Here is a 57,438-nt window from a genome sequence, read left to right as displayed (position 1 = left end):
AAAAAGACTTGCATTTTAATTCAGAAGTGATTATAATAAGTCTTGTCCTTAAATTTAATAAATGTCTGGTAGCGATAGCGAGAAGGTCACACCTGTTCCCATGCCGAACACAGAAGTTAAGCTTCTCAGCGCCGATGGTAGTTGGGGCTTTGCCCCTGCAAGAGTAGGACGTCGCCAGGCTTTATAATATCGCGGGGTGGAGCAAGCCGTTACAGCTTGAATTACTACTATGTGCAGGCTTGTGAGGAGTTACCTCAATGGTTATTCTCCTTAGCAAACGACAAACAGTCTTTTTGAGCAATGCTCCTACCGATTTAACTGCGAGTAACCCCGATGGATATACTTCATTGAATATGCTTGTAGAAGCAGGGGTCACTATTTAGTTATTGCTCATTAATAATTTTTTTAGGATTAATATCATTTTCCTTATATCGCGGGGTGGAGCAGTCTGGTAGCTCGTCGGGCTCATAACCCGAAGGTCGTAGGTTCAAATCCTGCCCCCGCAACCAAATTAATTCAACTAACCACGTAGAATATACTTCTTAGCTAGTTGAATATCAGTAGTACTGTAAAGTGCAACCAAAATATTCCAACTAACTACATTGATTATACATTTTTGCTAGTTGGAAATCAGTAGTACTGTAAATTTCAACCAATTAAATTGGTCCGGTAGTTCAGTTGGTTAGAATGCCTGCCTGTCACGCAGGAGGTCGCGGGTTCGAGTCCCGTCCGGACCGCCATATAAATAATAATACATATACACACATGATTTCTTCTTTGAAGTCATGTGTTTTTTATTGTATATAAACATATTCTATCGGTAAAATCTTTAAGTGAAAGTAAATCGTATAATTTGCTACTTGTACTATATTCAATCTTGTAATCTTCATTGATGGAGTTTTACAAATCTTACTGGCTGGTACCTATTACTTAGATTTTTTCTTTTCTATACTTTTTGCTATGATGAGTATAGAAGAAATATAGGAGTTCGTGATAACATGGATGAGTTTCAATTTATTAAACATATTGAACAAAATTTCTATAGACAATCAACTATAAGAAAAGGTACTGGTGATGATGCTGCTGTATTTACTCAAAACTATCAGGAGACAGTAGTAGCTAAAGATATGCTAGTTGAAAATGTCCACTTTTCTCGCAAAACGATGGAACCTTTTCACATAGGTTATAAGGGATTAGCAGCCAATATTAGTGATTTAGCTGCTATGGGCGCCTCTCCTGCATTTTATTTAGTAGGGATATCCATACCACCTAATTGGTCTATTAAGGAAATAGAGGATATCTATAATGGATTCAAGGCTATCTCGAATCATTACGGTATGGATTTAATCGGCGGAGATACCGTATCAGGAAATGAACTAGTTTTGTCGGTTACTGTCATTGGCTTTGTCAATAAGAATAGAATACGATATCGTCATTTAGCTAAAGATGGTGATGTTGTGTTTGTTACAGGTCACTTAGGGGACTCTCAAGCAGGTCTCCATCTATTAACTAGTGCGACTAGTATGGAACGGTTTAATGACGTAGATTACTTTATTCACAGGCATCGTATGCCAACTCCAAGAGTAAAATTTTCAAAAGCTATTGAAACTATACCTAGAGTAAGTCTAAATGATATTAGTGATGGCTTGGCAAGTGAAGCAAATGAGATTGCAGAAGCATCACAAGTGGATATAATTATATTTGATAAAAAAATACCGTCTCATCCATCCTATAATCAGTTTCCATTGAACGATCAGAAAAAATGGAAGTATTTTGGTGGAGAAGATTTTGAGTTATTAGGAACTGTTTCCCCATCTGATTGGTCTAAACTTGAAGAAGCAGCAAGGATAAGTGATACGCGACTTTCAAAAATTGGATATGTGTCTGATAAAAAGGACAGAAGTGGACGTGTTTATCTGGAACGAACCGGCCAATCAAGGATACAGTTAAAAAAAGAAGGATATAACCATTTAAGTAGGTGATATAATGGAGAAACATCAAATAATAACGGAAACAGAGATAGAGACAAAACGATTAGCTGAAAACCTTGCTCAATTATTAAAACCTGGTGATGTTATAACTTTGGAAGGTGATTTAGGAGCAGGTAAAACAACATTTACTAAAGGACTAGCTAATGGGCTAGGAATTAAACGGACAGTCAGTAGTCCTACCTTTACTATTGTTAAGGAATATGAAGGGGAATTACCTCTATACCATATGGATGTTTATCGACTAGAAGGTTCTGAAGAAGATATTGGTTTTGATGAATATTTTAATGGTAGTGGAATTACCGTTGTTGAGTGGGCTCATTTTATTGAGGATTACTTACCTGAAGAAAGATTGAATGTAAATATTGAATATAAGGACGAGCATAGTAGAGTATTGACTTTTGAACCAATAGGTCGACATTTTAATTCGATCGTTCGGGAGTTAATCGGCTGATTTAAAATAAAGGAGTTACAAGTATGTATATATTGGCAATGGATACATCTAACCAGTCTTTAGGTGTGGCAATTATGAAAGGCAGTGAGGTTTTAGGAGAATTAATTACCAATATACCTAAAAATCACTCAGTTCGTCTCATGCCGGCTGTAGACAAGTTGATGAGAGAAGTTAATATAACCCCTGACCAACTAGAAAAAATAGTGGTAGCTAAAGGACCTGGATCTTATACTGGAGTTAGAATAGGGCTAACAACAGCAAAAACGCTTGCATGGTCTCTAAATATTCCTATTGTAGGTGTATCCAGTTTAGAGGTTTTAGCATACCAAGGGAGGCTGACTGCTTCAGCATTATGTCCATTTTTTGATGCAAGAAGAGGCTTAGTTTATACAGGTCTGTATGAATGGAATCATAGCAACAGCCAGATGGAACAGCTTAAGAAAGAGACAAATATGTTAATGGAAGATTGGTTAGGAATTCTTAAAGACACTGGAAGAGAGATATTATTTTTAAGCCCTGATATGGATAAACATCGAGAAGTTATTCTTGATATATTAGGCGAACAAGTAATTTTCCCTAGTGAAAGTATTCAAATTGCAAGGCCATCTGACTTGGCACTTGCAAGTATGAAAAAGGAAAGTGATTCTACACATGGTTTAACTCCAAACTACTTGAGATTAGCTGAGGCAGAATCCAAGTGGTTACAATCACAAAAGGAACAAAAAAATAATGGCTAATTTAAAAATTAGAAAAATGAAGTTAAGGGATATTGAAGGGGTGTTGAAAGTAGAAAGAATGTCATTTTCAACACCCTGGACTAAGGATATATTTATACAAGAAGTGGAAAGGAACCAACATGCCCATTACTATGTGATGGAAATTAACGACTCAATAGTAGGTTATGTTGGATCCTGGGTTGTAATGGATGATGCACAAATAACGAATATAGCCATCATGCCTGACCTTCGAGGAAATAAGTTGGGTGAGAAGTTATTTCGATTTACAATGCAACAATTAGTTACACTAGGGGTTAAACGACTTTCTTTAGAAGTAAGAGCATCGAATCTTCCAGCACAAAAGTTATATAAAAAGTTTGGAATGGTCCCTGGTGGTATACGAAAAAATTACTATCAAGATGATAATGAGGATGCGATTGTAATGTGGGTGAATTTAGTATGACGAAAGAAACATATATATTAGGTATTGAAACTAGTTGTGATGAAACAGCAGTTGCGATTGTGAAAAATGGATCCGAGATTGTAACGAATGTGGTTGCCTCTCAAATCGAAAGCCATAAGCGTTTTGGAGGAGTAGTTCCAGAGATTGCTTCCAGACATCACGTTGAACAAATAACCATGGTTCTAGAAGAAGCATTTGAACTGTCAAAATTATCATGGGATGATATTGATGCAATTGCCGTTACTGAAGGACCTGGATTGGTTGGCGCACTTCTAATAGGAGTGAATGCTGCGAAGGCGTTAGCATTTGCAAAACAAAAGCCATTAATTGGTGTACACCATATTGCTGGACATATTTATGCCAATCGACTGGAACAAGAATTTCAATTTCCTTTATTAGCATTAATCGTTTCAGGTGGTCATACAGAATTGGTATTGATGAAAGAACATGGTCATTATGAGGTGATTGGTGAAACACGGGATGATGCTGCTGGAGAGGCTTACGACAAGGTTGCTAGAATGTTACATTTACCATATCCAGGTGGCCCACATATCGACCGTTTAGCTGCTGAAGGAAATGTGACAATTGATTTTCCTCGTGCATGGTTAGAAGAGGGAAGTTTTGACTTTAGTTTTAGTGGCTTAAAATCTTCTGTTATCAACACAATACACAATGCCAAGCAACGAGGAGAAGTACTTGAGGACAAAGATATTGCTGCAAGCTTTCAATCAAGCGTTGTAGATGTGTTAACAACTAAGACGGTAAAGGCGGCATTGAATCATAACGTTAAGCAGGTAATTGTTGCTGGTGGTGTAGCTGCTAATAAAGGACTTCGGAATGAACTTGTGAATAAGTTTGCTGATTTAGATATTCCTTTAGTAATACCTCCATTAAAGCTATGCACTGATAATGCTGCTATGATAGCTGCTGCAGGAACAATCAGCTATCATCAAGGTAAAAGGTCAGGGCTAGATCTAAATGCTAATCCTTCCTTGATATTAAAATAACATTATCCACAGAGGTGTGAATAACGTTACTAAATAGCTGCTATAACTACAACAGTGATTTGGGATAAAAATGTGGACAGTTTCATATGAGTTTGTGGATAATGTGTATAACTTTGTTGATATCCCATTATTATGCGTGTTTTCATGTGAATATCTCTGTGGATTATGTGCATAGGTAAAATATCTATATATAGAAGTGTGGTGTTACTAATTTGACGAATAATAAATCCCATTACATACAATCTGATTTTATCTTATTATTGTTATTATTTATTGGAGTAAGCTTACTTGCGATTTATAATGCTGAACAACTCCCTCAAAATGTAGGGCAAAACTATGTAATAAAACAAATTGTTTGGTTTAGTGCTGGGATATTTCTTGTTTCTATCATTCAATTTTTTGATTTAGAGCAGCTATATAAAGCAAGTATTTATATTTATGGATTTGGTGTCCTTGTATTAATTGTGTTGCTTATTAGTCCGGAATCAATAGCTGCTGAAATCCGTGGAACAAAAAGTTGGTTTACACTCCCAGGACTGTCTATTCAACCTGCAGAATTTACCAAAATCACCACAATTTTATTTTTGGCTGCAGCAATTAGTCAGCATAAAGGGAAGTATGAAGTACCAACAATCCCAAGTGATATCTTTTTACTACTTAAGATTGGTGTTATCACGGCTATTCCCATTGTTTTTATTTTAATGCAGCCCGATTTTGGAACATCTATGGTGTATGTCTTCATAGCAGGAATGATGGTCCTATTATCTGGGATTGATTGGAAGATTATCGGTGGTTTAGTTTTAACAGTTGCTGCATTAGCTGTTTCTACCTTATTGTTTATTGTGAACTTTCCAGAGTTAGCAGAGGATACTATTGGGATTGCACCATATCAAATTAATCGTTTAATGACATGGTTTGATCCATCGCAAAATGCTAGTGGGGATACGTACCAATTTGATTTATCAATGTTAGCATTAGGTTCAGGTCAATTGACTGGAAAAGGCTTGAATAACTTGCAAGTTGTACAGCTACCTGATGCACATACAGACTTTATTTTCTCTATTATTGGGGAAAGCTTTGGTTTTATAGGTAGTGCATTGGTGATCTTGCTTTACTTTATTATGCTTTACCGTCTGGTGACACTTGGCTTAAAAAGTTTTGAGAATAGCCAGTTTGGATCTTATATTAGTTTTGGTTTCCTAAGTCTGTTACTCATTCATGCATTCCAAAATATTGGTATGACAATCGGAATCATGCCTATTACAGGTATTCCATTATTGTTAATAAGTTATGGAGGAAGTTCCGTTTTATCCACAATGATAGGATTTGGCCTGGTTTATCGAGTTGCAGTTGAAATAGATATTCAGAACGATTATTTATTTAAGTAGATGGAACTTGTGTATAACTCATTAACAAAAGCACGCTTGAAATCTTTCTTTCAAGCGTGCTTTAACTATTCCTGCACTTCTTCTTCCTGTAACTCGGTCCATTCGGTCATTAATTGATCAATTTCTTGTTTGACTTCATTTACTTTATTCGTATATTCTAACGCTTTTTCATGGTCTTCGTATACTTCTGGGGCCGTCATTTTTTCTTCCAGCTCTGCTAATATTTCTTCTTGTTCTTCAATTAATTCTTCAAGTTTTGTGATTCTACGTTCTTTCTTTCGCTTTTCACTTTGAATCCGTTTTTCTTCTTTGAAACTTAGTTTTTTATCTTCTTTTTTATCTTTTTCGCTTTCTGTTTTCTCTAGCTGTTGTAATTCGTATTCTTCTTGTTTTTTCTCCATGTAGTAATCATAGTCACCTAAATAGACAGTAACTCCATCTTGCTGCATCTCAACGACTTGATCAGCTATTTTATTAATGAAGTACCGGTCGTGAGATACAAACACAATTGTTCCAGGAAAATCCATGAGTGCTGCTTCTAAGACTTCTTTACTATCAATATCTAAATGGTTGGTAGGCTCGTCTAGAATTAATAAATTAGCCTTTTGCATTCGTAGCTTTGCTAGAGCTAAACGAGCTTTTTCCCCACCACTGAGCGAATGAACCGGCTTTAACACATCATCCCCAGAAAATAAAAAATTACCTAGTATAGTACGAATGTCTTTTTCATTGATCGTGGGGTATTCATCCCATAATTCATTTAAGACGGTTTTATGCGAATTAAGATTTGCTTGTTCTTGGTCATAATATCCAATTTGAACATTGGTGCCTAGTTGAACGGTACCATTTGTAGGTTGAAGCTTTCCTAAAATTGTTTTTAATAGGGTTGTTTTACCAACTCCATTCGGTCCAACTAGCGCAATACTTTCACCACGATTAATGTGTAGATTAATATTTTTAAATAATGGCTGGTCATCATAACCAAATGAGAGTTCATTTAGTTTTAATACATCATTTCCACTACGTTTTTGAACTTGAAAAGTGATCGAAGCAGAAGACTCTTCACCTAAAGGCTTATCTATCTTGTCCATTTTCTCAAGTTGTTTTCTACGGCTCTGGGCACGTTTAGTAGTGGACGCTCGTACTAAATTTTTCTGTATAAACTCTTCCATTTTTTTAATTTCTGTTTGTTGTTTTTCGTATTCCTTTAATTCCTGTTCATAGTTCATTGCTTTCTGATTTAAAAAGTCACTGTAAGTACCATGGTATTTTTTTGTTTTATGTCTAGAAATCTCATAGACAATGGAAACAGTTTTATCCAGGAAATAACGGTCATGGGAAACAATCGTTACGGCGCCAGGATAACTAACGAGGTAATTCTCAAGCCAGCCTAATGTTTCGATATCCAGATGGTTGGTAGGCTCATCTAAGATCAATAAATCTGGTTTAAGAAGTAACAACTTACCTAAAGCTAATCGTGTTTTTTGACCACCACTTAATTCGTTGATAGGGGTTTGATCATCATAATCTAGGAAGTTAAGACCTGATAGAACTGCCTTAATGTCTGCTTCATAGCGATAACCACCGTTTTTCTCAAACATTTGCTGTTTTAAATCGTAGTCCTTTAATAGCTTTTCATAATCTTTTTCAGATAAATGAGCAGCTTGCTCCATTTTCTTCTCAAGTTTTCGTAATTCTTCTTCTTGTGTAATGAGTGATTCAAATACTTCTAGCATTTCATTCCAAATGGTGTTATTGGATTCTAGACCAGTGTGCTGGGACAAATACCCAATTGAAAGGTCTTTCGGTTTAAATAATTCCCCTTCATCATGGGAAAGCTCTCCAGCCATGACTTTTAACAAGGTAGATTTACCAGCACCATTTCGCCCTACAATAGCGATTCTGTCTTTGTCTTTTATTTCCAGTTTTATATTTGATAGAATCTCTTCAGCACCAAAGGATTTGGAGATTCCATTTAATTGCATAATAATCATAACTTTCACCTCAAATAATATACGTTTATTCTATCATGAAAGTAGCTAGTAATACTACTTGTGAAATTTGTCACGACTTATTCCGGATTTTTTGGTAAAATAGTGGTGTATACTAAATTGGAGATGAGTGTATGTCGGATTTTACCCATTTTAATGCTCAAGGACGAGCACATATGGTAGATATAAGTGATAAGACAGAAACTGAACGAACGGCAATTGCTAGGTCTAGTGTTTTTGTTACAAAAGAAATATATAATAAGATTACAGGAAATGAAATTAAAAAGGGGGATGTTTTGGCCGTTTCACAAGTTGCTGGGATAATGGCAGCGAAAAAAACGTCAGAATGGATTCCGATGTGTCATCCATTATCACTAAAAGGTGTTGATATATCATTTGATTGGAAGATTACTGAAGACACTTATGAATTAGTGATTAACGTATTAGTTAAAACAAAGGGTAGTACTGGTGTAGAAATGGAAGCGCTGACGGCAGCATCAGCAACTGCCTTAACAGTTTATGATATGTGTAAAGCTATAGATAAAGGAATGGTTATTGGAAAAACATACCTGGTTCAGAAGACAGGTGGAAAGTCAGGAGATTTCCATCGTTCACTTGAGGAGGATAAATAATGGCACAAAATAAAATACCACAAGCAACTGCAAAACGTTTACCTTTGTATTATCGTTTCTTAAATAATTTACAACATCAAGGAAAAACAAGAGTATCATCAAAAGAGCTTAGTGAGGCGGTAAAAGTCGATTCGGCTACTATACGTCGGGATTTTTCTTATTTTGGGGCATTAGGTAAAAAAGGATATGGCTACAATGTCGAATATCTACTTGGATTCTTCCGAAAAACACTAGATCAAGATGAATTAACGGAAGTAGCACTAATCGGTGTGGGAAACTTGGGAACGGCATTTTTACATTATAATTTTATGAAAAACAATAACACCAAAATACAGATGGCCTTTGATACGAGTCCTGATAAAATTGGAACGGAAATTGGTGGCGTTCCTATCTATCATATTGATGAGTTGGAAGAACGAATCAATGGCGTTAAAGTGGCAATCTTAACTATACCAGCATCAGAAGCGGATAAAATCACAGAAAGATTAGTTGATAAAGGTATCACTGGGATCCTTAACTTCACACCTGCACGAATTACGGTACCAAGCCATATTCGCGTTCATCACATCGATTTAGCTGTGGAGTTACAGTCATTAGTATATTTCTTAAAACACTATCCATTAGACAAAGAAAACGATTAATATGGAAAAAAGAGGCACAGTTGTTGCCTCTTTTGTTTTGGAATAATATAGGAACTAATACCTAATCTTTTAGGTATCTTTATTAAGCAAAAGGTACTATAATGTAACTATTATTAATATTATCACCATACAAATATAACTTAGAAGGTTAATAGCTTAATCAACTTAGAATGGAGTGACAAAAATGAAGTCCAAGTTTAGAATACGGCTATTTTTGATCATGATCACATTTGCAGTTGTTATTTCTTTTACGATTGCAACTGTTAATTATATTCGTGAAAGAGGACAAGCTATTGAAAGTAATAAAATCCAAGTAGATGAGATTGAAACAAGTGTTTCTGATTCTATTGCTATGATTGATAAGGCTTACAATTACTTTGATGAAGATACTAGAGTTCAAATGTATGAGAATACAGAATATCTAATGGATTTATACCATAAAAATCCAAATGTGGAGAACTGGGATTACGAGGATCTAAAACAAGCATTAGGAATGGATATATACATAATAGATAATGAGAATACGATTATTCAAAGTAGTTTTATAGATGATATTGGGTTAAATTTTTCCGAGTGTTGTAGTGAATTTGCATCTCTATTAGATGAACGACGGGAATCAGGCGAGTTTCATGCAGATGGGATGGATTTACAACAAAAGACAGGTGAGATAAAAAAGTTTAGTTACATGGCAACACCTGATAAACAGTACATAATTGAATTGGGTTTCTCACTAGAAGAAGGAACAATTTTTAAAGAGTTTAACTTTTTTAATGTGATTGATGACTTAGTGCAGAGATATCCATCATTGGATGCAGTTAATCTATTAAATACAGATGGTTTCCTCTATGGAGAAGTTACAGAAGAAACCCATTTGCCTAGTGATCGTTATGATGCATTTGAAGAGGCCGTTCGTACCCAGGATGTTGCAGAGTTAAAAAGTGACTGGAATGGAAAATCAGCACAATACCGTTATGTATATTATAACTCTGATTTAACACAAGGTATATCAACTAATCGAGTGTTAGAACTTGTATATAATGATTACGAACTTCAATCAGTCTTAATGGATAATACAAAAGCCTTTATTTTACAATTAATCATAATTTTGATTGTGTCTGTTATTGTTGCATTGATTATATCTAAATGGTTAGCCTGGCCAATGTACTTAGCCTTTCATGATAGTTTAACAGAATTAAAGAATCGCGCATCCTTCGATGATGATATACAACTGGCAATTGCAGATAATCGAAAGCCTTTTGCATTATTCATGATTGATTTGGATAACTTTAAATTGGTTAATGATTATTTGGGACATGATCGTGGTGACTATGTATTAAAACAAGTAGGTAAAACGATCAAAAAAGCGATACCTGAAAAGGGTTCCACGTATCGCTTAGGTGGTGATGAGTTTGCTGTCATTGTTCCTATTAAGGATGAAGTGGAAGCAGAAAAGATTGCGCAAAACATTATTAAAGAATTTAAAAAACAAATCTATAAGCATAATGAAATAGGAAACTTAAATGTAACAGCAAGTGTAGGTATTTCCATAGGGCCACGCCATGGATTAGATGCAGAAACCTTATCGAAAAAAGCAGATATTGCCTTGTATCATTCCAAGGAAAAAGGGAAAAATTGCTATGCTGTATTTGGAGAGTTTTGTGTTGATGCGAGTAATAAATGAATTAGAAAATAGTGTTGAGCAATGAAAAATCCGAACTTGTGAATCAATCAATAGATTAGATTCGCTAGTCCGGATTTTTTATTAATATTAGCCAAACAGAATTGTTTGCAATTCTTTTAATTGATCCTGCATGCGCTCTAAATCCTCAGGTGACAATCCATATTGGATAAGGACAGCAAATGAATTTAAAGCCATATGAACAATAATTGGAACGAGTATTCGTTTTGTTTTTACATATAAAAAGGCAAAGACAAATCCTGTTGCAGCATAACGTAGAATGTGCTCCATTTCTCCATGTATGATGCCGAAGATAAAGGCAGATAATAAAGCCGCAAAGAAGAAGTTCATATGTTTGTGTAAGGAACCAAAAATAATTTTTCGGAAGATGATTTCTTCTAAAATTGGTGCAATAAACATTGGTATAATCATAAATAGTGGTACTGACCTGGTAATATCCATAATCATTTGTGTGTTTTCTGATTTTGGTTCGATTCCAAGTACATACAATTCGAATAAACCAGTAAATACTTGCGTGAAATATGCTAAGACAAATCCGAGAATGGACCATAGAACAACTTGTCCACTATCTGTTGATGCACGAAAATCATCATGTGCCATGTCCTTTCTTAGTAGTAATAACACGACAACTAGTCCAGTAGTAAAACTAAAAATAGACCAATATGTAGAATAAATGGCTAAATCCTCTATGCTTAATGAGGTGAGTGCTTTTAATAGGGTTACAAAAACAACGCCTGAAAATTGCATGATGATGTAGGTAATAATGACCCACCAATACTTATTAGACAAACGTGACAACTCCTTTGATTGCATCTAACTATTAAAGTTTATGATAGCCATAGCTTAATTATTAGTTGATGTCTAAAGTATTTTATCATATCTCGTTGATACATAATAATTGGAATGTCGTTCTTATCAAAAATGTTAAAAAAAATATAATACATTACTTGCATTTTTTAAAAAGATTATTTATTATATTAATTGGTATTAGCACTCACTGATGTCGAGTGCTAACAGATAAAATAAAAATATGAAAAAGGAATTAAGGAGGTTGTCTACATGATTAAACCACTAGGAGATCGAGTTGTTATTGAGCTTGTAGAACAAGAGGAAACAACTGCAAGCGGTATCGTACTTCCAGACTCTGCAAAGGAAAAGCCACAAGAAGGTAAAGTAGTTGCAGTAGGTACTGGTCGTGTGACAGAAAATGGAGAGAGAGTGGCACTTGAAGTAGCAGAAGGAGATCGCATCATTTTCTCAAAATTTGCTGGAACAGAAGTGAAATATGATGGCACTGAATACTTAATTCTTCGTGAAAATGACATTTTAGCAGTAGTAAACTAAACATTAAACTTAGAATTTCAACCATAAATACCATATGAATTATTTGAGGAGGGCTTTTTAATGGCTAAAGATATTAAATTTAGTGAAGATGCACGTCGCGCAATGTTACGCGGTGTAGATACATTAGCTGATGCAGTAAAAGTAACTTTAGGGCCAAAAGGTCGTAACGTTGTTTTAGATAAAAAATTCGGTTCCCCATTGATCACAAATGATGGTGTAACAATTGCAAAAGAAATCGAACTAGAAGATGCTTTTGAAAATATGGGTGCACAATTAGTATCAGAAGTAGCATCAAAAACAAATGATGTTGCTGGTGACGGTACTACAACTGCAACTGTTTTAGCACAAGCGATGATTCGTGAAGGATTGAAAAATGTAACTTCTGGTGCAAACCCAGTTGGCGTACGTCGTGGAATTGAAAAAGCAGTAGAAACGGCTGTATCAGAATTAAAATCTATTTCTCAACAAGTTGAGAGTAAAGAAGCGATTGCACAGGTTGCTGCTATCTCTTCTGGTGATGAAGAAGTAGGTAACTTAATTGCTGAAGCGATGGAACGTGTTGGTAACGACGGTGTAATCACAATTGAAGAATCAAAAGGATTCTCAACAGAGCTAGAAGTAGTAGAAGGTATGCAATTCGATCGTGGATATGCATCTCCTTATATGGTTACTGACCAAGATAAAATGGAAGCTGTTTTAGAAGATCCATATATCTTAATCACTGATAAGAAAATCGGTAACATCCAAGAAGTATTACCAGTACTAGAACAAGTGGTACAACAAGGTAAACCAATCTTAATCATTGCAGAAGATGTGGAAGGTGAAGCACTTGCTACATTAGTGGTGAACAAGCTTCGTGGAACATTCAATGCTGTAGCTGTAAAAGCCCCAGGATTCGGTGATCGTCGTAAAGCAATGCTAGAAGATATCGGTATCCTAACTGGTGGAGAAGTAATCACAGAAGACCTAGGACTAGACCTTAAATCAGCAACAATTGATCAATTAGGTCGTGCTTCAAAAGTTGTGGTAACTAAAGAAAATACAACAATTGTTGAAGGTGCTGGAAACCCTGAAGCAATTTCTTCACGTGTTGCTCAAATCCGTGCACAATCAGAAGAAACTACTTCTGAATTCGATAAAGAAAAATTACAAGAACGTCTAGCTAAATTAGCTGGTGGTGTAGCAGTAATCAAAGTTGGTGCTGCAACAGAAACGGAACTTAAAGAGCGTAAACTTCGCATTGAAGATGCATTGAACTCAACTCGTGCTGCTGTTCAAGAAGGTATTGTTTCTGGTGGTGGTACGGCTCTAATTAATGTTCACAGTAAAGTAGCTGGATTAGAATTAGCAGGTGACGAAGCAACTGGTGCAAGCATCGTACTTCGCGCACTAGAAGAGCCAGTTCGTCAAATCGCTCACAATGCTGGATTAGAAGGTTCTATTATTGTAGAACGTCTAAAAGGCGAAGAAGTGGGCGTTGGATTCAACGCTGCTACTGGTGATTGGGTAAACATGGTTGACGCTGGTATCGTTGACCCAACTAAAGTTACTCGTTCTGCATTACAAAACGCTGCATCTGTAGCAGCAATGTTCCTAACTACAGAAGCTGTTGTCGCTGACAAGCCTGAAGAAGAAGGCGCTGGAGGCGGAATGCCAGACATGGGTGGCATGGGCGGAATGGGCGGCATGATGTAATAAATGTTTAAAACATTGTTATATCAACGTTTTAAGATGAAAAATTAAATAATGCTCATGTTTTTGCTCATGTTTTTTAGAGTTTGATTAAGAAGTTTTCTATTAGTGTACAAATCCCTGATAGAAAACTTCTTTTTTATATATGTTAAATATAGTATTTCCAAATGTTATAATTAGCCTATAATAAAACAACAGTAATTTCGATTAATAAATAGTTAGAAATCACTTCTAAAATCAACCAAAATTATAAATATTTCTTTATAGGTGTTGTATACTGTTGCCTCGAAAATATTATGTATATTATGAATGATTTGATAATTTACTACGTTAACTTGTTTGTTATAATATAAGTAGAAAATTTAAACTCAAAATAGGAATATAAAGAGTGTAAAGAAAAACATGGGGTTTCTCTACACTCTAAATACATAATATATATTTATAAAATTATATTCTTCATGAGACTCTTCATTCTAATATATATAATAAGCATAAACAGTACTTATTCAATAAATATAAAATTTATTTAATTCTGACTTATATTCCTCCAAATATAGATATAGGAAACAGAATGAAATCTATTTCTACTTCATTCAGCTATTTTTTTGATGTATTCTTCGTTATTAAAGTTTTCCAAATAGTACTCTGTTTCCGTTGCTTTACTCACTTTACCATCATCATAATAACTAACGATATATCTTCTTTGACCTGTCATATTATAGTCAATTGTTATAACTTTCCTTTTATTAGCTTTATAAATCGAAACCTCAGATATAATACTATTTTGAGGTACAAACTCTTCAAATGGTTTTGGATTAAATAACTTTACCTCTTGCTTTATTTCTATAGGCTCTAATTTTTCTGCTAAATCAAATACTTTTTTATTTGCAATTTTTTCAAGACTAATATTCACGAGCTCTTTCTCTTCCTCAGTAAGTTCTAACTCTTTTTTATCATTATTATTCGAGCAGCTGAATAATAATGATATAAGAGAAAATATAAAAATACTAATTATGAATTTTTTTATCATAATGAGATTCCTTTCTTAGCTAAAATTTCTTATGATTGGTTTGAAACATTGATATTTCAAAAAATACAGTAAATATGTGAATGGTGTACATTGTGCCTAGCCTTTGTAGGACAAGAGTTTAAAAAAGTAAAAGGAAGTACCTCCCTAAATATTATATAATGGTAGTTAACTAAAACTTCAAAAGGCTGGTGGAGAGTATTCCTTTCCTTATGACCATGATACAAGTTAGCGAAATATTGTCCTTTAAGCAATCACGCTAGGCTTTATTATAGATATATAGCCACTATTGATACAACCTATTTTAAAATCACCAACAAGCTAAATAATTATTTTTTATATAATTTGGAAATTTTGTGAGTCCTTGTATTCTTAAAAGAGGAATTATAAAATTGGCTTAAGTTTATTAAAATAGAAGACTAATAAATATGAATATTATGTTATATTTTATAATGGAAATTTAAAGGTATGAGTTCGAATGATATCGAACCATACCCTTTATGCTACTGAACTAAGACTATCTAACATGAGGCTAATACTTAGGGAAAATTATTAATATCCTAATCTTCCTTCCCCCCATTTCCACACTCCATACATATTAATATTATTGTTGTAAGTTTCGAAAGCGTTATTGAAAACTGTATAATCAGACATTTGGAGTGCTGTGGATCTTTTAGAATGATACCAATTTGGGTTATTATATCCAGTTGATGAATTATAATTCCATCCCAAAACTACCCTTCCAGTTCCCCAAGTTTCCCATGTTTGTACATTAGTTTTTGATCGAGTCGGATCGTATACAGTTCCTTCTTTGCCACCTTCAAAATTCCAAGCTGCTTCATCTACTGCACTAATTGAACTTTTAATCCTTTCGTAGGTATCAACGAATACAGCAGCATAAGAAAGCCATGAAAATGTGCCAGATTTTGCTACATCCCAAAATAAAGAAATAGCTGTCACAGTCCTTCCAGCTGAAAAATTCTTGTACGATTCATCTACATAGTTGAAGTAGTCCATTGTTTCATAAACTTTTACCGCGACGTGTGGATCATAACCTCTATCATCAAGTGCTTTTGAATATTCGTGATACATACCGTATTTGAATTTCGCTTTATACTTTTTCCATTCGGGATCATATGGTACTGGATAAACTTTTTTATTAGCCAGAATACCTGCATTACTATCATCAAAGCTTATAATAGTCTTACCGCCAACTTTATTTACAGTAGTATCCTTTATTTTCTCGATTTCTTCAAAGTTTCTCTCTTTTATAAGAGTATTAATCGTGTCTAATTGCTCTTTTGAACGGGAAATTGTTATAACGTCATTTCTATTAAATGTATTTTTTTTTTCATTGTTAAAATTTTCAGTTATATACCCGGATGTTCTATTTAGAATTGACTTTTCTACCTTTCCATCTTCAAAATAGGTAACTATTACTCTACTATCGCCTAAAGTATAATCTATACTTATAGAAGGAATTCCAAAGTCTGTATATAACACTTCAGTAACAGTACTATTCTTTGGTGCAAATTCTGAAGCAACATTGTTGTCAAAAATCTTTATATCCTTACTTAGTAATTGATTCGGATTGCTACTTTTAATTTTTTTAAATACATTATTTACCTCTTTTTTCTCTTGAGTAATATCTACAGAAACATTCATACTGTCAACAGACTTTTCCGCTAAAGTAATCTGTGGAAGTAAAAGGATTGTAACTAAAACATTAACCATCACCAATAAAACTCATACTCTTTTTAAACAATTTCATCATCCTTTTCATTAGATTTTGGTTCAATTATCTACATAAAATTGTCTCTATCATTTATCACCCCTCAAAAAACTAAAATATAATGTACAATACAGGTTTATAGAATATATCATCTATTGCAAATTTTATGTTAACACACAAATATAAACTTTTGTATTGGGAAAGTTATATATTATTCGATTCGATAAAATAATCAAAATTTCTACCTAATATTTGACTGCATCTTTTGTATTATTTCCTTAATTGGGATAGTTTAAGGGTATTTGTATTTCAATGGATATGTGGTTACAACGGGATTCCAGTTGTAATACTATTTGGGTGCTGGGCTCACGCTCGTCGATAATTTACAGCAGTTCTAACGTCACTGCCTAAATCGGCTTCTCTGTAAAAGTGAAGTAAGGCCTATCATTTGGTAACAAAATTTTTGTGATTGAACGCAAATTAAAGGATTCCTGTTTGCAAGAACTATGGAATAGATTAGATCTCAACTCAGCCAGTTCAAGAGGTTTTTCAGCATGGCATTGCGAAAAAGATTACACGTGTGCTAAGTAATTTGCCTGTGACCCCTACTTCAATATCACTTTAGCGTAGTGTAGGAACAGTGATATCTCCACTTATAGTAGACAGTAGATCAACGGATGTATATCTACACCAAGTTTGAAGGTGATTAACTTGGTTTATCCTATCCTAACTGTAGTCTAGTAAGTCTTCACTTTTATAAAGTGTTTTTTTAGTATTCTTGAAGAGCTATCAGTGTTTTTTGACTTGTGATAGTAGCTCAGTTTTTCAATTATAATTTTCATTCTAATATCTATTGTCAAAGTAGATGAACAAGCTAAAATGAACATGTTTATGTATTGATATAATTATATTCTCTAGTGTTTAGAAAGAGTGTACTTAAAGTATACAACAAAATAGATAATTATTTTAAATAGTGCAAAAACAATTGAGGTATGATAATGTGTCTTTAGAATGTATTAATAAGGATAAGATTAGCCACGTTAGAGTACTAGTATGAAGAACCACTAATGACAAAATAAAATAAAAAATAACCTGGGTTTACAAGAATGTGATATGAATATGCCAATGCTCTAAAATACTTTGTGAAAGGTGGGAGAAAGATGGAGATTGCTACGTTGATTATTTCGGGGATATCAATTGGTATAAGTATATCTACTTTGGCAATAGTTTTTTTTGATAAGAAAAGTACAGAATCAAGATTAATTTTGATATCTTTTAAATTCAATATATTAAAACATCAAAAAAGTCATAGATCATTACATTCTATGACTTTTTTGTTTACATAGTTTATGTTCCTTAGGGGTGATTTCAATTGAAAACAAAATATATCTGCAAGACTTGTAATAAACCATTTATGCCTAATCATAGTAGGCAGGAGTATTGCTCTGCTTCCTGTTTTCACAATTCAAGAAGGATAAAAACAAAATGCGACTGGTGTAATGTTGAAATTGTATTAATAAAAAGCCACTATAACAGATACAAAAGGCATTATTGCTGTAAGCAGCATAGAGGCTTTGCTAATGCTGTTAGAAATGGAGCAAAAATAAAACAAATTTCAAATGAACTAGATACAATAACTTGGAACGAGGATATAGCATATCTGGTTGGCTTGATTGCTACAGATGGAACTTTAAGAAAGGGAAGAAAGCAAATTAAAATATCTAGTTCAGATAAAAACTACTTAGAAAAAGTATCTGAAATAATAATTAATATTACTGGAAGAACGCTTGATGTAAATCATGAAAACATCAGGTTTAATAGTCGAAATTACAATGCTTATTCCATAAATTTTACTTCCTATCCATTTTACGACTTCTGTATTGGAATAGGTTTGAGTCCAAATAAAACGTACACTATATCTTCCCTTGATATTCCTGACGAATACTTTTCTCATTTTCTTAGAGGTATAATTGATGGAGATGGGAATTTTAATACAAGTAATAAAACTGAATTATTGAAAGTAGCTAATATTAGAATATATTCTGGATCTAAAGATTTCCTTCATTGGTTAAATGAAAAATGTAAAAAGGTATATAAAATTAGTGGAGGTAACTTTTCTCGTGATAAAAATTCGCTTGGGAGTAAAGAAATTTTAATTTTTACAAGGGTCTACGATAATCTTTTAATTATAGAGAGTGTTTATGAAAATGCAAAATACTATCTTGAAAGAAGATATAATCAGGCTTTTTTTACACTTGAAAATATGCAGAGATTAAAGGAATATTACCGTCATACATATCTAGATGGTAATAAAGTAAAATGTAAAAATGTAAAATGTCAAAATTTATTCTTACCCAAAGACTATAGGCATATTTATTGTTCAATTAAATGCAGATTGGAGAAATAAAATTTTAATCCCCCAACTAAGCAGTAATTAAATGGGGGTTAATAGAAGGGAGGGGAAAATTAAAAATGGAAAATGAATTAATTAAGGAAATACTAGAAAAATTAGGAATTCCTGGAGTCGTAATCTCTATTATAGTACTTATGTCAAGGTTTAATCCAATAACTGCAATTTCTTCTAGTAGTGTAGAAATGAGTTTGTCGACTAAAGAAAAAAGATTTTATATCAAAATAATAAGAGGTTTTTTTGAAATGTCTTGTTATGTACTTTTACTATTGCTAATAACTGATACTTTTTTTAAAGATCAAAGACTATATAATCCTTTAATAGCAATTTTTTTTGGGCTTTTAATCTTTGCAATTTTTATTTGGATAACAGTATTAGATTTCAAAGGTAAATCAATAGTGGGTTATTTAAAATCTGATATAAATCGCTGGAAGAAAATATCGATTTTTTTACTATTTATTAATTACTTTTTTAGTATATTTATACTACCCTCATACTATGTTGGAACACAAGTTTACTCAAATGTCTATGATGAAGACTTAACTACGGGGGTTCCCAGGTCGATGCGTCTTAGTTGAAGCATTACAATCAAATACAGTAGGTAATGAAAGAATCATTGAAGAAATGTCGGTTATTAATGATTTTGCAAATGGAAATGCAGCATGGAAAGTGTATAAAAAATTACATGCTGAAAATCAAAATCGTGAATTATATATTTTTCACACAAGTAATGAAGAGATTAAGGTAATTGAGCAACCATATATTGGAGTGCGTAGAAAAATATGAAATTTGTTATGGATGATCATTTGCCCCTTGTTTCTGTAAAGATTGATTATAATAGTTGGAATAAGATATTTCGTAATGTCTTGCTTGATACCGGTAGTTCTTCAACGATATTAGACACAGATTTATGTGAGGAAATTGGACTATTACTAGATTTGGAAAATGCGATCACACGGAAGATGTACGGTATAGGTGGAACTGAAATTTGTATTGAACAAAAAATTAAGTGGCATGGTCTTTACCCTACAACTTGGTGATGTTAGAGAGATGCATGGATTTGATGGGATTATTGGAAGTGACTTTTTTTCTTCAAATAAATTGGTTATTGATTTTTATCATCTAGAGGTTAGAAAAGGGTAAAATTTAAAATACAATTAGAATTGCTTTATTCCATTGGCTTCAATCACCATTCAAGAATGCTAACATTTTGCTAACGCAATCCCATAAAAAACGGTAAATCGCCGTTAAAGATGTTACAGTAAGCAATATCCAAAACGTTGATTTACCGCACCTTTTGCACCTCTTGTTAACGATATTACACACTTTCAACTTACGGGCGGCATGATGTAATAGTTGTTCAATCCATTGATTTATAAGGGTTTTGAAAGAACCTCAGAATAAGTAAAAGAACAAAAGACCACTCCTACCGAAGCGTTGGATGAGTGGTCTTTCTTGCAATAATTCCATATCAAAGCGGTGATTGGAAAGTAAAATCCATGGTACAGGTGTCATGCCCCAAGAACAGCCATCAAGGCCTAAAAGCTAATATATGGAAAGCTTTGCCATCAATTTGCGAAGTTCGGACATCTAATACATAGGAAGCAACAACCCCGTTTTACTAGGAAGAAAAAATTACTGAGGTAATTCTACACAGTGAAGAGTAAACGCTGGTGCAGGTAAAGTGTAGAGGTCAAAAGGAAAGATGTAAAGAGTGATAGTCAATAAAGTATAAAAGTTGTACCTAGATAACTATATTAAAGTACGCTTTAATTCACGAATATCCGTCTCCTGTTCTAACGAGCGAATGGATAATGATTCGAGAATTTTTTCTTGACGTTGTTGGCTCTCTTTAATTGCAGTAATATCTCCCATTATATAGTTTACATTCATAGTGAGAGATTCTAGTTTCGCATCAGATTCTTCTTGACGATGATGGATTGCATGAACCATCTCATTCGTTTCTTTTAATTGTGTTTGCATTAATTCTTGTATTTCCTTCATGGATTGCTGCTCGGATTTCATTCCATTAATAGTATCATTCGTAGTTTGCTGTTCAGATTTCATTTCTTTTAGTTCTGATAAAATCTGGTTTAATAACTTTTCGCTCATGTCTTAGTCCCTCCTTTTAATTTTTATGGATTTTATAAAATAACCATAAATATATTGTACTATATTTCACCATATATTTGCATAAAAATCATATACATTTATTGTCATACTCCCACCACTACATATTTTTAACATAATGAATCCACTGGAGTTTTCTGCATATATTGGGATAGGTGCGGTAAATAGGAATGGTTCCTGTTTATCATTTTTTGATAGATGGGGACCGTTTCTGTTTCCAAAACTTTGTGGAGGCCATTTTTCATCGGGGCTTAAATGTTCCTTGGTTTTCAAGAAACATAGATTAATAATTGGTATTTCCCATTTCAAGTTCAGCAAAAGTTATTTAAGACAAAAAGTTACAGATATTAGGTTAGCATCAAGGCTGCCCCTTTACTTGTTGTCACTTGTATTTTTTGAAATTTGCCTTACGCTTGAAATACACACTTTCAACTTACGGGTGTCATGATGTAAGGTTTAGGAAGCGACTAGCCCTTGTAGCTGGACTGCCCTATATCATAAATAAAGACGGCTCTCATTTATCTAAATTGATAAGCGAAAGTTGTCTTTTTTTGTTGTCTTATTTTGTCGAACTGTAGACGATTGACATAATTAGTATATTATGGAATTATGTATTATATATTAATATTTCCTCGATTGATTACTTAATAGAAATCCTCATACTAAGCTACTGACCTATTTTTAATTTGTATTTAATTATATACATTGATAGAGAATCCACTTGACTGACCATCTTAATAACCTCAATCTACCTGTCTTTATTTACTTTTCCTATTTAACTAAAACATCAAAAAAACTCTGAACCTGAAAGGAGTGATTAACTATGTAAGCTTTTGATAGTTTTCTTCTAAACTAAACATTTATTTATCTAGCAAAAATTACAATTTTAAAAGGAGGATTATTCTTGAGTCACGAATTTGCAGGTTTTAATAAAGCTAGTGAACAAATTGGTTATGCTCGTTTTAGTATGGGGAATTATAATGCCGTCATACTTTATGATTTGCTTGATGCAAATGAGTACAATGCAGGAGTTAGTGGGCGTGGAGACAGTACAACATTTTCAGTACAGCAAATTGAAAAGGCGTTAAATTCCTATAAACAATTATATGGTAAATATGATGCGCCATCAGAAGATAACCTCAAAGATTGGGATAAAAAACAGATTGCAACTTTTTTACAAAGCTGTCTAGCAACTGCAAGCAACGAAGGGAGTGTTAGAGTGGTTTTTGCCTAATACCAGGTTGTATCATTACTTCGGTCTTTTCAGAGTCATAATGATTTTTAATTCCTTCTAAGTATACCTATCTATAGATCTACTGAAAACTTTCTTCCAACATAAAGTATAACTTAATGTGTCAGCTTTTGATTATGTAACTTCAACTTATCAAGCCATAGTAGATGCTTTGTTACCAACGACGAGTCAGTTTAATGGTATCCAAATGAAGATACACGAATACCTCATGTTTGGGCTAAATAATAACATTTCAGTTCAGCAGCAACTTTATCACCAGGTAATCCCCCTAGCTTACCCAACTGCAGTAATGTTAGATTCTGCAGCAACCCAGTTAGTAAATACTCATCAAGTACAACTATTATCACAAAGTCAATTTCCAAACGGTGGAATGTTTTCTTATCTATCAAGGAAGGATCGTGTTCAAACGCTATCCGCTTTAGAGAATCTCCATATCGACCTATACTTGTTGCCATCTCCTTTTCAAAATAATGCAGGAATGGTTAAGTTTGTCACGGACGCGTTAAACCGCTTTTCTATGTTTGGATATTACTCTGAATGGCCAGCATATGGGACCACTCGTTTAAATCCTCCAGATTATCGTCGACTTGAATTTTTTCCGCCTGGTTGGCACCAAGCTGGATATCCTGGGGTGTCCTTTGGTTATCGTGATTTTCGTGGATTATCATTTTCTATGTCAGAGGTGAAGGCATGAAATCAAAAATGTGGTAACTAGTGACGGTTCTCGATTATCATTTTTCGATAAAAGAGAACCGTTTTTTATGCTTCTATTCTTTTTAGACATAATATAGAATCATTTATAAAGATACGCCCCACAATAACATCTACAAGTCTCCTAAAACAAATTTAACCTTTCTTACAAAACTGCTCTTAGCAACCGCAAAAAAACTAGGAAGTGTTAAATACAGGCTAAACCTAGAAATACCCTAAAACTAAGGGCGGTTTCCTGTTTTGCAAATTCAATTTGAGAAACAGGAACCGCCCCTATTTATGCGTGATAAGCTTTATCTACTTCTCCCAGCATGTTAAATGTGCTAGCATATGTTTCACAAACATCTTCAGGAATAGTGTAGTTTTCAGTAATTTTACGTAACTGAACAAATTCTGTAATCAAGTCGGGTTTGTTGTCGCCGGACTCTTTAACTTTCTCATTGATTGTTTCGAAAAGCTCTCTTACTTCAAAGGCTTCGGGGTGACTTTTACCATGTGCCCGTGTGATGGCTGTAGTGTATAAATCTAGTTTTTCGAAATGCTTTATTACTAGTTCGTTAAATGTTTGTTGAGACATTATTGGGTTCCCCTTTCTCCTCTTGAGTACTTTGTAATAAGTGTTTTTTAGAATTATGCAGACTTCACTTTTGATTTGATGACAGGATAACCGAGATTCTCTATAGCCTTTTCGATATCGTTAATAGCGACTGCTTCTGAATCAAAATCTAGTTTAACTTTACTTGCATTAAATAATACTTTTAAGCTGTCTTGATCAACCCCGTTTAATCCTTTCACAGCATTTTCAATCTTTTGCATACAAGATGGACATGATAAAGTTTCTAATTGGATAACTGCTTTTTGCATAAAACATTCTCCTTTCAAATAATAAATGAAGTTTTTTTATCTCTTCTTCTTTACAATTTAAGTATAGCTCAGATTTGGTATGATGAAATTGATGTAAATCAAGTTTTAGGAAATAAGGGGGAAGTATTTTATTACTTCCCGTTTATGTTATTTGGTAGTTCCCTTCTATTAGTGTTATCTTTTCAAACGGTATCTGAGCAGCCTCATACCATTTAAAATAACTACTAATATACTTAATTCGTGAACTAACATTCCAATAGACATGTTCATCCATTCGCTAAATAGTAGACTAGCAAGTAAGATTATTACAACACCCACTGCAATGATAATATTTTGTTTCATGTTATTTGAAGTAGATTTTGTAAGGCCTAACGCGTGTGGTAAACGGCTAAAGTCAGAGTTCATTAAAACAACATCTGATGTTTCAATCGCAACATCTGTTCCACTACCCATGGCGATGCCGATATCCGCTAAGGCTAATGACGGGCTATCATTCACTCCGTCACCGACAAAAGCAACGATATGACCTTCTTGTTGCACCTTTTCAATATAAGCAGATTTTCCTTCTGGTAGCATATGACCATGTGCCTCTGTTAATCCAAGTTCTTGAGCAACTAAGTCTACGGTTCCTTGGTTGTCTCCTGATAGAACAACTAGATTTTTCACACCAAGTTTTTTCAGCCTTTGAAGATCTTGTTTGACACCTGGGCGGATTTGATCCCGGATGCCCATTAGAACTTTTAATTCTCCGTCAATTGCAGTTAACACGAGAGAGTTCCCATTTTTCTCAAAGCGTTTGATGTCTTTTTGAGCTTTTTTAACTAATTTAACATTTTCTCTTTCCATTAACGCTACGTTACCAACTGCAATTCGATGTCCATTTACTTTTGCGACAATCCCACCACCCTTAACAACTTCAGTTTTTTCTACTGCAGAGATAGTAGTCTCGCCAATATCTTGTAAAACTGCTTTTGCCAATGGGTGGTCCGATTCACGTTCCACACTAGCTAGATAACCTAGAGCTTCTTCAGTATTTTTTCCGTAAAATTCTTTTTCAGCCACTTCAGGATTTCCTACTGTCAGTGTTCCAGTTTTATCAAAAACGATGGTATCCACTCTACTAAAGTCGTTGATAACTTCACTACCTTTTAAAAGTACACCATTACGTGCACCGTTTCCGATTCCAGCAACGTTAGAGACAGGGACACCGATTACTAACGCTCCAGGACATCCTAATACGAGAATGGTAATTGCTAGTTCAATATCTTTAGAGAATAACCAAACGATAAAGCCAAGGATTAATACAGCTGGTGTATAGTACTTGGAGAATCGATCAATAAAGCGTTCTGCTTCTGATTTGGAATCTTGTGCTTCTTCCACTAATTCAATTATTCTACCGAATGTAGTATCTTCCCCAATACGGTCTGCACGTATTTGAATCGTTCCATTTTCTAAAATAGTTCCCGCAAATACTTCAGAATCAATTTTTTTACTCACTGGTACGGCTTCTCCGGTGATACTTGCTTCATTAATATGGCCTTCACCAGTTAGTACAGTTCCATCCACAGGAACTTTTGCACCGGTTTTCACTAATAAAATATCACCTTCATCTACATCATCAACCTCAACTTCCTCAAACTCCCCATTTTCCATTTGTTTTAAAGCATTTTCTGGTGCCAATTCAGTTAATTCTTTAATCGCCGAACGTGTTTTGTTCAAGGTGCGTTGTTCGAGATAAGAGCCAAATAAGAATAAGAAAGTTACAATAGCAGACTCTTCATAGTTTTGTATTAATACTGCCCCAATAACAGCAATCGTGACTAAAACATCAATACTAACCACTTTTACTTTCAATGCTTGATATGCTTGGATTGCAATTGGTGCTACACCAAGAATTGATGCAATGATAAGTGATCCATTGAAAATCATCACGTTGTCTAAACCAAACCGGCCAAAGAATCCGAGTACGATTAAAATTGCACTAATCAATGTAATTTGATTCTTTTTATTTAATATATATCTTTGCATGTTTTTCCCCTCCATAGCTAATTTATTTGTTGTTAATTCTAGTATAAGATGACTATTCAAAATTTAAATTGACCTAAGTCAAGTTACGAAAAATAAAGTGTTTTGACTCTGTAAGAGAGATACAGGAGTTATCATCCTAAATAAAAATCATTTTAGTTCTATTATTTATGAAGTTATTATGACAAATTCTTGATAGAATTTTGAACTGTTGTCTAAATAGTATTAAAATCAGCCTCTTTGTGATGGGGATTCTTTGAGTGATAAGTAATTCTTGATTTATAATAGGATTGTACATACATCTAAAGGAGGGGTATCAACATGAAAGGTTGGCAATTTGTTGAAACAAATGAACCATTAGAATTGGTAGAAAAAGAAGACCCGAAAGTTGTAGCTGGTAAAGTTGTAATAGACACGAAGGTAGCTGGCTTGTGTCACTCTGATGTTGGTGTTTTAAGGGATCCAGGTTGGAAAGAACTACTTGGAGAATTGCCTGTAATTATGGGACATGAAGTTGCAGGTGTTATTAGTGAAGTTGGTGAAGGAGTAACTGACTATAAAGTTGGTGACAAAGTAGCTGTTTGCCCGACTGGTCCAAGTAAAATGGCTCCAGGTTATGCATATGATGGTGGCTTTGGAACAAAAGTTTTAGCTCCAGCAGAAGATTTAGTGAGAATTCCTGAAGGCGTATCATTTGCTCAAGCAGCCGCTGGTACGGATGCAGGAATGACATCTTATCATGCAACGTTCACTAAAGGTGGAGTTAAAGCAGGTATGACAGTCGGTATGATTGGAATTGGTGGATTAGGTCAAATTGCTTTAGAAGCAGCTGTTGCAAAAGGAGCTACTGTATATGCTGTTGATTTAAATCCAAATGCACGTGAACTTGCTAAAGACCTAGGTGCAGCAGGTGTCTATGAAAACGTAAAAGAAATTGCCCAATTTGAACCAGAAGTAATTATTGATTTTGCTGGGTTTGATGTAACAACTAGAGAAGCTCTAGAGTCTATTGGATTCCAAGGGAAAGTAGTACTTGTTGGTATGGGTAAATTAGAAACAACACTAAATGTTACTTCAATCATCACTAAACAAGCAACTCTTGTTGGAAGTAACGGTGGAACAAAGAAAGATATAGAAGAAATCTATGAATTGTTTGCAAGTGGAAAAGTAAGTCCGAAAATAACTGAACTTACTTTTGATGAAATTCCTAAAGGGATTCAGATGCTAGAAGATAACAAAGTTACTGGACGTTTAGTAGCTAACATGGAAAAATAAAAGATTAATAAGAGGGTTCTCATTGATTATTTTGATAAATGAGAACCCTTTTTGGGTTTCAAAGTTGGCTAATGTCTAGTTTTCCTTAAAAGATAAAAATGTATTTCAGAGATGTTATGCTCCGAGTGCTCTGCGCCTTTCCTTAATAATGGCCGATTAATCCCTTTTTCATTGCAATTTGTTCAGAATATCTAAAGAAAAGTAAGCCAATGACAAAATAAAAACCAGCATTACCTATTAATATGATGTAATCTGCGAGGTGTATAGCACCTAAGGAAAGTCCATCAATCATCACTCCACGTACCAAATCTACTCCTTTCACCATAGGGAAGAAAGCTAAAAATGGGGCAACGGATAAAGGGATAAATACTAGACCAGCCAATATAAATTGTAAGATTTGTAAAAAAGCATTGACTTGTTTTAATACAATTGTTAACCCCGCAATAATAAAACCAAATCCAACCATACTAATGATGGTTAGAAATAAAATGGGGAGGAGCGTGATCACATCTACATTTAACCACTGTCCCGTAGTTAGCATGGATAGGTAAAGCAGGCTAACAACGATAATGGAATTAACAATAACAGACGCTACTAGTCGACTCAATAAAATTTTTGATATTCCCATTGGGGACATACTGAGTTGTTCTAATGTACCTTGAACAGCTTCACTACCAACCTGAAAGCCAATGTCTTGCACTACAATTAATGAGAGGTACCAAAAAATGTAGTTTACAATTACAAATTGAATATTGGCATCTTGCGTACTTGGATCACCAACAATTTGTATCCCTGCAAACATTCCTAAAAATATTAAGTAAAAAGTGATAAGCATAGCAATAGTATTTGGTAGGTATCGTTTCATACCAATATAATCTTTTCTTAGGTTTGCTTTAAGAAGATTGAATAAAGGCATTTTGCATCTCTCCTTTGACAATTTTTAAAAATACTTGTTCAAAATTAATCGTTTTGCGATCAATGGATTCGACTGGAATTTGTTCTAACTTAAGGATGTCAAATAAATCATAAATCTCTTCATTATTATTTAGTTCTACCTCTAAAGTGGACTGTAAAATGTCTGGTGAATAGTCTAGTTGTGGAAATTTCTGTTGAAGGAGATGGAATTGATGCTTCGTTAATAATTTTCCAAGAGTAATTGTATAGGCGCGTACCTCAAAAAGACGTAATAAATTTTCCACTCTGTCATCGGTAACAATCGTTCCATTATTGATAATTATTGTGCGTTCACATAAATCTTGGATGACATCCATATCATGAGAGCTAATGATGATGGTCCGATTATATTTCTTTGCAATGTTCTGGAGTAGGTCACGTACTTCATAACCAGTTTGGACATCAATGCCGAGGGTTGGTTCATCTAGCAAAATTACCTCACTGTCTGCTAGCATGGCTACTGCTATAGCTAGTTTTTGTTGCATTCCACGTGATAATCGATTAACGATTTCTTTTTCCTTATTCTTGAGGTGGAATTTTTCTAATAAATCATCAATTGTATCCTTCCTATCTTTTCGAGAATATCCTCTGTTCCCTGCAAAATACTCTAAATTCTCTCTAACAGTTAAACGCCAATAAAGATTACGGTTTCCTTCCAATACAGCACTAATATGGTGGAGAGCTTTTAAGCGATGTTTCTGGCTGTTGATTCCATTAATAGTAATTGCCCCTTTGTCAGGCTTAATTAAACCACAGATCATTTTAATAGTTGACGACTTGCCTGCTCCATTGGGTCCAAGAAGTCCTAGTATTTCTCCTTTTTGTACGGAAAAGGAAATATTGTTCACTGCAGTTATAATCTCATTTGACTTTCTTTTTTTGTATGTTTTATAAAGATTGCTCACATCAATTATTGTTTCCATGCAAAATACCACCTTTTTAAATATATTTAATTATTATATTAAGTATATTTAAAAATAAAGTCAAGGAGAATTTTAAATTTATAGAAAATAATTTTAAATATATTTAAACTAAGGTATAATGGGATTAATAAACACGGAAAAGGAGCCCATTATGAGTAATGTAGGTGAAAAAATTAAAAGGTTTAGGAAAGAAAAGAAGTTAACACTTGCAGAAGTTGCTCAAGAAAAGCTATCTCCAGCGATGGTTAGCCTTATCGAAAATGGAAAAGCGAAACCTTCTGCTGAAAATTTAAAGCATATTGCATCGGTATTAAATGTAAATATTTCTGATTTATTAGGGGAAATGACAAGAGAAGAATTACGAAACAAATTAAAGGAGATTCGCAGCAGCGTTAATCCGGATAACTTTACTTCAGAGGAGATTGAAACAGCATTAACTAATTTAAAAGAACTGTTCCCAAATTTAGGCCAAAATGTGGAGTCTGCTCATATATATGAAACCTATGCAAAATATTTATTCCTGTACTATCAATTGTACAAGCCCAAATTTGACCTTTTGGCTGAAAGTGATTGGGAAGTTTATTATCGTAAAGCTGAGGCTATTTATGAGGACTTACAAATGGACAGTCGTGTAGTGAGGGTTCAATTTCAATTAGCGCAAACGGAATACACCAAAGGAAATTACCAAAATACAATTGAGATGGTTGATCAATATTTGAATTCAATACATACTTATGATAGCTATGATATTATTTCAGGAATGATTGGTTTAAAGATATTAAAAATCCAATGTAAAGGTGCGCTTGGAGAAATTGAAGAGAGTTTTCAGTTGTTGGAAGATGTAATTAAATTCTCCAATGAATATTTAGTACTCGATCACTTTTACATGATATATAACTTAGGTGCACTAATTCATTATCAAGCCGGAAATTATGACAGCGCACGAGAATTTTTAATGAAAATAAATAAATTTCTAGAAATAATTGATAACAAACAATTAAAGATAGAAAACCAGGTGAATGCTATACATTTTATGGAATTCTTTGAGGATTCACCGGAGAAAGCATTAGAAATTATCGCAAACTTTGAAAAGGAATATGAACGAACAAATGATGTCATTGATAAACGTGTTATGGACTACTTATCAGATTCTAAAGCAAGATGCTATACAAAGCTTAATAGACCACATGAAGCACTGCCGTTATTCCGTAATTTAATGACGGAATATCATATCCAGTTACATCCAATTGATATAGCATTAAGGGAAATTAATAAATCGTATCAAGCGCTATGTTATTTACAATTAAATGATAAGGAAAAGGCCTTTCAATATGCCAAGAAATCATTAAATATCGTTAGTAAATTTCCTTATACTTCATACTATCACTTTGCAAGATCGGTATTACGTGATGTTCAATTATCGAAATAGAATTCTACTTTATTTTCCGACATGTAGAACAACAACGCTGTAACTCCAATAGATGGAATTACAGCGTTTTCATATCAATTGTATTATTCTATTCTTCTTCGTCCTCTGGTCTTTTAAATCCTTTGTTTAATTGTCCAGCATATTCGATGTCACCAGACATATGGTAACCAGCAATTTCTTGATTACTTGTCGTACCATAAAGCCCCATTATGATTATCCGAAAATAAAAACCCACCCAAGTCATCGTTAACTTGAATGGGTTATTATACTTTAACGTTCCTACCGTTGTTTACTTTTTGGATCAAAAGCATCTCGAAGACCGTCCCCGATAAAGTTAATGGCTAAAACGGTAACAAAGATAGCTATTCCAGGAGGTATCCATGCTTCTGGATGATCACGCAAAATTCTAACGTTCATAGCCTCAGATAACATATTACCCCAAGTTGGTGTTGGTTGTGGAATACCAAATCCGATAAAGCTAAGAGCTGATTCAATGATAATATAAGTTGCCATCATTAAGGTAGCATTAACAATAATCGGACCTATAGCATTTGGGATAAAATGCTTTAAAATAATGCGAAAATCACTAGCACCAATAGCTCTTGCTCCTAACACAAATTCTTGCTCACGAAGTGATAAGTAAGTACCTCGAATAATACGTGTTAAGTTGGGCCAAGAAGTGACTGCTATTATGGTAACAAAAATTGGTATGGTGATTTTTTCGAGTATAGCAATGATAGTTAATGTTAATACCAAGAATGGTAACATTAGCATAATATCTGCAGCACGCATAATGATACTATCTACTTTGCCGCCATAGTACCCTGCTAAAGAGCCGAGTAAAATACCAATCGTTAAAGTGAAAAACATCGCGCTAAAACCGACTAATAGTGAAATTCTCCCTCCATATAATAAACGGGAGAAGTTATCTTGTCCTGTTCCATTGGTACCTAAAATATGTTCATCTGTTGGCCCTTGTTCGATTTTAAATAAATCAGTAAGCTCAGGGTCTTGGTCGGTAAAAACAGGTGCAAGTATACAAATAACTACAATTAGCAACAGAAAAATTAAACTTACCACGGCCATTTTATTTTTTAAAAACCGACGAAATGCTAATTGAAAAGGACTCTTACTTGTATTCTTTTGATTATCACCTGGAGTGAGTTCCGGTTGTGTTGATAACGTTTCTTGTGGATTAGGTTGCATAAGATGAATTCACCTCAATCATATCGGATTCTTGGATCAACAATACTATAAAATATATCAGCAAGTAGGTTACCAATTAAGATTAGAATCCCGAGTATTAGGGTGATTGCCATGACTACTGGGAAGTCTCTATTTGTAACTGAACTGATAAATAATGTTCCAAGACCTGGGTATTGAAAAACCTGTTCCGTAATAACTGCTCCACTTAATAAGACCCCTATTTCAAAGCCCATTAAGGTGATAATAGGAATTAGGGCATTCCTTAAAGTATGTTTATAAAGAACGTTGCTATCTGACATACCTTTTGCTTTAGCAGTTCGTATATAATCACTACCAAGCACATCTAACACTTCAGACCTCATATACCGCATATAGGTTGCCGTTCCTGCCAATCCTAATGTTATCCCAGGAAGAACCATGTGATGTAATCGGCTAAAGAAGGCTTCAAATCCAGCCATGCCTGGTCCTGATAGTGTCCCTTGAGCTGGAAACCATCCTAGGTTGATGGACAATACATAAATAGCGATTAACCCAAAGAAGAAATTTGGAATTGCTAAACCGAGAAATCCAAAACCTGTAGCTGCATAATCCAATAATGAATATGGTTTTCTAGCAGAGTAGATACCAATTGGTATTGCTACAACAATGGTTATAAAAAGAGAAAATATGCCTAAATATAGGGTGTTTGCAAAACGTGCCTCAATTAAATCTGCAACTGAACGACCATTAAAAACTAAAGATTTACCAAAATCTCCTTGTGCCACATTACTTATCCACTTAGCGTATTGAACTGGTATGGGATCATTTAAACCTAATGCTTCTCTTTGCTTCTCGTAAACTTCTGGATCTACTCTGGGGTCAGCAAGCTGTTGGCCGGTAAGTGCATCACCAGGTGCGGCTTGCGCTAATCCAAAAACGATAACCGTTAGCGCGAAAAGCATTGGAATAAATACAAGGATTCTTCGGATGATATATTTATACATGTATTTCCCCCCAAAGTTAGAATATTGTTGTAAGTATCAAGAGTTAGCTGGCTAAAAGGAAAAGAGCATGCGGTGGGTTCCACACGCTCTTTTGCTTTATAACCTGATGTCGGACCATGTTGTAATCGCTTTTCTTAATTACTCAGATACCCACCATAAATGAGGGTCATTGTTAAATCCATATGGCATAGGATTAACTCCGTTTAAGCGTTCGTTAAATCCATAGATCTTATTTTGAGCATATAGCAGTAATGCTGGAAGGTCTTCAGAGAAATATCCTTGCCACTCACTGTATACTTCTTCACGATAAGATTGTTCAAATGCATCAGGTGGTGTAATTGCGTCTGCAATTAACTGGTCAGAATCTGGGTTGTTCCAACGTCCGAAGTTATAAGCATCTTGTGATCTCCATAATCCTGATGGATCAGGGTCACCACTTCCAAGACTCCATCCTAATAGGTATATATCCCAGTCGCCAGTGTTATTTGTTAAATCTTCAACATAAGCCGTCATTTCTTTTGGTTGTCTTAAGTCAACTTGAATTCCTGCTTCTTCAATCATTTGTGCTAGAATTGGTGCAGAGCGCTCACGTAATTCATTACCTGTAGGGTAGTTTAAGTTAACAACCCATTCTTCGCCGTCTGGAGTATCTCGGTAACCATCTCCATCAGCATCTACATATCCAGCTTCATCTAATAGTTCAGCTGCTTTATCTAAATCTTTTTCATATAAAGTTGCAGCACTTTCATCGTATGCCCAGAATTGTTGAGCAATTGGAGCATTGATAACTGAACCGTGTCCTAGTAATAATTGGTCAACGATAGCTTGACGATCAATTGTCCAAGCAATTGCCTGACGAACTAGTGGGTCACCCATGTCTTCATTTGGAACCCAATTATCTGGGTTGATAGTTCCACTTTCAGCATCTTCTGCTGTGCGATGATTGTGGATGAAGCCCATTAATTGGTATCCAAAGTCAGCTTGCTCATGAATCTTAATATGATCCAATCCAGCTACTGATTCATAATCTTGTGCTGCTACACCGTTAGGGTCAGCAATAAAGTCAATTTCCCCATTCTCCAAAAGACCTAACATAACTGAGCCTTCAACTATGCGCCATGTGATAGAGTCTAAGTATGGCTCACCTTGCCAGTAGTCAGGATTCTTTTCTAGTACATATTGCTCGCGTTCTAGCATTTCTGTGAACATGAATGGTCCAGTACCTATTACTTCACCTGCATCTAATGTTCCAGGATGTTCTGGCATTTCTCCAATTGGAACATCAGCAAACACGTGTTCAGGAATAATTGGGAATGCAACATCTTTAAGAATTGTTACGTTAGGTTGAGCGAATTTAAATGTTACTGTAAGCTCATCTTCAGCAACAACACCTTCAAATTCATCAGTATCTCCATTAACAAAATCTTCATAGCCTACTAACTTATCAACATACTCTGTACGTACCCCACCTGCTTCAATGTAGCCAGGGCTAGCTATAGAGCGGTAAGTAAAGACAACGTCATCAGCAGTGAAATCCTCTCCATCATGCCATTTCACGCCTTCTTCTAAATATAACGTAATTTCTGTGTTATCTTCATTAATATCCCAGTCATGTGCTAATCCAGGACCAAACTGTAAGGTATCATCTTGTGATAAAAGTCCTTCATGTGTGAAATCTAGAATATTAGCTTCATATGCTTCTTCATAGAAAATTGGGTTGAATACACCTGCAGGAGCAGTATCCATAGCACCGACAAGTTTACCACCCATTTGTGGCTCACCACTTGCAGAATCATTATCGTTACCTTCATCATTAGTACTGTCATTTGAATTATCATCATTATTATCGTTTGTTTGATCATTGGTTTGATCATCATTATTATTGTTATCATTATTATCGTCTGAATCTCCACCACATGCTGCTAAAAAGACACCAAGTACTAATACCAGCATAAGTATAGCTAAGCTAAATTTAGAACGCTTAATCAATGTATTTCCCCCTTTACCATTTTTGGTTTGTTTATTGGATGAAAATTGATAAGTAACTCATTTTCACCTCCTATGTTTATATTTCTATTAGATAGACTTGGATTTTACCAAGTACTAATAGCTGAAGCTTAAGTAATGAGAGATTAGTCAACGATGTGTTTTGTCACGTATATAAGTGACAGGCTACAAAGTGCCCTTCCTCTTTTTCTATTAATTCTGGGCGTTCGGTCATACACTTCTCATGTGCTAGTGGGCATCTAGTTCTAAATGTACAACCGGATGGTGGATTTGCAGGGCTCGGCAAATCATCACCTAGTCGAATCTTTTCTCTTTTATTATTAATATCTCCCTCTATATCAATAACGGGAATAGACGATAATAGTCCTTTCGTATATGGATGAAGTGGATTATCGTATAACTTATTCTTAGGGGCAATTTCTGCTAATCTACCTAAATACATTACTGCTACTCGATCACTGATATGCTTTACGACACTTAAATCGTGTGCAATAAATAAGTAAGTTAATCCTAATTCATCCTGTAAATCTTTCATTAGATTTAATACTTGTGCTTGAATAGAAACGTCAAGTGCAGAAACTGGTTCATCACAAATAACAAACTTAGGTTCCAAGACTAGTGCTCTAGCAATACTAATTCGTTGTCGTTGGCCCCCAGAAAATTCATGGGGATACTTTTCCAAATCGCTTTGTCTTAATCCTACTTTTTCTATCATTTCTTTCGCTTTATCTTTCCGCTCTTGTTTAGAGAGAGAGGTTTGGACAAGTAATGGTTCTTCGATTAATTCGCCTACACTCATCTTAGAGTTAAGGGATGCAAATGGATCTTGAAATACAATTTGCATATCGCGACGAAAAGGATTCATCTTCCCTCTTGATAAATTTGAAATGTCGGTACCATCAAAAATGATGTCTCCTTCAGTAGGGTCTAAAAGCCGAAGCATAACCCTTCCTAGGGTAGATTTACCAGAACCTGACTCGCCGACAACTCCTAAGGTTTCCCCTTTATGTATTTGGAAGCTTACATCATCAACAGCCTTTAAATGTCCAACCGTACGTTTTAAGATTCCACCTTTTATAGGGAAATACTTCTTTACATTTCGTACCTCGACAAGTACTTCTTCATCTATTTGTTTTTCGATTGGTTTTTCTGCTACATTTTTTTCAAGCTTACTCATCTGTATTCCCTCCATCTTCATAAAGATGACAACGTACATTGTGATTAGATTCAATCAATTCTAGTTCTGGGTTGACCTGTGTACACTTTTCCATTACGAAGGGACAACGTGAAGAAAAACGGCAACCAGCTGGAAAATCATACGCTGGAGGTACTGTTCCTTTAATTGCTTCTAGTCGATTTGTATCTTCTTCTAGTTTTGGTATGCTTCCCAACAGGCCTTTAGTATAGGGATGTTTTGTTGTTCGTAATAATTGCTTAGTAGGGGCTTCCTCAACAATTTGCCCTCCATACATAACCATGACACGGTCTGCGTATTCAGATACTACACCTAAATCATGTGTTATTAATAAAAGTGCCATATCGAACTTTTCACGCATATCAGCCATTAAATCGAGAATTTGTGCTTGGATTGTAACGTCTAAGGCTGTTGTTGGTTCATCTGCGATTAATAGTTTGGGTTCACAAGAAATAGCCATGGCAATCATTACACGTTGTCTCATTCCACCTGAAAGTTGGTGTGGATATTCGTGAATGACCTCTTCTGCTCTTGGAATTCCCACAGTATTTAGCAACTCAATTGCTCTAGTTTTTGCTTGTTGTTTATTCATTTTTTTATGTTTCCGGAGCATTTCTGTAATTTGATTTCCAATAGTGTAGACAGGGTTTAGTGCTGTCATTGGTTCTTGGAAAATCATGGCCACATCGTTACCTCTGACTTTTGTCATCTGTTTAGTAGAGAGTTTTAATAATTCCTCTCCATTCATCAGAATGGCCCCATCTATAATTCGTCCTGGTTTGTTAATTAGTTGCATAATCGATAGAGCTGTGATACTTTTCCCACTGCCTGATTCACCAACAAGTGCAACGGTTTCACCTGGATAAACGGAAAAAGATATATCGTCTACAGCCTTTGCAACTCTTTCATCATCCAAATAGAAATATGTTTTTAAATGATCAACGTCTAAAAGGGGTTGTTTCGTCATACAAACACTCCGTTCTGAATATTATGAAATTTATTGACGTAATTAGACAATCTTTAAAATTTTATAGCTTATGTTTAAGAATAAGTATGTTGGGTTAGAAATAATCGTAGTATGTTAGATTTGTATGTTAATAGGTGTATTAACAAGATGTGAAAGAATGTATTTTGCGTAGGTTTTAAGTAGTTTATTATATTGGGTAAATGTATCTGATTTTATATACACATTAAATAAAGAATGCTTTTTTGTCAAGACTTAATTTTCTAAAAAATGAAAATTGGATAAAGGTGTAAGATTCGGTTGTTCTAATCACTGATGTTATAATGAGGAAAGTATAGTAGAAGAGGAGCATGTTGAAATGGATATAGGTACGTACATAGCAAAAGATGCAACAGAATTAGCTGAGTTGGTAAGAAATGGAGAAGTACTGCCGAAAGAATTGGTTCAGTTAAGTATAGAACAACTAGAGAAGGTAAACCCCTCGTTAAATGCCATACTATTTACACGACTTGAAAAAGTGTTACAGGAAGCAGAACAAATGGAAAGAAAAAGTAGTCATTCTTTCTTTGGAGTCCCAATATTATTAAAAAATATATCTCAATTATTAAAAGGAGAATCATTAACATCTGGGTCAAAACTTTTAGGAGATAATATTGCAAGGCATGATTCTAATTTTGTTAGTAAATTAAGGGAAGCTGGATTCATATTTATGGGTCACACCAATACCCCGGAGTTTGGTTTAAAAAATATATCCGAACCTGTAGCCTACGGTCCGACTCGAAATCCTTGGAATCTAGATTACTCAGCAGGGGGATCTAGTGGGGGATCTGCAGCAGCAGTTGCATCCGGAATTGTTCCTGTAGCAGGTGCAAGTGATGGTGGAGGTTCGATTCGTATTCCGGCATCATTTACAGGGTTATTTGGACTAAAGCCAACTAGAGGTAGAACACCAGTAGGGCCAGGAGTGGGACGGCAGTGGCAAGGTGCTTCCATCGATTTTGTATTAAGTCGAACTGTTCGTGATAGTGCAGCAATGCTAGATTTACTACAAACCATTCAACCAGAGGCAGCTTTTCAGACGCCTTTATTTATTGAGGGTTATTCACATATCATTTATAAAGAATTCCATCAACCGTTACGTATTTCTTTTACAACAAAATCACCTGTAGGAACTCCTGTATCCGATGATGCGGTACAAGCTGTTATGAAAACAGTACGATGGTTGGAATCCCAAGGACATGAGGTTGAAGAATTTGATACTCCAGTAGATGGAGTGAAGTTAATGCAGGATTATTATGTAATGAATAGTGGAGAGATTTCTTCTCTTGCTAATCAATTAGAAGCAGGTTTAGGACGGAAATTGACTGAAGAAGATGTGGAAATAGAAACATGGTTGTTAAATGTTGCAGGTCAATCTGTTACAGCAGCTGAGTACTCCACTAGCCTAGCTTCATGGGACGCTGCTGCAGCAAAAATGGCAAATTTACACGAGTCATTCGACTTGCATATTACGCCAGCCACTGCATATACAGCACCAAAGGTTGGAGAGTTAACACATTCAGAAGAGAATCAAGAAGAGTTAAGAGAAAGAATCCAAGTGTTGGATAAAATGAAACAACAAGACTTAATTTATGAAATGTTTTTACCTAGTTTAACCTATACCCCATTTACGCAATTAGCAAACTTAACTGGACAACCTGCAATGTCTATACCTGTTCATGTTTCAGACAAAGGTCTTCCTCTTGGGGTACAAGTGATGACTAGAAAAGGAGAAGAACACCGATTGTTACAGTTGGCTTATCAAATGGAGCAGTCTAGTCTTTGGGTTGGAATGAATGGAAACCCGTTCTTTGAAACAGCTGTTAAGTATAGTAAATAATGTGACAATTGATCCGAACTAGTTTCGATTCTTATTTAGAATTGAAACTAGTTCTTTTTTGGTTTCAAAAGAAAGTATCTAGAAAATTTTGAAAGCACTAGTGGTAAAAATTCACTCTATATTAATATTATCCCATGATGAAAAATTGGTAACTATTTTACTATTTTTACTTATCGATTTCCTATTTTAATAATATGTAATGATGTATATAATAAACACTGCACTATTTATGAACTATATTTTTCTGAATATTACTATTGGTTATTCAATTCAACTAGAAGGAAGGAGCATATTATAATGGGGAACCAAAAACGTAAAGGGTTATTTCAACGTTTTCTAGACATCGTTGAATTAGTTGGGAATAAGTTACCACACCCTGTAACATTATTTGCAATATTAGCATTGCTAGTATTGGTAGTATCAGCGATTGTTTCTTCCTTAGGAGTAAGTGTAGAGCATCCTGGTAAAGAAGGAGAAATCGTCGAGGTTAAGAACCTTCTAAATGCAGAAGGAATTCAATATATTTTTGAGAGTATGACTGATAATTTCATAGGCTTTGCACCACTTGGGGTGGTGCTTTTAACAATGCTTGGTATTGGGTTAGCAGAACGTACGGGATTAATTAGTGCATTATTACGTGGTTTTGTACTTAGTGTACCTAAAAGATTTATTACTTTAGGGTTAGTATTTGCTGGGATTATGTCCAGCGTTGCATCAGACGCAGGTTATGTTGTGTTACCTCCATTAGGTGCATTATTATTTGCAGCGATTGGACGTCATCCGCTTGCTGGTTTAGCAGCAGCGTTTGCTGGTGTATCAGGTGGATTTAGTGCAAACTTATTCTTATCAGGTACAGATGCGTTGCTTGGTGAATTAACCATTGCTGGTGCGAGTATTATTGATCCTGCCTATGCAGACAATATGAACATAGCAATGAACTATTGGTTTATTATTGTATCGACTTTTGTTCTTACATTCATCGGTGCATGGGTAACGGAACGTGTTGTTGAACCACGTTTAGGTGAATATAAAGGGGATTATCGTGAGAAGTTAGAAAAATTAACTGCAACTGAGAAAAAAGGACTTGTATGGTCTGGAATTGCACTACTAATTGCAGGCATTCTTGTTTCACTATTAGTTTTACCTGAAAATGCTCCAATGCGAGGTACTGGTGAAAGACCAATTATTGAATCACCATTCATGTCTTCATTAGTTCCAATCATTGCACTTCTATTCTTTATCCCGGGTTATGTTTACGGGAAAATTACAAAGGATATACGTAATGACAAAGATGTAGCCGCAAGACTTACAGATACTATGGCGTCAATGGGAATGTTTATTGTTCTAGCATTCACAGCTGGACAGTTTGTTGCCTACTTCAATGAGTCAAACTTAGGATTAGTATTAGGGGTTTATGGAGCTGAATTCTTAAACAGTATTAATCTAGATGGAATTCCTTTAGTACTATTGTTTATTGCAATTGCTGCATTCATTAATATCTTTATTGGTAGTGCATCTGCAAAATGGGCAATGATGGCACCAGTATTCGTCCCAATAATGATGAATCTCGGGTATTCTCCAGAGTTAACACAAATGGCATATCGTATTGCGGATTCATCAACGAACATCATTTCACCATTAATGACATATTTCGCCATCATTATTGCATTTGCTCAGAAATATGATAAGAAAATGGGAATCGGTACATTAGTTTCGACTATGATTCCATATTCCGTTTTCTTCTTAGTTGGTTGGACGTTAATGTTAGTGATATGGATGTTGCTTGGGACTGCACCAATTGAATTAGGTCCAATCGAATTTGGGCCAATTGAATTAGGACCAAATGGACCAATTCTATATAATAATTAATGCCAAAATCCGGACAATTCAAATTCTCTCGTAGAATTTGAATTAGTTCGGATTTTTATTTAACCACATTTCTTATATCCTAATAATTTACAGAACTTTCAACCCACATACATCATTTACCATAAACGAGCAGTTAATTATTTTGTATAATAATAGATAGGAAGCTATTTTTTTGTATAAAATATAGTTATCTGAAAATAATGTATATTAAGTATCCTTTTACTTAAGTAATAGTTTTTAGTATAGTTGGAGTATATATATATGAATTTATAAGGAGAGAAATTATGGTACAGGAGACTGCAATTCAAAGCAATAAAATTGAAAAAGTTCTAGAAAATATTAATAAGGTTATGATCGGTAAAGAAGATGTAGCAACGTTAAGTCTAGTAGCCCTGTTAGCAGAGGGCCATGTACTATTAGAGGATGTACCTGGTGTTGGAAAAACTATGCTCGTTCGTACCCTGGCTAAATCATTGGATTGTGATTTTAAACGAATTCAGTTTACACCAGATTTATTACCATCCGATGTAACAGGAATCTCTATTTATAATCCAAAAGAATTAGAGTTTGAGTTTCGTGGAGGGCCAATTTTAGGAAATATTGTACTTGCTGATGAAATTAACCGTACCTCTCCAAAGACACAGTCTTCATTATTAGAAGGAATGGAGGAGCACAGTGTAACGGTTGATGGCAATACCATTCAACTCCAAAAACCTTTCTTTGTTATGGCAACACAAAACCCAATTGAATATGAAGGAACATATCCATTACCAGAAGCTCAGCTAGATCGGTTTATTTTAAAATTATCAATGGGATACCCTTCAATGGATGATGAATTGGAAATGTTAGAACGTACTTCTAAAAACCATCCAATTGAATCGATTGAGCCAGTTATGACGAAAGAAGAATTAATTGAAATCCAAAAAGGTGTTAAAGACATATATATTGACAAGAATGTTCAACAATATATCGTGAATTTAGTAAGAGAGACAAGAAGCCATGATTCTATTTTCCTAGGTGTCAGTCCCCGTGGTTCCATTGCATTAATGAAAGCATCGAAAGCATACGCCTACATTAAAGGACGCGATTATGTTTTGCCTGATGATGTGAAATACTTAGCTCCATTTGTACTTTCACACCGAATCATCTTGAATTCAGAGGCAAAATATGAAGGGAAAACAAGTCATGAAATTATAGAGGATGTTATTAAATATACCTTTATTCCGATTCGAAAGGAATTTCGTTAATGAAAGGAACATTTCGTTTCATCGGTAATTTTGTCTTTATTGTAACCTTATTTGGTATTCTTTTTTCTTATGCAATGTTTCAAGGTGGGTTTGTTAGTTGGTTTCTATTTTTTGGTTTTTTACCAATCTTTCTCTATCATATTGGGCTTCTTTTTTATCCGGTTAAAAATTGGAAGGTTAGTAGAAAACTCACGAAACATGTCGTACGAGCTGGTGACACTGTTTCCGTGAAAATTATAATTGAAAGAAAGATTCCGTTTCCACTATATTATTGTATCTGTGAAGAGTTCATTTCGCAGACATTAAACAGAGTGGATAGTCGTCAGGAAAAATATCGATATTTAGAACAACCTAATAAGTTGTTTAATAACCGTAAAATAAAGAAAATGATTTTTCCTTGGTTTAAAAGACGTATCGAGTTGAGCTACCGACTAGAGCAAGTTCCAAGGGGGGAACATGCAATTCATGCTGTTCGCATCCGTACTGGTGATGTATTTGGAATGATAAAAAAACAACATGTATTCCCAGTTACAAGTGAAATTATTGCTTATCCGAACGAACGAAACATTCACTTGTCGGAAAAAATTACAAGCTTTGAACAAGGTTCTGTTACCGCTCAGACATTCAACTTAAAAAATACAAATGTAGCTACAGGGATAAGAGAATATATGCCTGGCGATCGATTTTCGTGGATCGACTGGAAACAAACAGCAAAGAAAAACGATGTCATGACTAAAGAATTTGAACAAGAAAAAAGCACAGACACATTAATTGTGTTAGATGGCTGTTTTCATGATGGATTAAATCCATTAGCGTTTGAGGCTACAGTTGAAGTTAGCCTTTCTCTAATGGAAACCATTCGTAAACAAGCTTCTCAAGTAGGATTCTTATCCATCGGAGAGACAAATACTTTCTTTCCAGTACAACATGATCCTACGAAACATGAAGGAATTCGAAAACATTTAACATCAGTTGAGCCAGCGAGGACAAACTCGTTTGCCAAAAAGTTAAAAGAAGAAATGCTTAAAATAACAAATAGCTTTTATGTCATTATAGTAACTAGTCATATGGATGATGCACTTAAAGATACGGTACAAAAAATCAAATATCGTAAAAAACGAGCTTCTGTTGTCTATGCCCAATCAAAGAATGCTATCTCTGAATCGGAACATAAAATTCTTAGACAATTAAGGAATGAGGGCATTGGAGTAACAATTCTTACTGAAGACGAATTAGTAACTAACCCAATTGAGGTGAAGACGTTGTGAGTAAAGTCAATACAAACAAAATACCAATACTATTTACCTCAATTCTGTATATTCTAGGACTCTTTTTATTTTTAGAATGGTTATATCCTGTCAAGGAAGTAACAGATACTAGTAATTTAAATGTATTTATTATATTTACTTTGTTTTGTTTTATTATTACGATTCTTCAAGTTCATTGGTCCATTTCTTTCCTATTAAAAGGCTTTGGGATTTTATTTATTATAAATGGATTGTATTCAGAATATAGTTTGTTTAGTAAGATTTGGTTTAGTGAGCTATTTACTCATATAAGCTATAATCTTCAGTTGGTATTTTCAATGCAATGGCAAGATTTAACCGGAATGTTCCGAAGCATCCTCTTTCTCATCATTATATGGTTAATGAGTTATCTCATCCATTATTGGTTTGTCTTAATGAAGAGAATTTTTATTTTTGTTGTTCTAACGTTTGTTTATTTAACTGTATTGGACACATTTACAATCTATGATTCTACATTTCCAATTATCAGGACATTTATTCTTTCGTTTCTTGCACTTGGAATGACTAATTTTTTCAAAGAGGTACAATTGGAAGGGATTCGTTTTTCCTGGACGAAAAAAAATCCGATTTGGATCGTGCCACTTATTTCTATCGTATTATTTTCAGCTGTAATTGGCTATGCGGCTCCTAAATTAGACCCGAAGTGGCCGGATCCAGTGCCGTTTATTCAAGGAGTAACTGGGAATGGGCCTGGAGGAGTCGTACAAAAAGTTGGATATGGAGAAGACGATACAAGGTTGGGTGGTTCATTTGTTCAAGATTATTCTCCCGTTTTTCAAGCAGTATCTAAAGAAGAACATTATTGGAGAATCGAATCCAAAGATACGTATACCGGAAAAGGTTGGGTTAAGTCAGATGATTCAGGTTATGTAGCACAGCAAAATGGCTTTATAAATTATGGTGAAAATAGTGATGAAATCGAGACAACTCGCCTAGATGCAACTATTAAATTCGAGGAAGATGTGGACATTCCAAAACTCCTGTATCCATATGGTATTAAGAAAGCAGAAGAGTTTTATGACCTACAACAAAATCCTTTAGATGTGGATCTTCTTTTAAATGAAGAAAACGGTGAAATCATTACACAACTGGGGAATGAAGAAGCTACAATACCGGTGTATAGTGTCTTATATGATTATCCATCTTATTCCCGTAATTCATTAAGAGCACAAAGGGAATTTGAATCACAAGAATTAGTGGAACGATATACGCAATTGCCGTCATCGTTACCCGAAAGAGTTAAAGATTTAGCACATGAACTTACAGATGGTTATAGCAATCAATATGACAAGGTTACTGCTATTGAAGGCTATTTTAGTAGAAATGGCTTTGAGTACCAAACCACTGAAGTTCCAGTTCCAGGTGCTGATGAAGACTATGTGGACCAATTCCTGTTTGATTCTAAAGTTGGGTATTGTGATAATTTTTCTACCTCTATGGTCGTCATGCTTCGTACACTAGATATTCCCTCTAGATGGGTAAAGGGTTTTACGAGTGGCGAAAAGGTAACTGATTTTGTCGAGGGAGATACTTCTTACGATGTGTACGAAGTAACCAATGCTAATGCTCATTCATGGGTGGAAGTGTATTTTGAGGATATTGGTTGGGTACCATTTGAACCGACTAAAGGTTTTAGCAATCTGTCCGACTTCTATACTGATTATGATTCTGATAACGATGATGACTTTTTAGATGCTCCTGAACCTCCTGAATTAGAACAACCTGAATTAGAAGAAGAACCAGATCCACTTACACCAGAGGATGAAGAAGATTCTGTGGAAGCAATGAATCCAAATGGTGATGGAAGTAGTGGTGGAGGTATCGCCTTTCAACTGAGTTGGTGGCATTATGTCATTTTTGGAGCAATTTTATTAGCAATTCTATTCGTCCTGTTTAAATTTAGGTTCCAAGTTAGAATGTACTGGCTGATGAATAAATTAGAGAAAAAACAAGATGCAGAAACTTATCAAGATGCTTATCATTTTATGCTTAAACTATTAGGTAAAAAAGGATTCTCTAAGGAGCCAAACCAAACTCTCCGTGAATATGCACAACGAGTGGATACATGGTATCGAACAGATTCAATGGCAACCTTAACAAGCGAATATGAAAAGATAATTTATAAGAACGATTTCAATCACCTCAGACTTTCAGAAGTGAAAGATTTATGGAAAAATTTAATCAAAAAGATATTGGGTTGACCATATAAATTGATACTAGTAAAATAGGTTTAACTTTACAAAGAAAAGCAAGAGTTTGATTGATGCTACACATCTCTGAATTAAATAGTTGCACTTCGTATATCCTCGATAATATGGTTCGAAAGTTTCTACCGGGACACCGTAAATGTCCTGACTATGAAGGCATGAATTCGTGGTTTTTATTATAAAACCTGAATTTCTGCCTTTTTATAGGTGGAGATTCAGGTTTTTTTAGATTATTAGAATGATTAGGGGAAGTGTATTAATGGTATCAGAGGTACGTAAAAATTTATCGTTAAGGAGCTAAACATATGAACAACGGAGAAATAATTCTAGTACTAGATTTTGGTAGCCAATACAATCAATTGATTACAAGAAGAATTAGAGAATTTGGTGTATATAGTGAGCTACATTCTCATAAAATCTCTATAGAAGAAATAAAAGCAATGAAACCTAAAGGGATCATATTATCAGGTGGCCCTCATAGTGTGTATGATGAGAACAGTTTTCGACCAGATGAGGAGATTTTTAATTTAGGAATTCCAGTACTAGGAATTTGTTATGGAATGCAATTAATGGCTCTTCATTATGGCGGGAAAGTTGAAAAAGCAAATAATCGTGAATACGGAAAAGCAATCATTGATGTAAAAGATAATCCAGTGCTATTCGATGGTACTCCTGATAACCAAGCGGTTTGGATGAGCCATGGAGATAAAGTTGTAGAAGCACCAGAATCATTTCATGTAGATGCAACAAGTCCATCAACACCAATTGCTGCCATGACTAATGTAGAAGAAAAAATGTATGGCGTTCAATTTCATCCAGAAGTTCGTCATTCAGAGTATGGAAACCATGTACTTAAGCAATTTGTATTTGAAGTGTGTCAATGTCGCGATGAATGGACAATCGAAAACTTCATTGATATGGAAGTAGAAAATATTAAAGCCAAAGTTGGAGATAGGAAAGTATTATGTGCATTAAGTGGTGGGGTTGACTCATCTGTAGTTGCAGCTTTAATCCACAAAGCCATTGGTGATCAATTAACTTGTATTTTCGTCGATCATGGATTGTTACGTAAGAATGAAGCTGATGACGTAATGAAAGTTTTTGCTGATGACTTCCAAATGAATATTATCAAAGTTGATGCACAAGATAGGTTCTTATCTAAACTAAAAGGTGTGGATGACCCAGAAAAGAAACGTAAAATTATCGGAAATGAATTTATCTATGTATTTGATGATGAGGCAGCCAAACTCAAAGATATTGATTTTCTAGCGCAAGGTACTTTGTATACAGATATTATTGAAAGTGGTACGGAAACAGCTCAAACGATTAAGTCACACCATAATGTTGGTGGTCTTCCTGAAGATATGCAATTTGAATTAATAGAACCATTAAACACGTTGTTTAAAGATGAAGTTCGCGAACTAGGGACACAACTAGGACTTCCAGATCGTATTGTTTGGCGTCAACCATTCCCAGGCCCTGGTTTAGCTATTCGCGTATTGGGTGAAGTGACAGAAGAAAAACTAGAAATTGTTCGTGAATCAGATGCGATTTTACGGGAAGAAATTGCTGCAGCAGGACTAGACCGTGATATTTGGCAATACTTTACGGTGCTTCCTAATATTCGTAGTGTTGGTGTTATGGGAGATGCACGGACTTATGATTATACGATTGGAATACGTGCAGTGACATCAATTGATGGAATGACTTCTGATTGGGCAAGAATTCCTTGGGATGTTTTGGAGAAGGTGTCCACACGTATTGTTAATGATGTTGCTCATATTAACCGTGTTGTTTATGACATTACGAGCAAGCCACCCGCAACAATCGAATGGGAGTAATCGTAAAACCGAACATTAAATATTATTTTCAAAAAAATGTTCGTTTTTATGTTGACTTCTATCTATTAAAATAGTAATATAGCATTAGAAATTATTAATTTAATATTTTTGCGTATAATTTAGGGAATACGGCCCAAAGTTTCTACCAGACTACCGTAAATGGTCTGACTACGCAGATTGAGTAATGATTAGAGAACTTTATTATTTTATTATATTTGGTATCTCTTGCTTACTCCTTCTTGCATAGTACTGGTAGCACTCTTGGGGACAAGAGTGCTTTTATTATTTTTATAACAAATTTCAAGGAGGAAGCAACATGAAAAAGTATTTTCAATTTGAAGAGTTAGGAACTAATTTTCGTACAGAATTCACTGCTGGTTTAACAACATTCTTAGCAATGGCATATATCTTATTCGTTAATCCAGATATACTAAGTAAAGCTGATATGGATCAAGGTGCAGTATTTACAGCAACGGCAATTGCTGCTGCGGTAGGTACATTATTTATGGGATTAATTGCGAAATATCCAATCGCGTTAGCACCAGGTATGGGATTAAATGCTTTCTTTGCATTTTCAGTAGTTATTGGAATGGATATTCGCTGGGAAACGGCATTGGCGGGAGTATTAGCTTCAGGACTTATTTTTATCGTTTTAACATTATCAGGACTTCGTGAAAAAATTATTAATGCTATCCCAGCACAATTGAAAAAAGCTGTTGGTGCTGGTATCGGTTTATTTATTGCATTTGTTGGATTACAAAGTGCAGGCATTGTAGTAGGTGATGAGGCTACTCTAATTGCAATTGGTGATTTAGCTTCACCAGGGGTATTGCTTGCTATTTTTGGTTTAGTAGTTTCAGTTGTTCTTTTAACGTTAGGTATAAAAGCTGGTATTTTCTATGGTATGGTAATTACAGCTGTTGTTGGTCTAATCTTTGGGTTATCAGAGTTTAACGGTATTGTTGGGAGTGTTCCAAGTGTAGCTCCAACGTTTGGTCAAGCGTTTGCTCATTTTGGGGATATCTTTACATTGGATATGTTAGTTGTTATTTTAACATTCCTGTTTGTAGACTTTTTTGATACTGCTGGAACTCTAGTGGCAGTTGCTTCACAAGCAGGCCTAGTTAAAAATAATAAATTACCACGTGCTGGTAAAGCATTATTTGCAGACTCTGCTGCAACTGTTGTTGGGGCGTCAGTTGGTACGTCAACAACTACATCATATGTAGAGTCAACTGCGGGAGTAGGTGTCGGAGGACGTTCTGGTTTTACAGCAGTAGTAACTGCAGGGTTCTTCTTATTAGCCTTGTTCTTCTCCCCATTATTAAGTGTAGTTATTTCTGAAGTGACAGCACCTGCATTGATTATTGTTGGTGTGATGATGGCTTCTGCTTTAAAAGATATTGATTGGAATGAATTCGAAATTGCAGTTCCTGCTTTCCTAACCGTATTGATGATGCCATTGACTTATAGTATTGCAACAGGTATTGCGATAGGCTTTATCTTCTATCCAATTACAATGCTACTAAAAGGGCGCACAAAAGAAATTCACCCAATTATGTATGGACTGTTCTTTGTGTTCTTAGCATACTTTATATTCTTGAGCTAATTATAAGAAAAGCGAAATCAACCACATGTTGATTTCGCTTTTTAATTTACATATAAGAATTGAGATATCAAATAAGGCTGTTTAAAAACTAATTATAATTGCTCTAAAGACAAATGAATTTGAACAATACTTGGTTTCTAGAGGGTTGGTTATCACTTTTAGTTAATAGAATTCAAAGTTATAATTTTATTTATTGACAGTGATACTAAAACTAGTGAAGGAATTACACGTAGACTCCTCGGAAATGAAGAACAATTTCCTTCGTGCGATGTTTATGCTACCGTAGTATTACTTGTCCTGCGGGAGCAGAGGCATAGGTGAGACCCCGGAGAGCAACGAGCATAGGACTCGAGGAGGCTCACCAGCCGCCCGCGGAAAGCGAGGTGTATTTCCGTAACGGTAGAAATTACACCAATACTAGGATTTTTCACAATCTAAACAAAATCTGAACAATATTGTTCGGATTTGATATATCAGAAATTTTTTTGTATTAGTATGTTTGTTATACTGCTCTTTCTACTTCTTTTTTTCCAAATGGCAATACATGATAAACAGTCATTAATATTGTTCCAATTAATGCTAAACATCCCATAATAAAGTATAAGGTTCCGCCACCAAGTGTATCAATTATAGCTCCACCAGTTAGTGAACCGATGATGCCTGAGACACCGAAGAAAACGGAAAAGAAGACAAGATGTCCAGTTGACTGTAATAGTTTAGGAATCAGTCTAGTAACATAATCAAATGCTGCTAAATAAAATACACCAAAGGTTAATCCGTGTAGAAATTGTAAGGCAATCACATGAACAGGATCTGTCGCATAAGCGTAAAGGAACCAACGAATCGTATATAATCCCCCAGCGATAATGACGAATATCAATGGATGTAGTTTTCTAAACCAATAGCCAGCAAAGAAGAAGATAATTGCTTCACTTGCCACGCCGATAAACCAAGATAATCCGACTAAAAATTCATTTCCACCAAGCTGTTCAATGTATAACCCAATGTAACTATCACTTGTACGATGGCCTATCGTGAGGAATAAGATTAAGAATAAAAAGATGATAAAAGGTTTATTCCGTACTAATTTTCCAACATCCTTTATTCGTACAGGGTCGGATTCAACCTTCACATCCTTCAGACGAAAGGCAACAATTAAGGCAAGAAATCCAAAAAATAAATATGGATAGATCATAAATTCAACTCTGTCTGTTAGTAGTGTTCCTATGGTCAGACTGGATACTGCAAACCCGATAGAGCCCCAAGTTCTAATATTTCCAAAAGATACTTGTAATTCGTCAGCACGACGCTGCGCTAGACTATCTCCCAGAGCCCCTATCGGTGTTGTAAAGAAATAAAAAACGGCTCCCATCATAAGGATGGTCGGTAATGTGTTCATTTGGAAGAAGATTGTACTTCCAATAAGTAATCCAAAAATACAAATGATTAATATTTTCTTAACGGTTTTATATTTATCACTTAAATATCCCCAAAAAGGCTGTGCAAAGATGGTTGCTAATGGTCCTATTGCTAGAACGTAGCCAATTTCTGTTCCTTCTAAGCCTTTGTACCTCAAATATAAGGGAAGAAAGCTGAGGATAATCGTGTTGGATGCATGAAAACAAAATAATAGCATTTTTAATGGAACTAAAGATTCGTTATTCTCCAAGATGTACTCTCCTAATCAATTAAATAGTCTAGTGGTAATTATACTACTTAAAGGTTGAAAACAAAATAACAGGACGCCAACTTTTTGTGAAATAATAAATTAGGCTTGTAATGGAGAAATATTATGAATCAATTGCTGTATTGTACCGTATATAAAGTAAGAGTCATGTTTAGTACGTTCAAATTTGATAAATGGAGAGGGAAAATATGAGAAAATCGAAGTTTCTTGGGTTAGGTATTGCACTTGGTGTAGCAATCGGCACCAGTATAGGAGTAGCAATTAATCAAATGGCCACAAGCCTTGCAATAGGTATTGCGATAGGAACTATTGTAGGAATTACCTTAGATTCTCGTCAGAACAAGTAAATAGGGAGGAATGCAAGTGGAAAATATGAAAGAACTAACAAACGATATGGACTGGTATGACGTATGGGAGCGTTCATTTGAAACCCCAGTATTGCTCTTCAAGCATAGTACATCCTGTATGATTAGTGCTAGGGCTTTAAAACAAGTGTTGGCTTTTCAAAAGAAAGAGAATCATCCTATAGATTGCTATATGGTAAAGGTTATTGAAAGTAGGAAATTATCAAATAAGGTAGCTAGTGATACAACTATTCCACATAAGTCACCACAACTTCTTCTCATCGACAAACAGAGTATTGTATGGAATACATCTCATTGGAAAATAACTGAAAATAATATTAGGGAAGCTATACAGCAATTTACTGACTAATTCATTCATCCTTCATCCATCACTGAATGAAGGATGGAAATTTTTTGTTACTTCCAGTTTTCCTGTAAAAACTCATCACGACCAGACTTTGCACGATCTTCAATATATTCTTCTTCATTTTTCTTATAAAAATCTTGATGGTAATCTTCAGCTGGATAAAAGGTTGCTACAGGTAAGATCTCCGTGACAATTGGCTTATTGAACTTTCCACTTTGAGCTAAATCCTTCTTTGAGTTTTCAGCCTGTAATTTTTGTTCTTCATCGTAATAAAAAATAGCTGTTCGATATTGTTCCCCACGATCATGGAATTGTCCACCAGCGTCCGTTGGATCAATTTGTCGCCAGTACACTTCTAATATTTCTTGATACGATATAATGGCAGGGTCAAAAGTAATTTCAACTGCTTCATAGTGTCCTGTTTTCCCAGTTTTTACATCCTGATAGGTTGGATTTTCCAAATGGCCACCAGTATAACCAGAAACCACGCTATGAATTCCATCCCACTGGTCAAAGGGCTTTACCATACACCAAAAACATCCACCTGCAAAAATTGCTTTATTTAAAGTAGACAAGTTGTTCTCCTCCTATGAATCTAATATGGAACGATTTCATAAATGTAAAAATTATAGAATATATATTTAGAAACTATATCATAATTTAGAAAAAGTATCAGTATGTAAATACAATTCTATATTGGTGTGTTAAAATGATAGAAGATTAAGACATTTAGAAAGGGTGTCGTATATGAAGGAGATTCCAATTATACATAGCCAGCTTAATCCTCCACCAATAAGAGAACGATTTATTAGACGTGGACAGGTAAACCAAAAATTAAGTAGTGTACCTGATTATCCATTAATCCTTCTTTATGCAGGTGCAGGGTACGGAAAAAGTACTGCACTGGCTTTATATGTACATGATAGCAATATCAATGCGTGTTGGTATTCCATATCTCCTAACGATGATGACATTGTTCCTTTCTTAACCAAATTAACGCATTCGATAAAAAGTGTCCATCCTTCTTTTGGACATTCTATTCAAAAGGAATTGGCAAGTATAACTACTTATGTTGATACAGAAAAAGTATACTCTCTTGCAACTGCTTTCGTTAATGAAATTTTGGACTTGCAGGAAGAAGTATATTTAATCATAGACGATTTTCATCATGTGAAAAGCTCCTATGAGATCGAAAAATGGATCCTTTTTATTCTAGAACATATTCCAGCTAACTTGCATATCGTCCTATCTAGTAGAAATAAACCCAAGTGGGATATTATTCCTATTTTAAAGGTGAAAGGGGAATTGTATGAAATCTCTCAAGAAGATTTAATTCTTTCACCAAGTGAGATGGACTACATAGTAGAAGATGTTCTAGAAATTAGCTTAAGTGAAGAAGAATTAACGAAAATATATCAATTAACGGAAGGTTGGGCAATTGCGTTTAATATGCTCATTCAACAAATTAAAGATAAAGAGGCGATTAGTGAAATTTTACAAAATCGCCAAAATACATTAGAGGATTTATTTGATTATTTAGCTTCTGAGGTGTTAAATAAGCAGTCGTTAATCATTCAGCAATTTTTGCTTCAGTCTAGTGTGTTGGAAGTTTTAACGCCAAAAGATTGTGATTATATTTTACAAATACAGGGATCTGAGGAGATTTTACAAGGGCTACTAGAACAAAACTTATTTGTATCAGAAGGAGAAAGGAATGCCTATCGGTACCATTCCTTGTTTAAAGTTTTTCTAGAGAATCAGTTGCGTACTAGATATAAAGCAGAATTTGAGTCCTTGAATAATCGTGCAGGGCATTTTTACGAGCGAAGAGGTAATATTGAAACAGCGCTGTATCATTATGAACGAATAACCAAATATCAAAAAGTAGCTAGTATTTTAAAAGACTATGGAGAAGTAATGCTACAAACTGGAAGATTACAAAGTTTGTATGATTTATTATTGAAGCTGCCAAGTGAAAGCAAACAAGTATATCCTGTGCTTTATTATTACCAAGGAGAAATTGAAAGGTATCGGTCTTTATACGAAAAAGCTGAGAAAAGTTACGATAGGATAATTAGCAGTGTTCCTGAATATGACCATGAACATTATTTCTTAATTGGACTCGCTTTTGAAGGGAAGGCTCGAATTTACTTGGACACGATTCAGCCAGATCGGGCAGAACGATTTGTAAAACAAGCCATCCATATGAGAGAAAGAGCCAATGCAAGTAAAGAAGAGATGGCTCAATTATATCATTTAATGGCAGAGAACTTACTGAATTTAGGTCAAGCAGGGAAAGCAGAAGCTTGGTTTGATCGAGCGAAAGAGTTAGACCTCCCGTTGGAAGATGGAAACTTACAGGCACGGATCTATTTAAGAACGGGAAAGCTTAGAAAGGCAAAAGAAATTTTATTGGAAAGAAAAGCGAATTCTAATTATATGTCTGGAAAGCATTTGCCACAGTCCCATCGTGAAACGGATCTACTTTTATCCATTATTACTGCATTTATGGGAGAAGCCGAAGAAAGTAAAAAATTAGCTTCGGAAGGAATTCAGTTAGGTCTTTCGATAAAATCTCCATTTGTTGAAGCATGTGGTTGGATGAGGATGGGACATGCCGTTCAGTTACTAGACCAATATGATGGGAAGTTAGCTGAAAAGTGCTATCGTACATCTTTAGAAATCATGGAAAAAATCAATGTTTCGAGAGGGAAGGCAGAACCATACATGGGTCTAGCCATTCTGTTTGGGAATCGTTCTGAATATGAGCGTGCAGTTGAAACTGCGCAAAAAGGATTAAATGAAACGGAAAAAGTAAAGGACAAATGGCTAAGTTCATTAATTATCCTGGGAATGACATTAACAGCAGTTCATAATCGGAAATTTGATAAAGCATTACAGTACATTGAAGAAGTTAAGCAAAACTTTCTCGAATGTGGAGATCGATACGGATTAATGGTCGCAGCCTTTTGGAGAGCATATATTGCTCATGAAACACAAGAGGATGAACATATTTTTAAAACGGAAATGACTTTATTTTTACAATCAATGAATACAGAAGGATATGAATTCTTTTTAAAAAAACAAACGACTTTCGGTCCAAAAGATATGCAAAATATCGCACCACTTTTACTAAAGGCAAAACAGTTAGAGATTTTGCCTCAATTAGTAACGAAATATTCTTTAGAGCTTAATTTAGATGAAACACTAAAGAATCATCCAGGCTACACATTAAAAGTTCATACCTTGGGCCATTTGCGTGTCTGGATTGGAAGTAAACCTATCGAGTCTAAGGATTGGCAACGAGAAAAGGCAAAGGAATTATTTGAACTGTTTATTACCAATCGAAAAAAATGGTTGGCAAAAGAGCAAATCTTTCAGTATCTGTGGCCGGATCAAGATGAGGAAGCTGCGAATAAGAATTTCAAAGTAACCTTTAATGCACTATTAAAGGCTTTAGAACCAAAGCGAAAAGCTAGAGAAGAATCATTCTTTATTTTACGAAAAGGTAGTTCTTACGGTTTAAATCCAGATTCATTCTACGAATTAGATACCGAAAATTTCGAAGAATGGATAAATCAGGGGATTGAGGAAAAGGAACCAAAAAGAGCAATTGAATTATTGGAAAGAGGTTTAAAACTTTATAAAGGGGATTATTTAGAGGACCTTCGTTTGGCAGAATGGTGTTTGCAGGAAAGAGAGCATTATCAATTAATTTTTCTTCGAGGGGCAGAAAAATTAGCACAATCGGCTGTCAGAATACAAGATTTCCATACTTGTATTGAATGGTGTGAGAGAATGATTGCAATTGACCATACATGGGAGGAAGCTTACAGGCTACTAATGTTTAGTTACTATCATTTAAACAACCGCCCACAAGCAATTAGGTGGTATGAGAAATGCTGTCATGTATTAGAAAATGAATTGGGTGTTGAACCAATGGCTCCGACTGAAGAAATGTATCATTTGATTATGGAATCAGAAGAATTGAATAGCTATTGAGTAGGACTATCTCTATTTGGGATAGTCTTTTTTTCTTCATTAAAAGATGTCTAGCTCCGAGCGCTCTGCGCTTTTCTTAGTTCTGTAACTTCCGTGTAACTATGACCAATTATGATGATGACAAGTTAAAAATTAAAGGGGGACTTTTATATGAAGTTTAAAAGTAGTATTGGTTTACTAATATTAATGTTACTACTTGGAATGTTTTTAGTAGCATGTGGTGATGATTCATCAAATGATAATGGATCTGGAGATTCCAATAATTCATCGTCTGAAAATAATAACAACGACAATTCATCGAATGATGCAGCTGATGATACAAATGGTACTGTAAAAATTGGTGTCCTTGCTTCATTAACTGGTGTGTTAGAAGCATACGGTCAGCAAACACAACGAGGGTTTGAACTTGGTCTAGATTATGCAACAGATGGAACTAGAGAAGTTGCAGGTAAAAAGATTGAAGTAATTTATGAAGATACGGAAACAGATGCAACTGTTGCAAGACAGAAAGCTATTTCTTTATTGGAAGATGAGAAAGTTGATTTTCTAATAGGATCCTCTAGTTCTGGGGACACATTAGCAGTAACTCCACTAGCAGAAGAATATGAACGAATCATGATTGTTGAACCTGCAGTAGCTGATAGTATAACTGGTTCAGAATACAATGATTATATTTTTAGAACAGCAAGAAACTCTTCTCAGGATGCAGTTGCAGCAGCCGCAGCTATTGCTGATGAGGGTGTGAAGATTGCTACTTTTGCTCCAGATTATTCCTTTGGGCATGATGGGGTAGCTGCATTTAAACAAGCAGCATTAGATCTAGGTGCAGAAATTGTGCATGAAGAATATGCTGACCAAAATGCTGCAGATTTCACGGCAAACATTCAAAAAGTTATTGAAGCAGATCCTGATTATTTATTTGTGGTTTGGTCTGGTGCTAATTCACCTTGGAACCAAATCGTTGATATGCAAGTTCAGGAACAAGGTATCAAAATTTCAACTGGTGCTCCTGATATTGCAGCACTGGCAACAATGAGTCCTTTAGTTGGGATGGAAGGTTTTACAGTTTACTACCATACTCTACCAGATAATGAAGTAAATGACTGGCTAGTAGAAGAGCATATATCACGATATGACGGAGACGTTCCTGATTTATTTACTCCAGGTGGAATGAGTGCTGCTATTGCAATCGTAGAGGCACTTGAAAAAACAGAGGGTGATACCACTGCAGTAACATTAATAGATGTTATGGAAGGAATGAGCTTCGAGACTCCAAAAGGAACGATGACATTCCGTGAAGAAGACCACCAAGCATTACAATCTCTATACGCAATTACGTTAGAGGAACAAGATGGTGTGGATTATCCAGTACCTGTATTAAACAGAGTATTAACACCTGAGGAAACTGCACCACCAATAATGAACGATTAAAAAGACATATCTTTGGAGCATACCCTTACCTTTAACAGGTGAGGGTTTGTTCCCTGATAATACAATCGGGAAGTTTTTATAGGGAAAAGACTTATTTGAAGGATTGTTGATTATTACGCAAAATAAAAAAACTGCGCAGTAACTTATTGATATGTGGAAATCCTACCGCTACGGAAATACACTTCGCTTTCCGCGGGCGGCTGGTGAGCCTCCTCAGGCTATCGCCCTGTGGGGTCTCACCTATGCCTTTCCTCCCGCAGGAGTCTTCGTGTATTTCCTCCGCTATTTTCGACAGTTAACACATTGCAATATTAGGTTTTGATTGGAGCGGATAGCAGTCGACTCCTTGAAAATGCATTTCCATGTGCATTTTCTGCATGCGATGTTTCGCTGCCGCAGCCTTCCTTGTCCTGCGGGAAGAGCACGTGTCCGAAGACCCCAAAAGATGTACCTGCGTCTACTAGAAAGTCTAAGAAGTCAATTCCTCGGTACAAGGCAGCAAAGAAGTTTATTCAAGTAGTCGCCTGGCTGAGGCCGTGCCCGCGG

The 57,438-nt window shown here is 35.1% G+C and carries 48 protein-coding genes, 2 tRNA genes, 1 rRNA gene and 2 riboswitches; of the genes, 33 read left to right on the top strand and 18 right to left on the bottom strand.

Annotated elements, in window-relative coordinates; translation table 11 throughout:
* Nucleotides 1-64: 64 nt before the first annotated feature.
* The 9 genes from rrf (at nt 65) to BUB12_RS08855 (ending at nt 6,016) form a co-directional block, all read left to right on the top strand.
* A 5S ribosomal RNA gene (gene rrf, locus BUB12_RS08895) occupies nt 65-180 on the top strand.
* A gap of 252 nt (nt 181-432) precedes the next feature.
* A tRNA-Met gene (locus tag BUB12_RS08890) sits at nt 433-509 on the top strand.
* A gap of 154 nt (nt 510-663) precedes the next feature.
* A tRNA-Asp gene (locus BUB12_RS08885) sits at nt 664-740 on the top strand.
* A gap of 258 nt (nt 741-998) precedes the next feature.
* The gene (gene thiL / locus BUB12_RS08880) at nt 999-1,982 is read left to right on the top strand and encodes a thiamine-phosphate kinase (protein ID WP_072890143.1); all 984 of its coding nucleotides are present in this window, start codon (nt 999-1,001) and stop codon (nt 1,980-1,982) included.
* Nucleotides 1,983-1,986: 4 nt separating this feature from the next.
* The gene (gene tsaE, locus BUB12_RS08875; RefSeq protein ID WP_072890141.1) at nt 1,987-2,442 is read left to right on the top strand and encodes a tRNA (adenosine(37)-N6)-threonylcarbamoyltransferase complex ATPase subunit type 1 TsaE; all 456 of its coding nucleotides are present in this window, start codon (nt 1,987-1,989) and stop codon (nt 2,440-2,442) included.
* A gap of 23 nt (nt 2,443-2,465) precedes the next feature.
* Complete coding sequence (gene tsaB / locus BUB12_RS08870; protein ID WP_072890139.1) at nt 2,466-3,179, top strand: tRNA (adenosine(37)-N6)-threonylcarbamoyltransferase complex dimerization subunit type 1 TsaB; 714 nt, start codon at nt 2,466-2,468, stop codon at nt 3,177-3,179.
* Nucleotides 3,169-3,621: a ribosomal protein S18-alanine N-acetyltransferase gene (rimI, locus tag BUB12_RS08865; protein ID WP_407668441.1), complete on the top strand. Its 453-nt coding sequence runs from the start codon at nt 3,169-3,171 to the stop codon at nt 3,619-3,621. Before tsaB ends, rimI begins: the two co-directional genes overlap by 11 nt.
* Complete coding sequence (gene tsaD / locus BUB12_RS08860; protein ID WP_072890136.1) at nt 3,618-4,628, top strand: tRNA (adenosine(37)-N6)-threonylcarbamoyltransferase complex transferase subunit TsaD; 1,011 nt, start codon at nt 3,618-3,620, stop codon at nt 4,626-4,628. Before rimI ends, tsaD begins: the two co-directional genes overlap by 4 nt.
* 212 nt (nt 4,629-4,840) lie before the next feature.
* On the top strand, nt 4,841-6,016 hold the full coding sequence (locus BUB12_RS08855; protein WP_072890134.1) for an FtsW/RodA/SpoVE family cell cycle protein: 1,176 nt from the start codon (nt 4,841-4,843) through the stop codon (nt 6,014-6,016).
* A 65-nt stretch (nt 6,017-6,081) separates the two neighbouring features.
* Here BUB12_RS08855 and BUB12_RS08850 read toward each other — a convergent pair whose 3' ends face one another.
* Entirely contained in the window at nt 6,082-8,010 is a 1,929-nt protein-coding gene (locus tag BUB12_RS08850; protein WP_072890132.1) for an ABC-F family ATP-binding cassette domain-containing protein, read from the bottom strand.
* Nucleotides 8,011-8,141: 131 nt separating this feature from the next.
* Between BUB12_RS08850 and moaC the strand changes: the two genes are divergently transcribed.
* The 3 genes from moaC (at nt 8,142) to BUB12_RS08835 (ending at nt 10,961) form a co-directional block, all read left to right on the top strand.
* Complete coding sequence (moaC, locus tag BUB12_RS08845; protein WP_072890131.1) at nt 8,142-8,639, top strand: cyclic pyranopterin monophosphate synthase MoaC; 498 nt, start codon at nt 8,142-8,144, stop codon at nt 8,637-8,639.
* On the top strand, nt 8,639-9,280 hold the full coding sequence (locus BUB12_RS08840) for a redox-sensing transcriptional repressor Rex (RefSeq protein WP_072890129.1): 642 nt from the start codon (nt 8,639-8,641) through the stop codon (nt 9,278-9,280). Before moaC ends, BUB12_RS08840 begins: the two co-directional genes overlap by 1 nt.
* 184 nt (nt 9,281-9,464) lie before the next feature.
* The gene (locus tag BUB12_RS08835; RefSeq protein ID WP_072890128.1) at nt 9,465-10,961 is read left to right on the top strand and encodes a GGDEF domain-containing protein; all 1,497 of its coding nucleotides are present in this window, start codon (nt 9,465-9,467) and stop codon (nt 10,959-10,961) included.
* An 87-nt stretch (nt 10,962-11,048) separates the two neighbouring features.
* Here the strand turns inward: BUB12_RS08835 and BUB12_RS08830 are convergent, their stop codons facing one another.
* Nucleotides 11,049-11,768, bottom strand: coding sequence for a CPBP family intramembrane glutamic endopeptidase (locus BUB12_RS08830; RefSeq protein WP_072890126.1), 720 nt, complete (start codon nt 11,766-11,768; stop codon nt 11,049-11,051).
* 270 nt (nt 11,769-12,038) lie between these two features.
* Between BUB12_RS08830 and groES the strand changes: the two genes are divergently transcribed.
* On the top strand, nt 12,039-12,323 hold the full coding sequence (groES, locus tag BUB12_RS08825; RefSeq protein WP_072890124.1) for a co-chaperone GroES: 285 nt from the start codon (nt 12,039-12,041) through the stop codon (nt 12,321-12,323).
* 60 nt (nt 12,324-12,383) lie between these two features.
* On the top strand, nt 12,384-14,018 hold the full coding sequence (groL, locus tag BUB12_RS08820; RefSeq protein ID WP_072890122.1) for a chaperonin GroEL: 1,635 nt from the start codon (nt 12,384-12,386) through the stop codon (nt 14,016-14,018).
* 586 nt (nt 14,019-14,604) lie between these two features.
* Here groL and BUB12_RS08815 read toward each other — a convergent pair.
* Complete coding sequence (locus tag BUB12_RS08815) at nt 14,605-15,045, bottom strand: hypothetical protein (RefSeq protein ID WP_072890120.1); 441 nt, start codon at nt 15,043-15,045, stop codon at nt 14,605-14,607.
* Nucleotides 15,046-15,594: 549 nt separating this feature from the next.
* Nucleotides 15,595-16,779 carry a hypothetical protein gene (locus BUB12_RS08810; protein WP_072890118.1) on the bottom strand — a complete coding sequence of 395 codons (1,185 nt, stop codon included), beginning with the start codon at nt 16,777-16,779 and terminating at the stop codon, nt 15,595-15,597.
* Nucleotides 16,780-18,146: 1,367 nt separating this feature from the next.
* Between BUB12_RS08810 and BUB12_RS08800 the strand changes: the two genes are divergently transcribed.
* The 4 genes from BUB12_RS08800 to BUB12_RS08785 all read left to right on the top strand — a co-directional run bounded on the left by BUB12_RS08800 (nt 18,147) and on the right by BUB12_RS08785 (nt 20,224).
* Entirely contained in the window at nt 18,147-19,181 is a 1,035-nt protein-coding gene (locus BUB12_RS08800) for an LAGLIDADG family homing endonuclease (RefSeq protein WP_072890114.1), read from the top strand.
* A 65-nt stretch (nt 19,182-19,246) separates the two neighbouring features.
* Nucleotides 19,247-19,762, top strand: a complete 516-nt coding sequence (locus BUB12_RS17840; protein WP_072890112.1) for a hypothetical protein — start codon at nt 19,247-19,249, stop codon at nt 19,760-19,762.
* 46 nt (nt 19,763-19,808) lie between these two features.
* Entirely contained in the window at nt 19,809-19,970 is a 162-nt protein-coding gene (locus BUB12_RS18010) for a hypothetical protein (protein WP_234982620.1), read from the top strand.
* On the top strand, nt 19,967-20,224 hold the full coding sequence (locus BUB12_RS08785; protein ID WP_072890110.1) for a pepsin/retropepsin-like aspartic protease family protein: 258 nt from the start codon (nt 19,967-19,969) through the stop codon (nt 20,222-20,224). The genes BUB12_RS18010 and BUB12_RS08785 overlap by 4 nt, the downstream gene beginning before the upstream one ends.
* A 712-nt stretch (nt 20,225-20,936) precedes the next feature.
* On the opposite strand, the gene BUB12_RS08780 is transcribed toward BUB12_RS08785, so the two are convergent.
* Nucleotides 20,937-21,296, bottom strand: coding sequence for a hypothetical protein (locus tag BUB12_RS08780; RefSeq protein ID WP_234982618.1), 360 nt, complete (start codon nt 21,294-21,296; stop codon nt 20,937-20,939).
* Nucleotides 21,297-22,218: 922 nt separating this feature from the next.
* Here BUB12_RS08780 and BUB12_RS08775 point away from each other — a divergent pair.
* Together BUB12_RS08775 and BUB12_RS08770 are read left to right on the top strand one after the other, a co-directional pair.
* Entirely contained in the window at nt 22,219-22,548 is a 330-nt protein-coding gene (locus tag BUB12_RS08775; RefSeq protein WP_072890108.1) for a hypothetical protein, read from the top strand.
* A gap of 118 nt (nt 22,549-22,666) precedes the next feature.
* Nucleotides 22,667-23,260, top strand: coding sequence for a hypothetical protein (locus tag BUB12_RS08770; protein WP_072890107.1), 594 nt, complete (start codon nt 22,667-22,669; stop codon nt 23,258-23,260).
* A gap of 294 nt (nt 23,261-23,554) precedes the next feature.
* On the opposite strand, the gene BUB12_RS08765 is transcribed toward BUB12_RS08770, so the two are convergent.
* From BUB12_RS08765 to BUB12_RS08755, 3 genes are all read right to left on the bottom strand, one after another.
* Nucleotides 23,555-23,854, bottom strand: coding sequence for an iron-sulfur cluster repair di-iron protein, ric (locus BUB12_RS08765; protein ID WP_072890105.1), 300 nt, complete (start codon nt 23,852-23,854; stop codon nt 23,555-23,557).
* Between the two features lie 53 nt (nt 23,855-23,907).
* On the bottom strand, nt 23,908-24,141 hold the full coding sequence (locus BUB12_RS08760; protein WP_072890103.1) for a heavy-metal-associated domain-containing protein: 234 nt from the start codon (nt 24,139-24,141) through the stop codon (nt 23,908-23,910).
* 174 nt (nt 24,142-24,315) lie between these two features.
* The gene (locus BUB12_RS08755) at nt 24,316-26,169 is read right to left on the bottom strand and encodes a heavy metal translocating P-type ATPase (protein WP_072890101.1); all 1,854 of its coding nucleotides are present in this window, start codon (nt 26,167-26,169) and stop codon (nt 24,316-24,318) included.
* Nucleotides 26,170-26,487: 318 nt separating this feature from the next.
* Between BUB12_RS08755 and BUB12_RS08750 the strand changes: the two genes are divergently transcribed.
* Nucleotides 26,488-27,441: a zinc-binding dehydrogenase gene (locus BUB12_RS08750; protein ID WP_072890099.1), complete on the top strand. Its 954-nt coding sequence runs from the start codon at nt 26,488-26,490 to the stop codon at nt 27,439-27,441.
* Nucleotides 27,442-27,583: 142 nt separating this feature from the next.
* Here BUB12_RS08750 and BUB12_RS08745 read toward each other — a convergent pair whose 3' ends face one another.
* A complete protein-coding gene (locus BUB12_RS08745; RefSeq protein ID WP_072890097.1) occupies nt 27,584-28,357 on the bottom strand; it encodes an ABC transporter permease in 774 nt (257 codons plus the stop codon).
* Nucleotides 28,335-29,318 (bottom strand): ABC transporter ATP-binding protein, encoded by a 984-nt coding sequence (locus BUB12_RS08740; protein ID WP_072890096.1) that lies wholly within the window; start codon nt 29,316-29,318, stop codon nt 28,335-28,337. The genes BUB12_RS08745 and BUB12_RS08740 overlap by 23 nt, the downstream gene beginning before the upstream one ends.
* A 151-nt stretch (nt 29,319-29,469) precedes the next feature.
* Between BUB12_RS08740 and BUB12_RS08735 the strand changes: the two genes are divergently transcribed.
* Nucleotides 29,470-30,747 carry a helix-turn-helix domain-containing protein gene (locus BUB12_RS08735; protein WP_072890094.1) on the top strand — a complete coding sequence of 426 codons (1,278 nt, stop codon included), beginning with the start codon at nt 29,470-29,472 and terminating at the stop codon, nt 30,745-30,747.
* An 88-nt stretch (nt 30,748-30,835) separates the two neighbouring features.
* Here BUB12_RS08735 and BUB12_RS18005 read toward each other — a convergent pair whose 3' ends face one another.
* The 6 genes from BUB12_RS18005 to BUB12_RS08710 all read right to left on the bottom strand — a co-directional run bounded on the left by BUB12_RS18005 (nt 30,836) and on the right by BUB12_RS08710 (nt 37,105).
* Entirely contained in the window at nt 30,836-30,991 is a 156-nt protein-coding gene (locus BUB12_RS18005; protein WP_234982616.1) for a hypothetical protein, read from the bottom strand.
* Between the two features lie 35 nt (nt 30,992-31,026).
* Nucleotides 31,027-31,953 carry an oligopeptide ABC transporter permease gene (opp4C, locus tag BUB12_RS08730; protein WP_072890092.1) on the bottom strand — a complete coding sequence of 309 codons (927 nt, stop codon included), beginning with the start codon at nt 31,951-31,953 and terminating at the stop codon, nt 31,027-31,029.
* A 14-nt stretch (nt 31,954-31,967) separates the two neighbouring features.
* Complete coding sequence (locus BUB12_RS08725; protein WP_072890090.1) at nt 31,968-32,936, bottom strand: ABC transporter permease; 969 nt, start codon at nt 32,934-32,936, stop codon at nt 31,968-31,970.
* A 138-nt stretch (nt 32,937-33,074) separates the two neighbouring features.
* Nucleotides 33,075-34,925, bottom strand: coding sequence for a peptide-binding protein (locus BUB12_RS08720; protein ID WP_327196141.1), 1,851 nt, complete (start codon nt 34,923-34,925; stop codon nt 33,075-33,077).
* A gap of 163 nt (nt 34,926-35,088) precedes the next feature.
* On the bottom strand, nt 35,089-36,120 hold the full coding sequence (locus tag BUB12_RS08715; RefSeq protein WP_072890088.1) for an ABC transporter ATP-binding protein: 1,032 nt from the start codon (nt 36,118-36,120) through the stop codon (nt 35,089-35,091).
* Nucleotides 36,113-37,105, bottom strand: a complete 993-nt coding sequence (locus tag BUB12_RS08710; protein WP_072890087.1) for an ABC transporter ATP-binding protein — start codon at nt 37,103-37,105, stop codon at nt 36,113-36,115. Before BUB12_RS08710 ends, BUB12_RS08715 begins: the two co-directional genes overlap by 8 nt.
* A 355-nt stretch (nt 37,106-37,460) precedes the next feature.
* Between BUB12_RS08710 and BUB12_RS08705 the strand changes: the two genes are divergently transcribed.
* From BUB12_RS08705 to BUB12_RS08675, 7 genes are all read left to right on the top strand, one after another.
* On the top strand, nt 37,461-38,981 hold the full coding sequence (locus tag BUB12_RS08705) for an amidase (RefSeq protein ID WP_072890085.1): 1,521 nt from the start codon (nt 37,461-37,463) through the stop codon (nt 38,979-38,981).
* A 297-nt stretch (nt 38,982-39,278) separates the two neighbouring features.
* On the top strand, nt 39,279-40,850 hold the full coding sequence (locus tag BUB12_RS08700; RefSeq protein WP_072890083.1) for an AbgT family transporter: 1,572 nt from the start codon (nt 39,279-39,281) through the stop codon (nt 40,848-40,850).
* A gap of 284 nt (nt 40,851-41,134) precedes the next feature.
* The gene (locus BUB12_RS08695) at nt 41,135-42,097 is read left to right on the top strand and encodes an AAA family ATPase (RefSeq protein ID WP_072890081.1); all 963 of its coding nucleotides are present in this window, start codon (nt 41,135-41,137) and stop codon (nt 42,095-42,097) included.
* Nucleotides 42,097-43,365 (top strand): DUF58 domain-containing protein, encoded by a 1,269-nt coding sequence (locus BUB12_RS08690; protein ID WP_072890079.1) that lies wholly within the window; start codon nt 42,097-42,099, stop codon nt 43,363-43,365. The genes BUB12_RS08695 and BUB12_RS08690 overlap by 1 nt, the downstream gene beginning before the upstream one ends.
* Nucleotides 43,362-45,605: a DUF4129 domain-containing transglutaminase family protein gene (locus BUB12_RS08685; protein ID WP_072890077.1), complete on the top strand. Its 2,244-nt coding sequence runs from the start codon at nt 43,362-43,364 to the stop codon at nt 45,603-45,605. The genes BUB12_RS08690 and BUB12_RS08685 overlap by 4 nt, the downstream gene beginning before the upstream one ends.
* Nucleotides 45,606-45,680: 75 nt before the next feature.
* Nucleotides 45,681-45,782, top strand: a riboswitch (purine riboswitch).
* Nucleotides 45,783-45,916: 134 nt separating this feature from the next.
* Nucleotides 45,917-47,452: a glutamine-hydrolyzing GMP synthase gene (gene guaA, locus BUB12_RS08680; protein ID WP_072890075.1), complete on the top strand. Its 1,536-nt coding sequence runs from the start codon at nt 45,917-45,919 to the stop codon at nt 47,450-47,452.
* A gap of 90 nt (nt 47,453-47,542) precedes the next feature.
* Nucleotides 47,543-47,643: riboswitch (purine riboswitch) on the top strand.
* Between the two features lie 125 nt (nt 47,644-47,768).
* Nucleotides 47,769-49,061: an NCS2 family permease gene (locus BUB12_RS08675; RefSeq protein ID WP_072890073.1), complete on the top strand. Its 1,293-nt coding sequence runs from the start codon at nt 47,769-47,771 to the stop codon at nt 49,059-49,061.
* Between the two features lie 502 nt (nt 49,062-49,563).
* Here BUB12_RS08675 and BUB12_RS08670 read toward each other — a convergent pair.
* Nucleotides 49,564-50,730 carry an MFS transporter gene (locus BUB12_RS08670; protein WP_143155616.1) on the bottom strand — a complete coding sequence of 389 codons (1,167 nt, stop codon included), beginning with the start codon at nt 50,728-50,730 and terminating at the stop codon, nt 49,564-49,566.
* A gap of 206 nt (nt 50,731-50,936) precedes the next feature.
* On the opposite strand from BUB12_RS08670, the gene BUB12_RS17835 reads away from it, so the two are divergent.
* Nucleotides 50,937-51,095 carry a glycine zipper domain-containing protein gene (locus BUB12_RS17835; protein ID WP_200801041.1) on the top strand — a complete coding sequence of 53 codons (159 nt, stop codon included), beginning with the start codon at nt 50,937-50,939 and terminating at the stop codon, nt 51,093-51,095.
* A 10-nt stretch (nt 51,096-51,105) separates the two neighbouring features.
* Complete coding sequence (ytxJ, locus tag BUB12_RS08665; RefSeq protein WP_084063277.1) at nt 51,106-51,462, top strand: bacillithiol system redox-active protein YtxJ; 357 nt, start codon at nt 51,106-51,108, stop codon at nt 51,460-51,462.
* Between the two features lie 47 nt (nt 51,463-51,509).
* Here the strand turns inward: ytxJ and msrA are convergent, their stop codons facing one another.
* A complete protein-coding gene (gene msrA / locus BUB12_RS08660) occupies nt 51,510-52,034 on the bottom strand; it encodes a peptide-methionine (S)-S-oxide reductase MsrA (protein ID WP_072890071.1) in 525 nt (174 codons plus the stop codon).
* A gap of 172 nt (nt 52,035-52,206) precedes the next feature.
* On the opposite strand from msrA, the gene BUB12_RS08655 reads away from it, so the two are divergent.
* Together BUB12_RS08655 and BUB12_RS08650 are read left to right on the top strand one after the other, a co-directional pair.
* Nucleotides 52,207-55,461 (top strand): BTAD domain-containing putative transcriptional regulator, encoded by a 3,255-nt coding sequence (locus BUB12_RS08655; RefSeq protein WP_084063276.1) that lies wholly within the window; start codon nt 52,207-52,209, stop codon nt 55,459-55,461.
* Between the two features lie 150 nt (nt 55,462-55,611).
* Nucleotides 55,612-56,892: a substrate-binding domain-containing protein gene (locus BUB12_RS08650; RefSeq protein ID WP_072890069.1), complete on the top strand. Its 1,281-nt coding sequence runs from the start codon at nt 55,612-55,614 to the stop codon at nt 56,890-56,892.
* Nucleotides 56,893-57,438: the final 546 nt, after the last annotated feature.

Source organism: Ornithinibacillus halophilus (assembly GCF_900129485.1).
GTDB lineage: Bacteria > Bacillota > Bacilli > Bacillales > Amphibacillaceae > Ornithinibacillus > Ornithinibacillus halophilus.
The sequence above is the reverse complement of the archived record's forward strand: the minus strand, read 5'-3'. Positions and strand labels throughout refer to the sequence as shown.

Bases quoted from the DNA above. Each gene is read 5' to 3' on its own strand.
- thiL (WP_072890143.1), top strand. From the start codon at position 999: ATGGATGAGTTTCAATTTATTAAACATATTGAACAAAATTTCTATAGA.
- tsaE (WP_072890141.1), top strand. From the start codon at position 1,987: ATGGAGAAACATCAAATAATAACGGAAACAGAGATAGAGACAAAACGA.
- tsaB (WP_072890139.1), top strand. From the start codon at position 2,466: ATGTATATATTGGCAATGGATACATCTAACCAGTCTTTAGGTGTGGCA.
- tsaD (WP_072890136.1), top strand. From the start codon at position 3,618: ATGACGAAAGAAACATATATATTAGGTATTGAAACTAGTTGTGATGAA.
- BUB12_RS08850 (WP_072890132.1), bottom strand. From the start codon at position 8,010: ATGATTATTATGCAATTAAATGGAATCTCCAAATCCTTTGGTGCTGAA.
- moaC (WP_072890131.1), top strand. From the start codon at position 8,142: ATGTCGGATTTTACCCATTTTAATGCTCAAGGACGAGCACATATGGTA.
- BUB12_RS08840 (WP_072890129.1), top strand. From the start codon at position 8,639: ATGGCACAAAATAAAATACCACAAGCAACTGCAAAACGTTTACCTTTG.
- BUB12_RS08835 (WP_072890128.1), top strand. From the start codon at position 9,465: ATGAAGTCCAAGTTTAGAATACGGCTATTTTTGATCATGATCACATTT.
- groES (WP_072890124.1), top strand. From the start codon at position 12,039: ATGATTAAACCACTAGGAGATCGAGTTGTTATTGAGCTTGTAGAACAA.
- groL (WP_072890122.1), top strand. From the start codon at position 12,384: ATGGCTAAAGATATTAAATTTAGTGAAGATGCACGTCGCGCAATGTTA.
- BUB12_RS08815 (WP_072890120.1), bottom strand. From the start codon at position 15,045: ATGATAAAAAAATTCATAATTAGTATTTTTATATTTTCTCTTATATCA.
- BUB12_RS17840 (WP_072890112.1), top strand. From the start codon at position 19,247: ATGGAAAATGAATTAATTAAGGAAATACTAGAAAAATTAGGAATTCCT.
- BUB12_RS18010 (WP_234982620.1), top strand. From the start codon at position 19,809: ATGTCGGTTATTAATGATTTTGCAAATGGAAATGCAGCATGGAAAGTG.
- BUB12_RS08785 (WP_072890110.1), top strand. From the start codon at position 19,967: ATGAAATTTGTTATGGATGATCATTTGCCCCTTGTTTCTGTAAAGATT.
- BUB12_RS08780 (WP_234982618.1), bottom strand. From the start codon at position 21,296: ATGAGCGAAAAGTTATTAAACCAGATTTTATCAGAACTAAAAGAAATG.
- BUB12_RS08765 (WP_072890105.1), bottom strand. From the start codon at position 23,854: ATGTCTCAACAAACATTTAACGAACTAGTAATAAAGCATTTCGAAAAA.
- BUB12_RS08760 (WP_072890103.1), bottom strand. From the start codon at position 24,141: ATGCAAAAAGCAGTTATCCAATTAGAAACTTTATCATGTCCATCTTGT.
- BUB12_RS08755 (WP_072890101.1), bottom strand. From the start codon at position 26,169: ATGCAAAGATATATATTAAATAAAAAGAATCAAATTACATTGATTAGT.
- BUB12_RS08750 (WP_072890099.1), top strand. From the start codon at position 26,488: ATGAAAGGTTGGCAATTTGTTGAAACAAATGAACCATTAGAATTGGTA.
- BUB12_RS08745 (WP_072890097.1), bottom strand. From the start codon at position 28,357: ATGCCTTTATTCAATCTTCTTAAAGCAAACCTAAGAAAAGATTATATT.
- BUB12_RS08740 (WP_072890096.1), bottom strand. From the start codon at position 29,318: ATGGAAACAATAATTGATGTGAGCAATCTTTATAAAACATACAAAAAA.
- BUB12_RS08735 (WP_072890094.1), top strand. From the start codon at position 29,470: ATGAGTAATGTAGGTGAAAAAATTAAAAGGTTTAGGAAAGAAAAGAAG.
- BUB12_RS18005 (WP_234982616.1), bottom strand. From the start codon at position 30,991: ATGACTTGGGTGGGTTTTTATTTTCGGATAATCATAATGGGGCTTTAT.
- opp4C (WP_072890092.1), bottom strand. From the start codon at position 31,953: ATGCAACCTAATCCACAAGAAACGTTATCAACACAACCGGAACTCACT.
- BUB12_RS08725 (WP_072890090.1), bottom strand. From the start codon at position 32,936: ATGTATAAATATATCATCCGAAGAATCCTTGTATTTATTCCAATGCTT.
- BUB12_RS08715 (WP_072890088.1), bottom strand. From the start codon at position 36,120: ATGAGTAAGCTTGAAAAAAATGTAGCAGAAAAACCAATCGAAAAACAA.
- BUB12_RS08710 (WP_072890087.1), bottom strand. From the start codon at position 37,105: ATGACGAAACAACCCCTTTTAGACGTTGATCATTTAAAAACATATTTC.
- BUB12_RS08705 (WP_072890085.1), top strand. From the start codon at position 37,461: ATGGATATAGGTACGTACATAGCAAAAGATGCAACAGAATTAGCTGAG.
- BUB12_RS08700 (WP_072890083.1), top strand. From the start codon at position 39,279: ATGGGGAACCAAAAACGTAAAGGGTTATTTCAACGTTTTCTAGACATC.
- BUB12_RS08695 (WP_072890081.1), top strand. From the start codon at position 41,135: ATGGTACAGGAGACTGCAATTCAAAGCAATAAAATTGAAAAAGTTCTA.
- BUB12_RS08690 (WP_072890079.1), top strand. From the start codon at position 42,097: ATGAAAGGAACATTTCGTTTCATCGGTAATTTTGTCTTTATTGTAACC.
- guaA (WP_072890075.1), top strand. From the start codon at position 45,917: ATGAACAACGGAGAAATAATTCTAGTACTAGATTTTGGTAGCCAATAC.
- BUB12_RS08675 (WP_072890073.1), top strand. From the start codon at position 47,769: ATGAAAAAGTATTTTCAATTTGAAGAGTTAGGAACTAATTTTCGTACA.
- BUB12_RS17835 (WP_200801041.1), top strand. From the start codon at position 50,937: ATGAGAAAATCGAAGTTTCTTGGGTTAGGTATTGCACTTGGTGTAGCA.
- ytxJ (WP_084063277.1), top strand. From the start codon at position 51,106: ATGCAAGTGGAAAATATGAAAGAACTAACAAACGATATGGACTGGTAT.
- BUB12_RS08655 (WP_084063276.1), top strand. From the start codon at position 52,207: ATGAAGGAGATTCCAATTATACATAGCCAGCTTAATCCTCCACCAATA.
- BUB12_RS08650 (WP_072890069.1), top strand. From the start codon at position 55,612: ATGAAGTTTAAAAGTAGTATTGGTTTACTAATATTAATGTTACTACTT.